Annotated in this window: 42 protein-coding genes (1 of these 42 only partly in view); 29 read left to right on the top strand and 13 right to left on the bottom strand. The window is 61.1% G+C overall.

Features of this window, described 5'->3' with window-relative positions; all coding sequences use genetic code 11:
• Positions 1 to 159 carry the 3' end of a GntR family transcriptional regulator gene (locus AKL28_RS12345; protein WP_050468439.1) on the top strand. It extends 561 nt beyond the left edge of the window, so only the last 159 of its 720 coding nucleotides appear in the window; its start codon lies off the left edge, out of view; it ends in the stop codon at positions 157 to 159.
• 359 nt (positions 160 to 518) lie between these two features.
• A complete protein-coding gene (locus AKL28_RS12350) occupies positions 519 to 1,874 on the top strand; it encodes a class-II fumarase/aspartase family protein (protein WP_050468440.1) in 1,356 nt (451 codons plus the stop codon).
• Between the two features lie 66 nt (positions 1,875 to 1,940).
• On the opposite strand, the gene AKL28_RS12355 is transcribed toward AKL28_RS12350, so the two are convergent.
• Positions 1,941 to 2,723: a 3-hydroxybutyrate dehydrogenase gene (locus tag AKL28_RS12355; protein ID WP_050468441.1), complete on the bottom strand. Its 783-nt coding sequence runs from the start codon at positions 2,721 to 2,723 to the stop codon at positions 1,941 to 1,943.
• A 432-nt stretch (positions 2,724 to 3,155) separates the two neighbouring features.
• On the opposite strand from AKL28_RS12355, the gene AKL28_RS12360 reads away from it, so the two are divergent.
• The 6 genes from AKL28_RS12360 (at position 3,156) to AKL28_RS12385 (ending at position 12,780) form a co-directional block, all read left to right on the top strand.
• A complete protein-coding gene (locus AKL28_RS12360; protein ID WP_050468442.1) occupies positions 3,156 to 3,923 on the top strand; it encodes a GNAT family N-acetyltransferase in 768 nt (255 codons plus the stop codon).
• Complete coding sequence (locus AKL28_RS12365; protein ID WP_050468443.1) at positions 3,920 to 4,795, top strand: UDP-2,3-diacylglucosamine diphosphatase; 876 nt, start codon at positions 3,920 to 3,922, stop codon at positions 4,793 to 4,795. Before AKL28_RS12360 ends, AKL28_RS12365 begins: the two co-directional genes overlap by 4 nt.
• 28 nt (positions 4,796 to 4,823) lie before the next feature.
• The gene (locus AKL28_RS12370; RefSeq protein WP_050468444.1) at positions 4,824 to 5,873 is read left to right on the top strand and encodes a glycosyltransferase family 4 protein; all 1,050 of its coding nucleotides are present in this window, start codon (positions 4,824 to 4,826) and stop codon (positions 5,871 to 5,873) included.
• A 367-nt stretch (positions 5,874 to 6,240) separates the two neighbouring features.
• The gene (locus AKL28_RS12375; protein WP_082221469.1) at positions 6,241 to 8,391 is read left to right on the top strand and encodes a methyl-accepting chemotaxis protein; all 2,151 of its coding nucleotides are present in this window, start codon (positions 6,241 to 6,243) and stop codon (positions 8,389 to 8,391) included.
• 520 nt (positions 8,392 to 8,911) lie between these two features.
• Positions 8,912 to 10,636 (top strand): methyl-accepting chemotaxis protein, encoded by a 1,725-nt coding sequence (locus AKL28_RS12380; RefSeq protein ID WP_050468445.1) that lies wholly within the window; start codon positions 8,912 to 8,914, stop codon positions 10,634 to 10,636.
• Positions 10,637 to 11,079: 443 nt separating this feature from the next.
• Complete coding sequence (locus tag AKL28_RS12385; RefSeq protein ID WP_050468446.1) at positions 11,080 to 12,780, top strand: methyl-accepting chemotaxis protein; 1,701 nt, start codon at positions 11,080 to 11,082, stop codon at positions 12,778 to 12,780.
• 74 nt (positions 12,781 to 12,854) lie between these two features.
• Here the strand turns inward: AKL28_RS12385 and AKL28_RS12390 are convergent, their stop codons facing one another.
• The 3 genes from AKL28_RS12390 to AKL28_RS24435 all read right to left on the bottom strand — a co-directional run bounded on the left by AKL28_RS12390 (position 12,855) and on the right by AKL28_RS24435 (position 15,794).
• Positions 12,855 to 13,334, bottom strand: a complete 480-nt coding sequence (locus tag AKL28_RS12390) for a SixA phosphatase family protein (RefSeq protein WP_050468447.1) — start codon at positions 13,332 to 13,334, stop codon at positions 12,855 to 12,857.
• Positions 13,335 to 13,375: 41 nt separating this feature from the next.
• A complete protein-coding gene (gene ppk1, locus AKL28_RS12395; protein WP_050468448.1) occupies positions 13,376 to 15,487 on the bottom strand; it encodes a polyphosphate kinase 1 in 2,112 nt (703 codons plus the stop codon).
• Positions 15,488 to 15,608: 121 nt separating this feature from the next.
• The gene (locus AKL28_RS24435) at positions 15,609 to 15,794 is read right to left on the bottom strand and encodes a hypothetical protein (RefSeq protein ID WP_156226309.1); all 186 of its coding nucleotides are present in this window, start codon (positions 15,792 to 15,794) and stop codon (positions 15,609 to 15,611) included.
• Between the two features lie 108 nt (positions 15,795 to 15,902).
• On the opposite strand from AKL28_RS24435, the gene pstS reads away from it, so the two are divergent.
• The 8 genes from pstS (at position 15,903) to AKL28_RS12435 (ending at position 24,954) form a co-directional block, all read left to right on the top strand.
• On the top strand, positions 15,903 to 16,952 hold the full coding sequence (gene pstS / locus AKL28_RS12400) for a phosphate ABC transporter substrate-binding protein PstS (protein WP_050468449.1): 1,050 nt from the start codon (positions 15,903 to 15,905) through the stop codon (positions 16,950 to 16,952).
• 200 nt (positions 16,953 to 17,152) lie between these two features.
• On the top strand, positions 17,153 to 18,163 hold the full coding sequence (pstC, locus tag AKL28_RS12405; RefSeq protein WP_050468450.1) for a phosphate ABC transporter permease subunit PstC: 1,011 nt from the start codon (positions 17,153 to 17,155) through the stop codon (positions 18,161 to 18,163).
• On the top strand, positions 18,160 to 19,059 hold the full coding sequence (pstA, locus tag AKL28_RS12410; protein ID WP_050468451.1) for a phosphate ABC transporter permease PstA: 900 nt from the start codon (positions 18,160 to 18,162) through the stop codon (positions 19,057 to 19,059). Before pstC ends, pstA begins: the two co-directional genes overlap by 4 nt.
• A gap of 32 nt (positions 19,060 to 19,091) precedes the next feature.
• Entirely contained in the window at positions 19,092 to 19,892 is an 801-nt protein-coding gene (pstB, locus tag AKL28_RS12415) for a phosphate ABC transporter ATP-binding protein PstB (RefSeq protein ID WP_050468452.1), read from the top strand.
• A 173-nt stretch (positions 19,893 to 20,065) separates the two neighbouring features.
• Positions 20,066 to 20,776 (top strand): phosphate signaling complex protein PhoU, encoded by a 711-nt coding sequence (gene phoU / locus AKL28_RS12420; RefSeq protein WP_050468453.1) that lies wholly within the window; start codon positions 20,066 to 20,068, stop codon positions 20,774 to 20,776.
• 118 nt (positions 20,777 to 20,894) lie between these two features.
• The gene (locus tag AKL28_RS12425) at positions 20,895 to 21,572 is read left to right on the top strand and encodes a response regulator (RefSeq protein ID WP_050468454.1); all 678 of its coding nucleotides are present in this window, start codon (positions 20,895 to 20,897) and stop codon (positions 21,570 to 21,572) included.
• Positions 21,573 to 21,647: 75 nt separating this feature from the next.
• Positions 21,648 to 22,958 (top strand): phosphate regulon sensor histidine kinase PhoR, encoded by a 1,311-nt coding sequence (phoR, locus tag AKL28_RS12430; RefSeq protein WP_050468455.1) that lies wholly within the window; start codon positions 21,648 to 21,650, stop codon positions 22,956 to 22,958.
• 340 nt (positions 22,959 to 23,298) lie between these two features.
• Complete coding sequence (locus AKL28_RS12435) at positions 23,299 to 24,954, top strand: methyl-accepting chemotaxis protein (RefSeq protein ID WP_050468456.1); 1,656 nt, start codon at positions 23,299 to 23,301, stop codon at positions 24,952 to 24,954.
• 92 nt (positions 24,955 to 25,046) lie between these two features.
• Here AKL28_RS12435 and AKL28_RS12440 read toward each other — a convergent pair whose 3' ends face one another.
• The 5 genes from AKL28_RS12440 to AKL28_RS12460 form a co-directional block, all read right to left on the bottom strand.
• Positions 25,047 to 26,366, bottom strand: coding sequence for an MFS transporter (locus tag AKL28_RS12440; RefSeq protein WP_050468457.1), 1,320 nt, complete (start codon positions 26,364 to 26,366; stop codon positions 25,047 to 25,049).
• Between the two features lie 244 nt (positions 26,367 to 26,610).
• On the bottom strand, positions 26,611 to 27,363 hold the full coding sequence (locus tag AKL28_RS12445; protein ID WP_050468458.1) for an SDR family NAD(P)-dependent oxidoreductase: 753 nt from the start codon (positions 27,361 to 27,363) through the stop codon (positions 26,611 to 26,613).
• Positions 27,364 to 27,470: 107 nt separating this feature from the next.
• Entirely contained in the window at positions 27,471 to 28,316 is an 846-nt protein-coding gene (locus AKL28_RS12450; RefSeq protein ID WP_050468459.1) for an ureidoglycolate lyase, read from the bottom strand.
• Between the two features lie 249 nt (positions 28,317 to 28,565).
• The gene (locus AKL28_RS12455; protein ID WP_050468460.1) at positions 28,566 to 29,645 is read right to left on the bottom strand and encodes an ATP-binding protein; all 1,080 of its coding nucleotides are present in this window, start codon (positions 29,643 to 29,645) and stop codon (positions 28,566 to 28,568) included.
• An 11-nt stretch (positions 29,646 to 29,656) separates the two neighbouring features.
• Entirely contained in the window at positions 29,657 to 30,412 is a 756-nt protein-coding gene (locus AKL28_RS12460) for a response regulator (protein WP_174525360.1), read from the bottom strand.
• Between the two features lie 157 nt (positions 30,413 to 30,569).
• Between AKL28_RS12460 and AKL28_RS12465 the strand changes: the two genes are divergently transcribed.
• Positions 30,570 to 33,677 carry an efflux RND transporter permease subunit gene (locus tag AKL28_RS12465; RefSeq protein ID WP_050468462.1) on the top strand — a complete coding sequence of 1,036 codons (3,108 nt, stop codon included), beginning with the start codon at positions 30,570 to 30,572 and terminating at the stop codon, positions 33,675 to 33,677.
• A gap of 44 nt (positions 33,678 to 33,721) precedes the next feature.
• Here AKL28_RS12465 and AKL28_RS24440 read toward each other — a convergent pair whose 3' ends face one another.
• From AKL28_RS24440 to AKL28_RS12480, 3 genes are all read right to left on the bottom strand, one after another.
• On the bottom strand, positions 33,722 to 33,919 hold the full coding sequence (locus tag AKL28_RS24440; protein WP_156226310.1) for a hypothetical protein: 198 nt from the start codon (positions 33,917 to 33,919) through the stop codon (positions 33,722 to 33,724).
• A 114-nt stretch (positions 33,920 to 34,033) separates the two neighbouring features.
• Positions 34,034 to 35,485, bottom strand: coding sequence for a GGDEF domain-containing protein (locus AKL28_RS12475; RefSeq protein WP_331456560.1), 1,452 nt, complete (start codon positions 35,483 to 35,485; stop codon positions 34,034 to 34,036).
• A 476-nt stretch (positions 35,486 to 35,961) separates the two neighbouring features.
• Positions 35,962 to 36,717: an IclR family transcriptional regulator gene (locus AKL28_RS12480; protein ID WP_050468465.1), complete on the bottom strand. Its 756-nt coding sequence runs from the start codon at positions 36,715 to 36,717 to the stop codon at positions 35,962 to 35,964.
• A gap of 510 nt (positions 36,718 to 37,227) precedes the next feature.
• On the opposite strand from AKL28_RS12480, the gene AKL28_RS12485 reads away from it, so the two are divergent.
• The 8 genes from AKL28_RS12485 to AKL28_RS12520 all read left to right on the top strand — a co-directional run bounded on the left by AKL28_RS12485 (position 37,228) and on the right by AKL28_RS12520 (position 47,586).
• Positions 37,228 to 37,986 (top strand): IclR family transcriptional regulator, encoded by a 759-nt coding sequence (locus AKL28_RS12485; protein ID WP_082221471.1) that lies wholly within the window; start codon positions 37,228 to 37,230, stop codon positions 37,984 to 37,986.
• A 94-nt stretch (positions 37,987 to 38,080) separates the two neighbouring features.
• Positions 38,081 to 39,673 (top strand): ABC transporter substrate-binding protein, encoded by a 1,593-nt coding sequence (locus tag AKL28_RS12490; RefSeq protein WP_050468466.1) that lies wholly within the window; start codon positions 38,081 to 38,083, stop codon positions 39,671 to 39,673.
• A 208-nt stretch (positions 39,674 to 39,881) separates the two neighbouring features.
• A complete protein-coding gene (locus AKL28_RS12495) occupies positions 39,882 to 41,798 on the top strand; it encodes a CocE/NonD family hydrolase (protein WP_231602414.1) in 1,917 nt (638 codons plus the stop codon).
• Between the two features lie 161 nt (positions 41,799 to 41,959).
• Entirely contained in the window at positions 41,960 to 42,928 is a 969-nt protein-coding gene (locus tag AKL28_RS12500) for an ABC transporter permease (RefSeq protein WP_050468467.1), read from the top strand.
• A 46-nt stretch (positions 42,929 to 42,974) separates the two neighbouring features.
• Complete coding sequence (locus AKL28_RS12505; protein ID WP_414735699.1) at positions 42,975 to 43,916, top strand: ABC transporter permease; 942 nt, start codon at positions 42,975 to 42,977, stop codon at positions 43,914 to 43,916.
• Between the two features lie 22 nt (positions 43,917 to 43,938).
• Positions 43,939 to 44,901 carry an ABC transporter ATP-binding protein gene (locus AKL28_RS12510; protein WP_050468468.1) on the top strand — a complete coding sequence of 321 codons (963 nt, stop codon included), beginning with the start codon at positions 43,939 to 43,941 and terminating at the stop codon, positions 44,899 to 44,901.
• Positions 44,898 to 45,884, top strand: a complete 987-nt coding sequence (locus AKL28_RS12515; protein WP_050468469.1) for an ABC transporter ATP-binding protein — start codon at positions 44,898 to 44,900, stop codon at positions 45,882 to 45,884. The genes AKL28_RS12510 and AKL28_RS12515 overlap by 4 nt, the downstream gene beginning before the upstream one ends.
• A 91-nt stretch (positions 45,885 to 45,975) precedes the next feature.
• The gene (locus AKL28_RS12520; protein ID WP_156226312.1) at positions 45,976 to 47,586 is read left to right on the top strand and encodes a methyl-accepting chemotaxis protein; all 1,611 of its coding nucleotides are present in this window, start codon (positions 45,976 to 45,978) and stop codon (positions 47,584 to 47,586) included.
• Between the two features lie 291 nt (positions 47,587 to 47,877).
• On the opposite strand, the gene AKL28_RS12525 is transcribed toward AKL28_RS12520, so the two are convergent.
• The gene (locus tag AKL28_RS12525) at positions 47,878 to 49,089 is read right to left on the bottom strand and encodes a porin (RefSeq protein WP_050468471.1); all 1,212 of its coding nucleotides are present in this window, start codon (positions 49,087 to 49,089) and stop codon (positions 47,878 to 47,880) included.
• 556 nt (positions 49,090 to 49,645) lie between these two features.
• Here AKL28_RS12525 and AKL28_RS12530 point away from each other — a divergent pair.
• From AKL28_RS12530 to AKL28_RS12545, 4 genes are all read left to right on the top strand, one after another.
• The gene (locus AKL28_RS12530; protein WP_156226313.1) at positions 49,646 to 49,903 is read left to right on the top strand and encodes a hypothetical protein; all 258 of its coding nucleotides are present in this window, start codon (positions 49,646 to 49,648) and stop codon (positions 49,901 to 49,903) included.
• A gap of 49 nt (positions 49,904 to 49,952) precedes the next feature.
• Positions 49,953 to 50,831: a serine hydrolase gene (locus tag AKL28_RS12535; RefSeq protein WP_050468473.1), complete on the top strand. Its 879-nt coding sequence runs from the start codon at positions 49,953 to 49,955 to the stop codon at positions 50,829 to 50,831.
• Positions 50,832 to 51,056: 225 nt separating this feature from the next.
• Positions 51,057 to 51,947, top strand: coding sequence for a LysR family transcriptional regulator (locus tag AKL28_RS12540; protein ID WP_050468474.1), 891 nt, complete (start codon positions 51,057 to 51,059; stop codon positions 51,945 to 51,947).
• Between the two features lie 137 nt (positions 51,948 to 52,084).
• Positions 52,085 to 52,756, top strand: coding sequence for an epoxyqueuosine reductase QueH (locus AKL28_RS12545; RefSeq protein WP_050468475.1), 672 nt, complete (start codon positions 52,085 to 52,087; stop codon positions 52,754 to 52,756).
• The last annotated feature ends 380 nt before the right edge of the window (positions 52,757 to 53,136 follow it).

Here is a 53,136-nt window from a genome sequence, read left to right on the forward strand (position 1 = left end):
GTGCCTGAGCGCTTTGCCGAGGCGCTGGGGGTAGAGGCGGATTCGCATGCGCTGGAGATTACCCGGCATTACCTTGACCAGGATGGCGAGGTGTTTGAGGTGACGGTGAGTGTTTTTCCGGCTGACCGGTTTACCTACGCGCTGAATTTGAAGCGTTGAGTACGGTGAGCCGGGCCTCTTGCTTCTGTGCTTTCCTCTCTTCCTTCCTTCCTTCCTTCCTTCGTTTTCCCCTCCTTTGCCGTTTCACTCCTTTTTGTTTGGTGTTCCGGCGTCGCGTTGAAATGCATTCGAGCTGAATAGCCGCAAAGCGCGTGCTTAAGCCTGCCCCTGGTTCATTGATGGAGCAGCGCATGCGCAATCGTCTTTAACATTCGTACAACCCCAGCCACGTTCAACTGCACACACAACCCCGGTCCGTTGACATCTCTTCCTGCTCTCTTTATTATGTTCGAACTTATAATAAGTACGTACATAATATTCATGCGCCACGGGCATGGAAAACAAAACAGGACACAGACATGGCAACCACCGTTTTTGATTCTTCCCTTTTCCGCGACATGTTCGGCACCGAGGCGATGCGCGCGGTGTTCGAGGATCGCGCCTACATCACTGCCTGCATCGATGCCGAGACCGCGCTGGCGCGAGCCCAGGCCAAGGTTGGTGTGATCCCGGCCGAGGCGGCGCGGGAGATCACCGCGCTGTCTTCCTATGACAAGCTGGACATTGACCAGTTACGCGCCGAGACCGAGATCGTCGGTTATCCCATCCTGCCCATCGTCAAGCAGATCAGCGCGCAATGCGGCGAAGCCGGCCGTTACGTGCATTGGGGGGCGACTACCCAGGACATCATGGATACCGCCACCATGATCCAGTGCAAGCGCGCCGTGGCGATCATCGAAACCCAGCTCGACGCCGTGCGCGGTGCGCTGAAGAAACTGGCGGTCGAACATGCCGACACCGTCACCGCCGGCCGTACTCACCTGCAGCATGCCCTGCCGGTGACCTTCGGCTTTCGCTGTGCGGTCTGGCTGTCGGCGCTGAACCGCCATGCCGAGCGCCTGCAGCAGTTGAAGCCGCGTGCGCAGATGGTGGAATTCGGCGGCGCCGCCGGCACGCTGGCGTCATTGGGCGAGGGGGACGAGGGCTTGAAGGTGCGCGCGGCCTTTGCCGCCGAACTGGGTTTGTCCAATCCCTCCATTACCTGGCATGTGGCGCGCGACGGCCTGGCCGAGATCGTCTCCACGCTGGCCGCCATCGGCGGTTCGCTGGGCAAGATCGCGATGGATGTGATGATGATGTGCGCCTCCGAATTCGGTGAGCTGGCCGAGCCTTTCGTGCCCGGCCGCGGTGCGTCGTCGACCATGCCGCAGAAACGCAATCCGATTTCCAGCGAGCTGATGTTCGCCGCCGCCAAGATGCTGCGTGAGCGTGCGGCGCTGATGCTGGACGCGCTGATGCACGATTTCGAACGCGCCACCGGTCCCTGGCACCTGGAGTGGAGCGCAGTGCCGGAGAGCTTCCTGCTGGCGGCGGGTTCGTTGCATCAGGCGCATTTCATGCTGAGCGGCCTGACCGTGGATGCCAAGCGCATGCGCCGCAACCTCGACCTGACGGGCGGCCTGATCGTGGCCGAAGCCGTAATGATGGGACTGGCGCAGGCCATCGGCCGCCAGCATGCTCACGATGTGGTCTATGAGGCTTGCAAGGAGGCCATCGAGGAGGGCGAGACCCTGCTGGCGGTTCTGTCGCGCCACCAGGAAATCGTCGCCAAGCTGGGCTTGGACAAGCTGGCGCAGTTGACCGATCCGGCCAACTACCTGGGTGCGGCTGCGGCGATGGCGCGTAGTGTGGCGCAGTCGACGGAACTGGTTTGATGAGCGTCCTCTACGCGTAAAAAAACCGCCCTTCGGGGCGGTTTTTTGTTGGAACAAAGGGCTTCCTTATTGCATATACCAGCCGTGGCTGACCACGACCGACTGGCCGGTCAGCGCGTTGGTCGGGAAGGCGGCCAGGAACACAGCTGTCTGCGCCACGTCCTGGGTGGTGGTGAATTCGCCGTCCACGGTGTCCTTGAGCATGATCTTCTTGACCACGTCGTCTTCGCTGATGCCGAATTCCTTGGCCTGTTCGGGGATCTGCTTTTCCACCAGCGGGGTGCGCACGAAACCGGGACAGATGACGTTGGAGCGGATCTTGTCCTTGGCGCCTTCCTTGGCCACTACCTTGGCCAGGCCCAGCAGGCCGTGCTTGGCGGTGACATAAGGCGCCTTCAGCGGCGAAGCCTCGTGCGAATGCACCGAGCCCATATAGATAATCGAACCGCCGCGGCCTTGCTTGACCATGGCCTTCATCGCCGCGCGCGTGGTCAGGAATGCGCCGTCCAGGTGGATGGCCAGCATCTTGCGCCAGTTGTCGAGCGAGAGGTCGACCACCGGGCTGATGATCTGGATGCCGGCATTGCTGATCAATACGTCCAGTCCGCCGAAGGCGTTGACGGCGTCTTCCACGCCTTTGTTGACTTGCGCCTCGTCGGTGACGTTCATGGCCACGGCCATGGCGGTGCCGCCGGCCTTGGTGATGTCATCGGCGGCGGCGCGGGCGGCGTCCAGCGCGAGGTCGGCGATCACGACCTTGGCGCCTTGCCTGGCGTATTCCTGGGCGATCTCCTTGCCGATGCCGCTGGCCGAACCTGTGATCAGGGCGACTTTATCCTTGAGTAGCATATGTTTCCTTTTATGGTTCGAGTTGATGAACATGCGAAACGAAACTGACATCGTGCTGACAGTCGCGCCTGTGGCGGCGCGGATGCCGGCAGTCAACGAGGCCGGAGAAACTCCTGCACGGCCATTGGCGCGCGCAGCTTGCCATGGAGGCGCCGGACACGATGTCCGGTTCGATGAGGCCTGTGCCGCAAAGTTCAGGGGCTCGCATCCGCGTCCCGGCGCTTTCCTGTATCTCCGAAGCCCGGACGGCACGCAGGTTTCAGGCATCCAATGCCATTCTTCCCGGGTCTCCCGCGCCGTCTTTGTCATGCAATTGTAACGCCGCGCGCGGCGATGTTGTTGCGCCGCCAAAGTTGTTGCATGCGTCATGTGGCTGAAATAATCAATCGTTAGTCTGTGCAGCGTTATCCCATGACCTATAAAGGACGATGCATGAGACTGCTTACCATTCCTGCCGATGCCAATCCGAGTTTCTCCAAGCTGAGCTTGAGCCTCGCGAGCACCCCGGAAGAAGTGCGTGAAGTGCAGCGCTTGCGTTACAAAGTCTTTATCGAAGCCATGAACCTGTCGGCGCTCGCCAACGCCGAAGGCCTCGACAAGGATGAGTTCGACAACTACTGCGACCACCTGATCGTGCGCGACTCCAAGACCCTGAGCGTGGTCGGCACCTACCGCGTGCTCAGCCCGCATGGCGCACGCCGCGCCGGCAAGTTCTACTCGGAGCAGGAATTCGACCTCTCGCGCCTGGACAACATCCGCGGCGTGATCGCCGAAGCCGGCCGTGCATGCATCCACCCCGACTACCGTAGTGGCGGCGTGATCATGATGCTGTGGGCCGGCCTTGCCGCCTACATGCGCAAGGAGCGCTGCGAATACCTGATGGGCTGCGCCAGCGTGAGCCTGGCCGATGGCGGCCACAATGCCGCCGCGCTGTACCACGCGTTCGCCGAAAAGAACATGGCGCCGCCCGACTACCGCGTGGCGCCGCACCTGCCGTTCCCGATCGAAGAGCGCGAGTCCGGCCACGAGCCGCAAGTGCCGCCCCTGCTCAGGGGCTACCTGCGCAGCGGCGCATGGGTATGTGGCGAACCGGCATGGGACCCTGATTTCCACTCGGCCGACTTCTTCCTTCTGTTGCCGCTGTCCAAGCTGGACAACCGCTACGCCCGCCACTACCTGAAGGAAACGAGGACCGCATGAAGCCACGCGAACAGTTCATGGACGATGCCCACGGCCTGTTCGGCGATGCGGCCGATGGTGATGAAAAGCGCGGTCCGCTGCGCTTTCGCACTATCTGGATTTCCGACATCCACCTCGGTACCACGGGCTGCCAGGCCGAGCGCCTGCTGGAGTTCCTGCGTGCCACCGAATCCGACACGCTCTACCTGGTCGGCGACATCATCGACGGCTGGCAGTTGAAGCGCCGCTGGTACTGGGAGCAGAGCCACAACAACGTGGTGCAGACGGTGCTCAAGAAAGCCAAGAAGGGCACCAACGTCATCTTCGTGCCGGGCAACCATGATGAAGTGATCCGCCAGTTCATCGACCTCGATTTCGGCGGCATCAAGATTCGCGACGAGCTGGTGCACGTCACCGCCGACGGCCGCCGCATGCTGGTGCTGCACGGCGACCGTTTCGACGGCGTCATCGCTTGCGCCAAGTGGCTGGCGTATGTCGGCGATTCGCTCTACACCATGATCCTCAAGTTCAACCAGTGGTTCAACAGCTGGCGTGCGCGTGCCGGGCTGCCTTACTGGTCGCTCTCGCAGTACCTGAAGTCCAAGGTCAAGAACGCGGTCAATTACATCTCCTCGTTCGAAGACGCGCTGGCCGACGAGGCCCGGAAGAAGGGCCTGGACGGCGTTATCTGCGGACACATCCACAAGCCGGAAATCCGCGACATCGGCGGCGTCACCTACTGCAACGACGGCGACTGGGTGGAAAGCCTGTCGGCGCTGGTCGAAGAGCCCAGCGGCGAACTGCGCCTGGTGTCGTGGCAGGAAATCATGCAGCTCAAGAAGGCCGGAAAAACCAAGGCTGCGGCCAAGGACAAGGATCTGGTTCTTGCCTGAAGCGCACCTTCAACATGTTCTAAGTTTTATGCGCATTGCCATTATCAGCGACGCGGGCGAACCGCAAGTCAACGGAGTCGTCAACACCTTGCGCTCCACCGTGCGCTGCCTGCGCGCGGCGGGGCACGAAGTGCTGATGCTCACGCCACGCGATTTCCGTACATTCGCTTGCCCCACCTATCCGGAAATCCGCCTGGCTTATCAGCCTTACGCACGCATCACCGAGGCGCTGGAACGTTTCCATCCCGATTGCATCCACATCGCCACCGAAGGGCCGATGGGGCTGGCGGCGCGCCGCTATTGCGTGCGCCACAAGCTTAACTTCACCACGGCTTACCACACCCGGTTCCCGGAATACCTGGCGGCCCGCAAGCTGCTGCCCAAGGCCATTACCTATCGCCTGCTGCGCTGGTTCCATGGCCGTTCGCAGGCAGTGATGGTGCCCACGCCGGCGATGAAGCTGGCGCTGGAGGAGCAGGGTTTTCGCAACGTTGTGCTGTGGGGGCGCGGCGTCGATACCGTGCATTTCCGCCCGGCGGCTGAAGACCACGCCTGCATCGAGCGTCCGCTGTTCCTGTATGTCGGCCGAGTGGCGGTGGAAAAGAATATCGAATCCTTCCTCAAGCTGGACCTGCCCGGCACCAAGTGGGTGGTGGGCGATGGCCCGCAGTACGAAGAGCTGTCGCAGCGCTATCCCAAGGTGCGCTTCCTTGGCGCCAAGGGGCATGACGAGCTGCCGGCTTACTACAACTGCGCCGATGCCTTCGTGTTCCCCAGCAAGACCGATACCTTCGGGCTGGTGTTGCTGGAAGCGATGGCCTGCGGTATCCCGGTCGCTGCCTATCCGGTGGAGGGGCCGATCGACGTGGTCGATAATGGCGTCTCCGGCGTGCTGAAGAACGATCTGAAGCAGGCCTGCCTGCAGGCGCTTCGGCTGGACAAGGATGTGGTGCGCTCCCATGCCGAACGCCGTTCGTGGGAGTCGGCGACGCAGCAGTTCCTGCAGCACCTGCACCATGTGCATCTTCCCGAACCGCTGAAGGTAGCTGTCATCGAGCCGGCGCGCGAGTCGCGCTGAGGTCTGTCTGACCGCCGGCCCACTGGGTTGTCCTGGTGGGTGGGGCGCTTCTTGGGACGATATGGATCGTCTCGTCTCTTTGTCCGCAAAACATTGCAGTAAAGGCAATGATGCCTTTGCGTGGCATCGTCTGCCGCAGATGCGGCCTCGCCGTTCCAGCTCTGCGTTTCCCCCCGATTAATGTTCCGGCGCCGGCAAGTGTTTTCGCTTGCCGGCCTTGCCATTGGAACGGAATTTGCTAAAACTGAAACGGCTGTCTGCCCATTTGAGTTTTTGACGGCGCGAAGCAATAGAAATACTAAAAAAACAAGGGAAGAGAAACCATCCGCGTAAGCGGTTATTTCAATATCTCGTGAGGGGGAATGTGATGAAACGTTTGCTTGCCAACCTGATGCTTTGGCAGAAGTTCGCTTTGCTGGGCGGAATCGCCCTGATCCTGTTCGGCGTGCCCACCACGCTGTTTGTCCGCAGCACCGAGCAAGTGATCGCCTTCAAGAAGATGGAAATCGAAGGTGTCGAACCGGTGCGCCGCCTGCTGCGCAGCGTGCAACTGGTACAGCAGCATCGCGGCATGTCGGCGGTGCTGCTCAGTGGCGATGCCGCGATGGCATCCGCCCGTGAAAGCAAGGCGCAGGAGGTCGACAAGGCACTGCAAGCGCTGGCAGACGGTTTGCACGAGGTGATGCGGGATGATGGCAAGGCAGAAAATGCCTTCAAGTCGCAGCAGGCCGCCTGGGTCAAGCTACGCGATGCCATCGCGGGTAAAGGCATCACCGCTCCGGACAGTTTTGCCGGCCATAGCGCGATCATCGCCGGCCTGTTCGAACTCAATGAGCGGATGCTGGACTACTTTAAATACAGTACCGACCCCGATTTCGACAGCACGCAACTGATCAATGCGGCCTTCGTTTCCATGCCGGGCCTGACCGAAGATCTTGGGCGCGCCCGTGCGCGCGGCGCCGCTTTGCTGATCAAGAAAGACATCAAGCGCGAAGACCGGCTGGAACTGGTCGCGATGCTGGAACGCGCGCAGGATCGTTTGAACTCCGCGCAGAAGTACTTTGCCAAGGCAGTGGAGGCCAATCCCTCGCTGAAAGATAAACTGGGCGCGACCTTCGACACGGCCAATCGCGGCGGCAACAGCGTTATCAAGCTGGCGCGCGAACAGGTACTGCTGCCGCAGGAAGTGACCTACGCATCGGATGCCTACTTCAAGGAGTTCACCGCTGCGATCGATGAGCAGTTCAAGGCGATCGGGCAGGTGACGGAAGTGCTTGCCGCCCAGTTGGATGCGCAGAATCAGACCCTGCGCCGCAACCAGATGGTGGTGCTCGGCTCGATCCTGCTGCTGGCGCTGGCTGCGGCCTGGTTCGGGGTGCTGATCACGCGTTCGGTCACGGCTCCCATCCAGGAGTCGGTGGGCATGGCCAAGCGCGTGGCGGCTTGCGACCTCACTGCGCGCAGCGGGGCGCGGGGGCGCGACGAGTCGGCGCAGTTGCTGGGTTCGCTCAACGAGATGACCGGCAGCCTTGGCGGCATCGTCGGCAATGTGCGCTCCAGCATCGACGTCATCCAGATTGCCTCGCGCGAGATCGCCACCGGCAACGCCGACCTGTCGCGCCGCACCGAATCGCAGGCGTCCAGCCTGGAAGAGACTGCCAGCGCCATGGAGGAGCTGACGTCTACCGTCCAGCAGAATGCCGAGAATGCGCGAGAGGCCAACCAATTGGCCAGTTCCGCTTCGCAGCTGGCCGTGCGCGGCGGCGATGTGGTCGGCAGCGTGGTGCAGACCATGGGCGCCATCAAGGACAGTTCCAACCGCATCGTCGACATCATCAGCGTGATCGACGGTATCGCCTTCCAGACCAATATCCTGGCCCTGAACGCCGCGGTGGAGGCGGCCCGTGCGGGCGAGCAGGGCCGCGGTTTCGCCGTGGTGGCGTCCGAAGTGCGTTCGCTGGCGCAGCGCAGCGCCACGGCGGCCAAGGAAATCAAGGAACTGATCGGCGATTCGGTACAAAAGGTGGACACCGGCGGCAAACTGGTCGACGAAGCCGGCATCACCATGGGGGAGATCGTGAATTCGGTGCGCCAGGTGGCAGGCATCATGAGCGAAATCACCTCGGCCAGCCAGGAGCAGAGCACCGGTATCGCCCAGGTCAATGATGCGATCACGCAGATGGAATCCATTACCCAGCAGAATGCCGCGCTGGTGGAGGAGGCCGCCGCTGCGGCGGAAAGCCTGCAAAAGCAGGCAGAGCTGCTATGGGATACGGTCAGTGTGTTCAAGATGGGCGACACCGAACCGGTAAGCATGGCTGCACCGGCAGTGCAGCCGCGCAAGGCAGTTGTCCCGGCTGCGGTGGCTGCGCCGCGCAAGCCGGCATTGAAAACTGTTCCCCGGACGGTGTCGCCCGCCAAGCCTGTTGCCAAGATGGCGCTGCAACATACCGATGCGCCTAAACCCGCCAAGGTAGCCAAGGCCGGAGGCGATGCCAACGATTGGGAGGAATTCTGATGGATTGGCGGGGGGCGCATTGCAGGAATGGCAATGCGCTGTGTGGAGGCATGACGAGGTACCTGGCATGCGCATTTTTTTCCGTAGCGAGGGCTACGTGAAGAGGCGCATGCCCTTATTCGGGGCGTCTGCCCCGAATTGAACAAACTATGCAAAAGTCACATAAATGCATGCCGACAAAGCATTTGCTGGCGACTGGAGCGTCTTCTAAGATGCGGCACGTCGGTTCGTCATAACAATATGCCGTTGCCAGTTGCAACGGCGCACATTGCCAGCCTGGGCTGGGTTCCGGTTAAATTATTCAGATAAAAACAAGATGCTCGCTGCGCGGCCGCCGGTTTTCGGCTTGCCGCCTGTTGTCGTATGCCTTGGTTCGTGTCGCTTGCTGGATGGTGGGAAGGCAGGCATGAATCATGCTGGTTGGCATGCATGGGGGAAAGAAAAGAGGGGCACGCCGGTACGCCGCCATCGGATCGATGCCTGCAATACAGTGGTTGTTCTAACAGGGAAGAACACATTCATGATCCAAAATCTCAAGATCGGCACACGCCTTGCATTCGGCTTTTGCCTCATCCTTCTGTGCGCGACCGCGATCCTCCTGATCGGCTTGTGGCGCATGGCCGAACTGGAAACCAGCAGCGAATACGTGATTGATAAAAAGGTGGCCGGCATGACCACCGCGATGAATATGCGCGAGTCCGGCAGCCAGCTGGCGCTGGCGTTGCGCAAGGTGGTGACGCCTACCGACGCCGCCGAGGGCACGGTCGAGAATGAACACCTGACCAAGATCCTGCAAGCGTATGCCGGCTTCGAAGGCCAGTTGACCGCGCTGTCGAGCAACGGCCGCGGCAAGGAGTTGCTGGATGCGGCGGTGGCGGAGCGCAAGAAGCTGTTCCCCATTGTCGAGACCATTCGCGGGCAAGTCGGCAGCGGCAATTATTTCGATGCGGCGCAATTGTTGAAGAGCGATTTTTTGCCTGCCCATGAAAAATGGATGGCCAGTGTGGCCGCGCTGGCGGTCTACCAGCAAGACGACATGAATGCCGCCCACGCTGACGCCAAGGAAAGTTACCGCAAGGCGCAGATCGGCATGCTGGTGATCGGTGTGCTGACGCTGGGACTGGGATTCTTCTTCACCTTCGTGATTACCCGCTCCATCGTCAACCCGTTGAAGCGTGCCGGCAATATCGCCGAAACCATCTCCAGCGGCGACCTGACGCAGGATTTCCATGACAAGGGCCGCGATGAGGCGGCGATGCTGGTCAATGCGCTGGGGGCGATGCAGTCCAATCTGGCCGTCACCTTGAACGACGTGAAGGAAAGTGCGGCCATCATCGCCGTGGCCTCGCATGAGATTGCGCGCGGCAACGTCGACTTGTCCAACCGTACCGAGTCGCAGGCTTCCAGCCTGGAAGAAACCGCAAGCTCGATGGAACAGCTGACCTCGACCGTGCAGCAAAACGCCGAGAATGCGCGCCAGGCCAACCAGTTGGTGGTGTCGGCGTCGGACTTTGCGACCAAGGGCGGGCGCGTGGTTGGCGATGTGGTGGAAACCATGGGCTCGATCAAGGAAAGCTCGCGCAAGATCGTCGACATCATCGGCGTGATCGACAGCATCGCATTCCAGACCAATATCCTGGCACTGAACGCTGCGGTGGAAGCCGCGCGAGCCGGCGAACAGGGCCGCGGCTTTGCGGTGGTGGCTTCCGAAGTGCGTTCGCTGGCCCAGCGCTCGGCGACTGCGGCCAAGGAAATCAAGGGCCTGATCAGTGATTCGGTGGATAAGGTTGATGCCGGCGGCAAGCTGGTCGATGAAGCCGGCACGACAATGAGCGAGATCGTGACCTCGGTCAAGCACGTGGCCGATATCATGGGCGAAATCACCGCCGCCAGCCAGGAGCAGAGCGCCGGCATTGCCGAAGTCAATCACGCGATCGCGCAGATCGATGAGATCACCCAGCAGAACGCCGCTCTGGTGGAGCAGGCTGCGGCGGCCGCCGAGAGCTTGCAGGAGCAGTCCGATGTGCTGGCCCAGGCGGTTGCCATCTTCAAGCTGAAGCTGGGGGAGCAAGCAATCTCTGGCGCCAGTGCGCCGTTGGCTGCCATGCCGATGCGTCCGGTGAATCCGCCAGCCGCCATCGATGTGGCCGCCAAGCCAGTCAAGCCGGTTGCCAGCTTGCCGCCTGCTGCGCCGGCCCGCAAACCGGGACAGGTGATCCGCGACGATGAGTTCGAAGAGTTCTGATCTGTTTGCATGTCAAAACACCAAGTCATTGCGCGCCATCGCGCGGCGGCAAAGGTGTAAAAAAAGTTAAATCAAAATCAATGGATGTTGAAAGCGCTGCAAGCTTCTAGCTGCAGCGCTTTTTTTCTGTCCGGGCCGATGGGCAGGCGGAGCGCCGGACACTGAAGATTCCTGAAATGTTGCCGTTAAGATAGAACAGCCAATGGCGCGTTCTTTGCATGGATGCATCAAGGGGAGCGCGCTTAGCCAGAGCCGGTTCATGTCGAATCCGGACGCAAGCTTCCAAGAGCTGCCAGCAGGCGTGGATTTCATCTGAACAGGCCTTGAAGATTCGAGCACCATGTCCTGGGAGAGCAGAGCTTGTCCTTCGTGCGTTATAGGCGCTCTTTGGGTTGTAGCGCGGCTTGCCGCGTTTTTTCTCATCCACCAGAACACTGTCTCCTATGTCCTTCAAAAATATTTCTATAAAAGCACGGCTCGCCATCGCCATCTTTATCCTGTCGCTATTGCTGGTTGCGATCGGAACCGCCGGGCTGCTCGGCATGTCGGCCGCTGTCAGCATCAGCCGCGAACTCACGGAAGAACGCATTCCCAAGACCGTTGCCGCCGATAATGTCCTGATCTGGATCGGCCGCCAGCGCACCTCGCTGGACCAGGCCGCGATGACCGATGACCCGGCCTGGGCCGAGCGCATGTTCGGCATGGATGCCAACGGCCGCAAGGAAGCGCTGAACTGGTGGGCCAAGTACACCGCGCTGCCGCAGACCGAAGAGGGCAAGGTGCTGGTGCAGAAGGTCTCGGACGGCATCGAAAAAACCGAGCAGGCGCTGGTCAAGTTCGCCGAAGTCATCAAGACCGGCGACCGCAAGGCCATCGGCGACCAGGCGCGCCAGGTCGGCACCATCTACACCGCCATGCAGGGCGACGGCCAGGCATTGAGCAAGTATGAAAGCGAGCAGGCCGAACATAGCCTGGCCGTTTCCAACCGCCGTTATGAGGCGTCGCGCACCTTTTCCATTGTGGCGATCGCGCTTGGCCTGATCCTGGCGCTGTATAGCTGGCTGTCGCTGCGGCGTGCCATCGCCGAACCCATGCGTCGCGCGCTCCAGCACTTCGGCGCCATCGCTGACGGCGACCTGACCCAGCAGGTGCACGTACACTCGAAGGACGAGATGGGCCAGTTGCTGGAAGGCCTGTCGCATATGCAGGAAAACCTGTCGCGCACCGTGCGCGCGGTGCGCAGCGGCAGCGATGCCATCGCTACCGCTACCCGTGAGATCGCCTCGGGCAACCTCGACCTTTCTTCCCGTACCGAGCAGCAGGCGGCTTCGCTGGAAGAGACCGCTTCCAGCATGGAACAACTGACCAGCACCGTGAAGCACAATGCCGATAACGCCCGCCAGGCCTCGACGCTGGCGGTCAACGCCTCGACCATTGCATCCGACGGCAACGCCGTGGTCGGCCGCGTGGTGCAGACCATGGAAGAGATCCGCGAGAGTTCCACCAAGATCACCGACATCGTCAGCATCATCGATGGCATCGCTTTCCAGACCAACATCCTGGCGCTGAACGCCGCAGTGGAAGCGGCGCGCGCCGGCGAGCAGGGCCGCGGCTTTGCGGTGGTGGCCACGGAAGTGCGCGCGCTGGCGCAACGTTCTTCCAGTGCCGCCAAGGAGATCAAGGAATTGATCATGCTGTCAGTGGATCGTGTGCAGGCCGGTTCCGAACTGGCTGGCCAGGCCGGTACCACCATGAGCGACGTGATCAATGCGGTGCAGCGCGTGACCGACATCATGGGCGAAATTTCGGCCGCCTCCAGCGAACAGAGCGCCGGCATTGGCCAGGTGTCGCGCGCGGTATCGCAGATGGATGAAGCCACCCAGCAAAACGCTGCATTGGTGGAAGAAGCCAGCGCTGCCGCCAAGGCGTTGGAACAACAGGCACAGAGCTTGATGCAGGAAGTGTCGATCTTCCGTATCGACGGCAGCCAGGCTTCGCATGCCTACGTCGCGCCGGCGACGGTTCCTGTGGCCGCCAAGCCGCAACCGGCACGCCCTGCGGCAAAGCCGGTGGCCAAGCCTGTCTCCAGGCCGGCGCGCAGTGCGCCGCCGTCGGACGATGGCGACGAATGGGAGACCTTTTAAGCGCTCGGCTGCATGGTTTGTTTGCATGCGAAACGGCCCGGTTGGATGACCGGGCCGTTTTTTTATTTGCCAGTTCAGCGAGAGTGGTGCTTGCCCGAGCTGGCGATCAGTTCCGGCGCGATGACCGCCTTGAGGTAGCTGGTGGTAATGTCGCCGCGTTCGCGCTGGGCGATCCACCAGACGTTGGCCTTGCGCAGCGACCATTCCTGCGGCTGGCCGCAGATCAACTGCGAAGCCACCAGGCCCAGGGTCGGCTGGTGGCCGATGATGAGTACCGGTTCGCGGCTGTCGGGCCAGTTGGCCGCGCGCAGCAGATCCTCTGCCGACTTGTCGGGCGCCAGTTCCGGGTGTACCCGGTACTTGCGTCCCAGCGCCTCGACCGTTTGCAGCGTGCGGGTGGCCGGGCTGACCAGGATACGGCAGCTTTCCGGCAGGTTGCGGTCCAGCCAGTCGGCGATCTTGCCAGCCTGCTTGTGTCCTTTGGGCGTCAGGGCACGGCCTTCGTCGGGTTCGCCCAATTCCGCTTCCGCATGCCGCCACAAAATCAAATCCATCTCAGGCTCCTGTCTGTTTAGCGTATGGCCCGGGGTGGGCTTCATTCTTCCGGCAATGTGGCCGGAATGCCTAACGTGGTCATCAGGTGCTGCTGTGCGCTGAAAGTATGCTGCTTGTTGCGTGCCTTCTTCAAGGTATAGACGCCATTGGCATCCAGGTGCCAGGAATTGGTGTTGTCTTTCAAATACGGATTCAGGCCTTCGGTGATCACACGTTTCTTGAGCGCCTTGTCCAGTACCGGGAATGCGACTTCGATGCGGCGGAACAGGTTGCGGTTCATCCAGTCGGCGCTGGCCAGGTAGACATCGTGCGCCAGGTCGTTGCGGAAGTAATAGATGCGCGAGTGTTCCAGGTAGCGGCCGATGATGGAACGTACCTTGATGTTTTCCGACAGGCCGGGTACGCCCGGACGCAGCGCGCAGGCGCCGCGCACGATCAGGTCGATCTTGACGCCGTCGCTTGATGCCGCATACAGCGCGCGGATCACCGATTCGTCCAATAGCGCGTTCATCTTGGCGATGATGCGCGCCGGACGGCCTTCGCGTGCAATCTGCGCCTCGTTGCGGATGGCGCGGATGATTTCCTTTTGCAGCGAGAACGGCGCCAGCCACAGGTGCGTGAGGTGGCGCGGCTTGGTCAGGCTGGTCAGGTGGATGAACACTTCGTTGACTTCGGCGGTGAGTTCCTGGTTGGAGGTCAGCAGGCCGAAGTCGGTATAGAACTTGGTGGTGGTGGGGTGGTAGTTGCCGGTGCCCAGGTGGGCGTAGAAGCGCAGCACCTGCTCTTCGCGGCGGATCACCAGCGCCAGCTTGGCGTGCGTCTTCAGGCCGACCACGCCGTACACCACCTGGGCGCCGGCCTGTTCCAGCTTGACCGCCCAGTTGATGTTGGCCTCTTCATCGAAGCGCGCCATCAACTCCACGATCACCGTCACTTCCTTGCCGTGCTGGGCGGCGTAGATCAGGGCCTCCATCAGGTCCGAGTTCATGCCGGTACGGTAGATGGTCTGCTTGATCGCCACCACGTTCGGGTCGTGCGCGGCGGTGCGGATGAAGTCGACCACCGGCTGGAAGGACTGGAAGGGGTGGTGCAGCAGCACGTCCTTCTTGTCGAGCACCCGGAAGATGTTGTCGCTGATCAGCAGGTGCGGCAGGGTGGGCGAGAAGGGCGGGAAACGCAGCTCTTGCTGGTTCACCAGATTGGCGATCTCGCCCAGGCGCACCATGTTCACCGGCCCTTCGACCGCGTACAGGCGGTTGCGCTCGATGTTGAACTGGTTCAGCAGGAACTGGGCCAGGTGCTCGGGGCAGTTGCTGGCCACTTCCAGCCGCACGGCCACGCCGAATTGCCGGCTTTGCAGTTCCGTCTCCAGCGCCTGGCGCAGGTTCTTCACTTCTTCTTCGTCCACCCACAGGTCGCTGTTGCGGGTCACGCGGAATTGCGAATACGCGGTGATCTCGCGCCCCGGGAACAGTTCGGCGATATGCGCGTGGATGACCGAAGAGAGCAGGCAGAACGAAGCCGCACCCTTGGCCGACAAGTGCTCCGGCAGGCGGATCACGCGCGGCAGTACGCGCGGCGCCTTGACGATGACCACGCCGGTGCCGCGCCCGAAGGCGTCCTTGCCGGACAGTTCGATGATGAAGTTCAGGCTTTTGTTGACCACCTGCGGGAACGGGTGGGCCGGGTCCAGGCCGATGGGCGTGAGCAGCGGGCGCACATTCTGCTCGAAGTAGCCTTTCACCCAGGCGCGCTGGGCTTCGTTGCGGTCTTCGTGGCGCAGCAGGTGGATGCCGTTGGCGGCCAGCTGCGGCAGGATCTCGTCGTTGAGCACCTGGTATTGGCGCGACACGATGCGGTGGCATTCGACGCTGGTGCGTTCGAGCGCGGCGCGCAGTTCGGGCGGATCGATATTTTCGCCCTCGATGCGGTTGGCCAGCAGGCTGGCGATGCGCACTTCAAAGAATTCGTCGAGGTTGCTGCTGCAGATGCACAGGTAGCGCAGCCGCTCCAGCAGCGGTACGGCGGGATCTTCGGCTTGGGCCAGCACGCGGCGGTTGAACGCCAGCTGCGACAGTTCGCGGTTGAGATAGATCGTACTGGAGGGAAGTTCAGGTAGGTCTCTGGTTTCCGGTTTTGCTTTTCTGGTCATTCAATGTTCCCTGTCCATCCTTGTTTTCCGGGCAGTGTATTTAGGATGTATGACGAGTTTATGACAACTTCCCTGAACATTTGTCACAGAATTTCCCTGGAAGTGGCTACGACGATTGTTGTCATATGGTTATTTTTTGAAAAAATGCCTTCCAGTCATCTTTTTCCATCAAGGCACCGTGCCGCGCCGGTACGGCATTTCCGCGCTGTTTCATCGTTTGGCGCTCCTTTCCGGCCTTGCCATGCCGGGCTGCCATTCCAGGATTTGTACAAATTTCCCTCTGGGCTTCATGACAGGTCTCCGTCATAAACTCGTCACATTTGCTGGTTAAAGTTCGCCCTGTCCCAGAAGTGCATCCCACCAATCGTGATGTCTCAGTGACACTCAATCTCTCAAATACATAGGAGTATCAGAAATGGGGTTTAACCAACTGATTAAATCTGTTGCAGTCGCCGTCGCCGGCACCTTCGTGTTCAGCGGCGCAGTGCATGCAGCAGAAATCACCGGCGCAGGCGCCTCCTTCCCGTACCCGATCTACGCCAAGTGGGCGGAACTGTACAAGGCAGCTACCGGCAACAGCCTGAACTACCAGTCGATCGGCTCGGGCGGCGGCATCAAGCAAATCAAGGCCAAGACCGTCGACTTCGGCGCATCGGATGCTCCCCTGAAGCAGGAAGAACTGGCTGAAGCCGGCCTGACCCAATTCCCGGCAGTCGTCGGCGGCGTGGTCCCGGTCATCAACCTGGACGGCATCACCCCAGGCCAAGTGAAGCTGTCCGGCCATGTGCTGGGCGACATCTACTCCGGCAAGATCACCAAGTGGAACGCTGCTGAAATCGTCGCCCTGAACCCAGGCATGAAGCTGCCGGCCGATGACATCACCGTGGTCTACCGTTCGGACGCTTCGGGCACCTCGTACGTGTTCACCAGCTACCTGTCGAAGGCCAACGATGACTTCAAGGGCAAGGTTGGCGCAGGCACGGCCGTGAAGTGGCCGACCGGCGTGGGCGGCAAGGGTAACGAAGGCGTCGCTGCCAACGTGCAAAAGGTCAAGGGCGCAATCGGCTACGTCGAATACGCTTACGTGAAGAAGAACAAGCTGAACTTCACCCAACTGAAGAACAAGGACGGCGTTTTCGTGTCGCCTGACGACGAATCCTTCAAGGCCGCTACCGCCGCCGGCGACTGGGCCAAGACCCCGGGCTTCGCTGTCGACTTCACTGATGCAGCCGGCAAGGCTTCGTGGCCGATCTCCAGCGCTACCTTCATCCTGCTGCACAAGGAACAGGCTGGCGATGGCGGCAAGGGCAAGGAAGTCCTGAAGTTCTTCGACTGGGCGTACAAGAACGGCGCCAAGTCCGCATCGGAACTGGACTACGTCCCGCTGCCGGCTTCGGTCACCAAGCTGGTGGAAGACTCCTGGAAGGCCAACCTCAAGGACAGCAGCGGCAAGGCGATCTGGTAATCGCCTTATCACTGAACCCTTGATGGGATGCCGCAAGGCATCCCTGCCAGGACAGCTGAAAAGCTGAAAAGAAAGCTTCTTCCAACGAAGCACACGGGCCATCGCGGCGAGAACGAGCAACTCTGGGTAGCAGAGCATTCGCAGCGATGGCCCGTTTTAATGGTGAATTCAAAATGAGCGCAAATTACCCCGCTACGGCTATGTCGAATTCCGAAGTAAAAAAATCCGCGGCAGATACTGAAAGTGCGCAGGCCGCGCACGAACGGCTGTTGGCCGTCATGCGCAGGCAACGACTGCAAGATTTCCTGTTCCACAAGCTCACCCTCATCTTCGCACTGACCGTGCTGCTGATGCTGGGCGGCATCATCGTTTCCCTCTTCATCGGCGCCTGGCCGGCCTTCCATGAGTTTGGCCCGGGCTTCATCACACGGGTCGAATGGGACCCGACCAATGACCAGTACGGCGCCATGATCGCCATCGTCGGCACGTTGTCGACGTCGATCATTGCGTTGCTGATCGCTTTTCCGGTGAGCTTCGGCATCGCCCTGTTCCTGACCGAAATCTGCCCCGCCAGGCTGCGTCGTCCGCTGGGCACCGCAGTCGAACTGCTGGCCGGCGTGCCCAGCATCATCTACGGCATGTGGGGTTTGTTTGTGTTCGCACCGCTGTTCTCGGAATACGGCCAGCCCTTCCTGAAGGCGACGCTGGGCCAGATCCCCGGCCTGGGCGTGCTGTTCTCCGGCCCGACCATGGGTATCGGCATCCTGACCGCAGGCCTGATCCTGTCGGTGATGATCATCCCGTTCATCTCTTCGGTCATGCGCGACGTGTTCGAAGTGGTGCCGGCCGTGCTCAAGGAATCGGCTTACGGCCTGGGCTGCACCCGCTGGGAAGTGGTGCGCAAGGTGGTGCTGCCGTACACCAAGACCGGTGTGGTCGGCGGCGTGATGCTGGGCCTGGGCCGCGCGCTGGGCGAGACCATGGCCGTCACCTTCGTGATCGGCAACTCGCACCGCTTGTCCTGGTCGCTGTTCTCGGCCGGTAACAGTATCGCCTCCACGCTGGCCAATGAAATCGCCGAAGCGTCCAGCAGGCTGCACGTCTCCTCGCTGTTTGCGCTGGGCTTGATCCTGTTCGTCATCACATTTATCGTCCTGTCCGCGGCCAAGATCATGCTGATGGGCATGACCCGCAAGGAAGGTGCCAAATGAGCCAAGCCAATCAAGTGACCGCAACCGGCGGCATCGACAACCCGGAGGCAATGAATCCGGTGTACCGCCGCCGCCTGTTCCAGCATCGCATCGGTATGCTGTTCTCCTTCCTGGCGATGGGCCTGGGCCTGTTCGTGCTGGCCTGGATCCTGCTGACCCTGGTAATCAAGGGTGTGGCAGCGCTCAATTTCGGCCTGCTGACTGAAAATACCCCGGGTCCCGGCGGCGACGGCGGCGGTTTGCTGAACCCTATCGTCGGCAGCCTGCTGATGGTCGGCATCAGTACCCTGATCAGCACCCCGATCGGCATCCTGGCCGGCGTCTACCTGGCCGAATACGGCGAAGAGAGCAAGCTGGCCCAGGTGACCCGCTTCGTGACCGACATCATGCTGTCGGCCCCGTCCATCGTCATCGGCCTGTTCATCTATGCGATCTACGTTGCCAACGTCGGCCACTTTTCGGGCTGGGCCGGTACTTTCGCCATTTCGCTGATCGCCATCCCGGTGGTTGTGCGTACCACCGACAACATGCTTAAGCTGGTTCCCAGCGGCCTGCGTGAAGCCGCCTTCGCACTCGGCGCCCCACGCTGGAAAGTCGCCGTGATCGTGCGCTTGCGCGCCGTCAAGGCCGGCGTGGTGACCGGGGTGCTGCTGGCGGTGGCCCGTATTTCGGGCGAGACTGCGCCACTGCTGTTCACCGCACTCAACAACCAGTTCTTCAGCACCAACATGAACCGTCCGATCGCCAACTTGCCGGTGGTGATCAACCAGTTCGCGATGAGCCCGTACGACAACTGGGTCTCGCTGGCCTGGGGCGGGGCGCTGCTGATCACCTTCAGCGTGCTGCTGCTCAACGTGCTGTCTCGTACCCTGTTCAAGCAACAAATCCCCGGCTAATTTTTCAAGTGACCGACATGACTACTGCTCAAATGGCAAACTCTGCTCCGACCGCATCCGCCAACGCCGCTGCGGCCAAGAAGTCCACGATCGAGATCTCGCAGCTGAATTTTTACTACGGTGGATTCCAGGGCCTGAAGAACATCAACCTCGACATCTATGAAGGCAAGGTCACCGCCTTCATCGGCCCATCGGGCTGTGGCAAGTCGACCCTGCTGCGCACCTTTAACCGCATGTACGACCTCTACCCCGGCCAGCGCGCCGAAGGCAAGATCGTGTACGCCGGCAGGAACATCCTCGAAGCCGGCCAGGACTTGAACATGCTGCGCGCCAAGGTCGGCATGGTGTTCCAGAAGCCGACCCCGTTCCCGATGTCGGTCTACGACAACATCGCCTTCGGTATCCGCCTGTACGAGAACCTGCCCAAGGGCGAGATGGACGAGCGCGTCGAATGGGCGCTGAACAAGGCGGCACTGTGGGGTGAAGTGAAAGACAAGCTGCACAAGAGCGGCCTGTCGCTCTCCGGCGGCCAGCAACAGCGCCTGTGTATCGCGCGCGGCGTGGCGGTCAAGCCCGAAGTGCTGCTGCTGGATGAACCGACCTCGGCGCTGGACCCGATTTCCACGGCCAAGGTGGAAGAGCTGATCGGCGAGCTGAAGAACGACTACACCATCGCCATCGTCACCCACAACATGCAGCAGGCCGCGCGTTGCTCGGACTATACCGCTTACATGTACCTGGGCGAGCTGGTGGAGTTTGGCGAGACGGACCAGATCTTCATGAATCCGGTGCGCAAAGAAACCCAAGACTACATCACAGGCCGCTTCGGATAAGGCACGGTTCAAGCTACTGCGCATCCCAATCTCTGTGCTGCAGGTTAGAGGATTCGTCGCCGTACCCCAGTACGGCTGCGCTTCTCCCGCAGACCTCGGGATTGCTCGCTACGCTTGAACCGCACCTCGATACGTAGTCTAAGCACATATTTTTTATTATTTAGGGACGTCACATGACAGGCGATCACTCCTCCAAGCAATACGACAGCGATCTGGAAGCTATCCGTTCGAAGGTGCTCGCCATGGGCGGGCTGGTTGAGCATCAGTTTCAGGATGCGATAGCGGCTTTCCGCACCGGCAACGTTGACGTGGCCAAGCGCGTGATGAAGGACGATGAGGCGGTGAACCGCCTGGAAGTCGAACTCGACGATGCGTGCAGCCACCTGATCGTGCGCCGTCAGCCGACCGCCAACGACTTGCGTACCGTGATGGCGACCATCAAGATCATCACCGACCTCGAACGCGTCGGCGACGAAGCGACCAAGATCGCGCGTACCGCGATCCATCTGCACAAGCGCGGCATCGGCCTGATCAACCACTATGAGACGGTCAGCCTGATCGCCGAACAGGCCGGCGATATCCTGCGCAGCGCGCTGGATGCCTTCGCCCGCCTGGACGACCAGCAGGCGCTGGAACTGATCAAGCAGGATGCCAGCATCGACCACGGTTTCCGCTCGATCACCCGTAGCCTGATCACCTTCATGATGGAAGACCCGCGCACCATCTCCGGTTCCATCGACACCTTGTGGGTGGCCAAGGCCATTGAGCGCATCGGCGACCATGCCAAGAACATCGCCGAGTACGTGGTGTATGTGGTGGGCGGTGTCGATATCCGCCATACCGACGTCGGTTCGGCCAAGGTGGCTGACGAAGCGGCTGACTGAAAAGGCAGTACCCGGATCCGCGCGGAGAAAAACGGCAGCCAGTACCGATGAGCTGCCGGCCCGCGCGGAGATCCGCAGTGCGGAGGGAGACCCGCAAACTTGAGAAGAAGTTGACCCAATGACCACTATCCTGATCGTCGAAGACGAACCGTCGATTGCCGAGCTGATTGCCTTCACGCTCAAGGAAGCCGGCTGGTCCAGTTTTGTCGTGTCGAATGCCGCCGCGGCCTGGGACTTTGTCCAGCACCGCGCGCCGCAACTGGTGTTGCTGGACTGGATGCTGCCCGACCGCAGCGGTTTGCACCTGCTCTCGCGCATCCGCGCCGACCGCCAGCTGCAGCAATTGTCGGTCATCATGCTTACCGCCAAGAGCATGGAAGAAGACAAGATCGCCGGCCTCGACAATGGCGCCGACGATTACATCACCAAACCGTTTTCCCCGCGCGAGCTCACCGCTCGCATCAAGGCGCTGCTGCGCCGCAAGAGCCCCGAACATGCCCAGGAAATCATGTCGGCCGGCCCTATCATGCTCGATCCGGCCAGTTGTTCGGTGACCTTGTCGGGCGGCAAGATCGATATCGGCCATGCCGAGTACAAGCTCCTGAAGTTCTTCCTTGCCCACCCGGACCGGGTGTTCTCGCGCAGCCAGTTATTGGATAGAGTGTGGGGCGACCATGTGGTGATTGAAGAGCGTACGGTAGATGTGCATGTGCTGCGCCTGCGCAAGGCGTTGCGCGATGCGGAATATCTGATCAAGACCGTGCGCAGCGTCGGTTACATGCTGTCGACAAAATAGAGCGAGAATAGGGCCTTGTTATCACAATCAGGCCCATATAAGCGCACAGCGCTCCACGTCTTCCTTTCGATTTCAATGAGTCCACAACTGCTGTTCTGGATTCCCGCCATTTTGCGCCTGGTGTTGTGCCTGGCCGGAGCGGGAGTCGTCGCTTTCTTCTTCGGCCCTATCGTCGGCCTGGTTGTCGCAGTGCTGGGTGTGGGGGCGATGATGGTGACCCACTTGCATTACCTGTTCCGCCTCTCCAGTTGGCTGGACGACTCCGGCCAGTCGCGCCTGCCGGACGGCTGGGGGGCGTGGACCGACGTTTATGCCCGCCTGTACCGCATGCGCCGGGACGACGAAAAAAACCAGGCCGAACTGGCCGAGTGGCTGGCGCGCTTTCGCCAGGCCATGAGCCTGTTGCCCGATGGCGTGGTGATCATGGACGATGTGCTGTTCCTCGAATGGTGCAATCCGGCCGCGCAGCAGCACCTGGGCTTGAAGCTGGAGCGCGACAAGGGCATGCGCGTCACCAACCTGATCCGCAATCCGGCCTTCATCGACTACATCATCCTGGGCCGCTACGAGCAGCCGCTGACACTGGCGCTGCATGAGCGCAAGCTGATCGTGCAGCTCATTCCCTTCGAGAACCGCCGCCAGATCCTGGTCACCCATGACGCCACCGAGTCCGAGCGCATCGACATGATGCGGCGCGACTTCGTCGCCAATGCTTCGCACGAACTGCGCACGCCGCTGACGGTCATCAACGGCTTCCTGGAAATCGCCCTGGCCCAGCCCAAGCTCGATCCGGAAACCCGCACCGCACACCTGACGCTCATGACCGAACAGGGCCAGCGCATGCAAAACCTGATCGACGACATGCTGACCCTGACCCGGCTTGAATCGATCGACTACCCGTTGCGTTCGGAAGTTGTGCGGGTGCGGCCGCTGCTCGAAGGCATCGCCGAAGAGGCGCGCGCGTTATCGGCCGGCAAGCATGACATCACGCTGGAAGTGCGAGGCCCGGACCTGAAGGGCAACATTGATGAGCTGCGCAGCGCCTTTACCAATCTGGTGACCAACGCCGTGCGTTACACGCCGCCGTCGGGACGCATCATGCTGCGCTGGGAAAGCGACGAAAAGGGCGCACATTTTTCCGTGCAGGACACCGGCATCGGCATCAGCCCCGAGCATATTTCCCGGTTGACCGAACGTTTCTATCGCGTCGACAAGAGCCGCTCGCGCGAAACCCAGGGCACCGGCCTGGGGCTGGCGATCGTGCGCCACGTGTTGCTGCGCCACCGTGCCGTGCTGGATATCCAGTCGGTACCGGACCATGGCAGTACCTTCACTGTGCATTTCCCGGCAAGCCAGACGATTGAGGATTTTGTGCAGGCCAAGTGAAGAGAATGCAAAAAAAGGATGCCAAGGCATCCTTTTTTTATATCCGACTGCCTGATATGGGGCCCTTGCCGCATCACAGGGCAGTCGCGATGAATGCGGGTATGTTGACTGATTGCAAATAAATCCTAGGTAGAAATACGAATATCTGCCGGCAGCCGTTATTGGACACAATACCAGCGCACCGATGGCGGTTTCGCAAAGGGGGAGACGAGAGCGACAGCCAGCGGCACGACGATCAGAATAATGCTTCCGGTCCACAACGGCAGCGCGACAACAAGATCAGATCGTCAACGAGCTTCTTCCCCAATATCAAAAATCAACAGTTCCGGAAAGAGGAAAAATGAGCTACTTCGCCAACATGAAGATAGGCAAGCGCCTGGCTTTAGGCTTTGCTTTCATCCTGGTTGCCGCCTGCGTGGTGGTGGCGTTCTCCATCTGGCGCCTGCATGGCATTGCCGGCGCCACCGCAGCCATGATGCAGCAGCCGCTGACCAAGGAGCGCCTGGTGTCGGACTGGTACCGCACCATCCATACCAGCGTGCGCCGCACCACGGCGATTGCCAAAAGTACCGATCCCAGCCTGGCTGCCTTTTTCGCCGAGGATGCGGCTATCTCCACGAAGCTGTCGACCGAGCAGCAGAAGGCCATCGAGGCGTTGCTGAGTTCGGACGCCGAGAAGGCCGTTTTCGACAAGCTCTCGGCGGTTCGCAAGGACTACATCAAATACCGCGACGCCATCTCCAAGGCCAAGGCCGATGGCCAGGTCGACGAGGTCGAGAAGATCCTGAGCGGACCTTACAATGCGGCGGCCAAGGGCTACCTCGACTTGTTGCAGCAATTGCTGAATGTGCAGCGGGCAGGCATCGACCAGATTGCCCAGGACATCCAGGGGATCTATGAGCAGAGCCGCAACCTGATGCTGGCCCTGGGTGCATTGCTGTTCGTGCTGGGCTGGCTGTTCGCCTGGCGCCTGGCGGTGGGCATCACCCGCCCGCTGGAACGGGCGGTCGACGTGGCCGAGACCGTGGCCGCCGGCGACCTGACCATGCAAGTGGATGCGCATCTGGCATCGCGCCGTGACGAGACCGGCAAGCTGCTGCATGCGTTGCAGGCCATGACCGGCAACCTTGCGCGCATCGTCGGCCAGGTGCGCAGCGGCACCGATGCCATTTCTACCGCATCGCGCGAGATCGCCAGCGGTAACCTCGACCTGTCGGCACGGACCGAACGCCAGGCAGGTTCGCTGGAAGAGACCGCTTCGGCCATGGAGGAGCTGACATCCACCGTGCACCAGAACGCCGACAACGCGCGCCAGGCCAACCAGCTGGCTGCCTCGGCCTCGGCCGTGGCGCAGCAGGGCGGGGAAGTGGTGTCGCAGGTGGTCTCGACCATGGGATCGATCAACGAATCCTCGCGCAAGATCGTCGACATCATCGGCGTGATCGATGGCATCGCCTTCCAGACCAACATCCTGGCGTTGAATGCCGCAGTGGAAGCCGCGCGCGCCGGCGAGCAGGGACGCGGTTTCGCGGTCGTGGCGTCGGAAGTGCGTTCCCTGGCGCAGCGTTCGGCGGCAGCGGCCAAGGAGATCAAGGGCCTGATCGACGACTCCGTGGCCAAGGTCGGCACCGGCAGCCAACTGGTGGGCCAGGCCGGCAGCACGATGGACCAGGTGGTTGCCAGCGTGCGCCACGTGGCCGACATCGTCGGCGAGATTACCGCCGCCAGCAGCGAGCAAAGCGATGGCATCGGCCAGGTCAACCTGGCCATCACCGAAATGGACCAGACCACGCAGCAGAATGCCGCCCTGGTCGAGCAGGCTGCGGCAGCGGCCGAAGCGATGCAGGAGCAAGCGGCGCGCTTGTCCGAAGTCGTCAGCCAGTTCAAGCTGGGCTCCGCACATGAGCAGCAAGTTGCCAATGCCGCAGAACCGGTATTGGCGGCTCCCCGTCCGTCGCGCAACATTACCCCGGAGCGTGCTGCCTTGGGGCATTGAACAATTGAGAGTCGGGTTGCCCCGGCTTTTCAGGCGCTCCAATGCAAAACCCGCCATCAGGCGGGTTTTGCGTTTTGCGAACTATGTGAACGTCACTTCTGGGCCGGCTCGCGGAAGTAGATCCGGCGTGGCAGTGCCCACAGCAGCAGGGCGGCGCCGACCAGGCATTCGGCGGCGACCACGTACAGGCCGATGGCGGCGCTGCCGGTCAGGTCGCGGATCTTGCCGACCATGTAAGGAGTGATGATGCCGCCCAACTGGCCGACCGAATTGATCAGCGCGATGCCGGCTGCGGCTGCGGCGCCCGACAGCACGCGCGGAGGCAGGATCCAGAACAGGCCGATGCCTGCAATGATGCCGGTGGCGGCAGCCGACAGTGCGATCACCAGGATCAGCGTGTTGTTGCCGAAGTAGGCAGCGGCTGCGTAGCCGACGCCGCCGATCAGCGCGCAACTGGCCAGGTGCCAGCGGCGTTCGCCGGTGCGGTCGGAACTGCGGCCGATGAAGATCATGCCCAGGCCGGCGCAGATGTACGGCACCATCGAGATCAGGCCGATGATGAAAGTGTCGTCGGTGCCGGCGGTCTTGATCAGTTGCGGCATCCAGAACACCAGGCCATAGATGCCGGAAGCCAGCACCAGGTAGATCAGCGACATGACGATGGTCGACGGCTGCTTCAATGCCGCGCCGAAGGAGTGCACCGCTTCGCTCTTGGGTTCGGCCGCGATGCGGTTGATCAGAAGCTTCTTCTCTTCAGGCTTCAACCAGCGGGCGTCTTCGATCTTGTCGTCGATCACCAGGTAGCACACCACGCCCAGCAGGATCGACGGAATGCCTTCCAGCAGGAACAGCCACTGCCAGCCGTGCATGCCGGCCATGCCGTGGCTCCACTTCATGATGCCGCCCGACAGCGGGCCGCCGATGATGCCGCACAAGGCGATGGCCGCCATGAACAGCGAGTTGATGCGGCCGCGGCGCACCGATGGGAACCAGTTGGTGAAGAAGTACAGCGCACCCGGCACGAAACCGGCTTCCAGCAAGCCGATCAGGAAACGCAGGATGTAGAAGCTGGTCTCGTTGCTGACGAACATCATCGCCGCCGAGGCGATGCCCCAGGTAACCATGATGCGGGCGATCCAGCGCTTGGGGCCGACCTTGTGCAAGATCATGTTGCTCGGCACTTCGAACAGGAAGTAGCCGACGAAGAAGATGCTCGCACCCAGGCCGTAGACGGCGTCCGAGAAGCCCAGGTCGCTTTGCATCTGCAGCTTGGCGAAACTGATGTTGACGCGGTCCAGGTAGGCGAACACGAAGCAGATCATCAGCAAGGGCACGAAGCGCCAGGTGATTCTGCGGTAAAGGTTGGATTCCTGAATGTCCGCCGCGCTGGCCGGATAGGGTACTGCTGCCATGATGTCTCTCCTCGAAAGGCTTTTGATTAAAACCGAAGGCGCAAAAAGTCCATCGCCGCCGCGTGATACGCGGAGGTCGCTTATTGTTGTTGTGCTGTTGGATTAGCGGACGGAAGGACTCCGTCCGCCGGTGCTGCAATTTCTAATGTTGTGCCGCCTGGTCTTTGCCCGTGTTGCTATGCGTTGCCATCCGTTTGCAATCGCACCCGCCGCGCTTCTTCCCTTGCGCGGCGTCGGCAGGGCATTAATAGGTCGCGCGGCCGCCCGACAGGTCGAACACCGATGCGGTGGTGAAGGAGTTCTCTTCCGATACCAGCCAGGCCACCATGGCAGCCAGTTCTTCCACCTTCACGAAACGCGCGCGCGGGATCTTCGACAGCATGTAGTCGATGTGCGCCTGGGTGCATTGCTCCAGGATGCGGGTTTGCGCGGCGGCCGGGGTGATGGCGTTGACGGCGATGTTCTTGGTCGCGGTTTCCTTGCCCAGGCTCTTGGTCAGGGCGATCATGCCGGCCTTGGCGGCGCTGTAGGCCGACGCGGTAGGATTGCCTTCCTTGCCGGCGATGGAAGCGATGTTGACGATGCGGCCGTAGTTCTGGGCGATCATGCGCTGCACGACGACCTGGTTGACGTAGAACGCGCCGTTAAGGTCGATGTCGATCACGCGGCGCCATTCTTCCGGCGAGTAGTCGGCCACCACATTGTTCTGGCCGGCGATGCCGGCGCTGTGCACCAGGATATCGATGGACTGGGTGACCTTTTCGGTGGCTTCGATGGCTTTCTTGACGTCCGCTTCGCTGGAGATGTCGACCTTGATGGTTTCGACATTGCCCAGCGGCTCCAGCTTGGCGCGCGCTTCAGCCAGCGCCTTCTCGTCCATGTCCCACAGCACGACCTTGGCTTTGCCTTGCAGCAGGCGCTCTGCCACTGCGTAACCGAAACCCTGGGCGCCGCCGGTGATGATGGCGCTGCGGCCCTGGAAGTCGTAATGATTCATTGCCTTCTCCTTCTCGTGATCTGATCTTGAGGTCGGCGCGCAAGCCGCATGGGCTTGCGCGCATTGTTCTTATTGTTGGTGTGTGCCGGTAACGCTGCCGGGGCGGCTTAAGCGTCGATGGTCTTTTGCTGCTGCTCGCCCAGGCCGTCGATGCCAAGGCGCATGGTCTGGCCGGCGCGCAAGAACACCGCTTCCGGCTTGACGCCCATGCCCACGCCCGGCGGCGTGCCGGTGGAGATGACGTCGCCAGGCTGCAGGCTCATGAACTTGGACAGGTAGGCAATGATGTGCGCGACGCCAAAGATCATGGTGCTGGTGTTGCCGTTCTGGTAGCGCTTGCCATCCACTTCCAACCACATGCCCAGCTTCTGCGGGTCGGCGACATCGTCGCGGGTGACCAGCCACGGGCCGATCGGGCCGAAGGTGTCGCAGCCCTTGCCCTTGTCCCAGGTGCCGCCGCGCTCGATCTGGTACTCGCGCTCGGACACATCGTTGACCACGCAATAGCCGGCCACGTGCGACAGCGCATCCTTCTCATCGATATAGGCGCCACCCTTGCCGATGACCACGCCCAGCTCGACTTCCCAGTCGGTCTTCTTGGAGCCGCGGGGGATCTTGACGTTGTCGTTGGGGCCGCAGACAGCGGAGGTCCACTTGTTGAACACCACCGGTTCGGCAGGAATCGGCAGGTTGGATTCGGCAGCGTGGTCGGCGTAGTTCAGGCCGATGCAGATGAATTTACCGATATTGCCGACACAGGCGCCGATGCGCGGGTTGCCGTCCACTACAGGCAGGCTGTTGATATCCAGCGCGCGGATCTTGGCCAGCGACGCGTCACCCAGGGCAGCGCCGTTGAGGTCGCTGATGTGAGCCGACAGGTCGCGGATCTTGCCGGCCTGGTCCAGGATGCCGGGCTTTTCCTGCCCAACCGGGCCGTAGCGGAGTAATTTCATCTTGTTTCCTTTGGAAAATAAGTTGTCTCAAATCGGCGCCGGCGGATTGCCGCTGCAAGCCCTTGGAGGCATCGACGGCATGGCGGGCCTTTCATTTTGCGGATTGGATAATACCAGTTTATTGGTAAGACCAATAGAGCGATGGGGGATAAGTTTTAGTTATCGGGTGATCAGATGGCGCAGGCCAATTCCGTGAGCAAATCGACATGTTGCGCTCACCGGTTGAGCCCGCCGCGGGCAGTTCCGCCGCTACGCAGGCCAGCGCAGCCAGAAACAGGCTCCGCCCATCGGCGACGGCGTATAGCCCGCCGTTCCATGATGGGCGCCGGCAATGGCCCTGACGATGGCCAGGCCGAGTCCGCTGCCTTTCTGCTGGGCGTCCGGCGCCAGCGGGCCGCGCTGGAAGGCGTCGAAGATCGTCTGCGCGTCGGTCAGGTCGATGCCGGGGCCGCTGTCTTCGACGCTGAGGCAATGCATGCCATCGGCCGAGGATGTCTTGATCGCCAGCGTGCCCGGCGTCGCGTGCCGCAGGGCGTTTTCCAGCAGCGCCAGCAATGCCTGGCGGATGCGCACCGGATCGCAGACCGCCTGTCGCGTCTCCAGCGCCAGGGACAATTCAAAACCTTTTTCCAGCAGGGCCGATTCACAGGCCTTCACCACGGTCATCACCTCTTGCCGGAGGTCGGTTTCCTGCATTTGCATCTGCAGATGCCCGCTCTCGGCCAGGCCGACCACGCGCAGATCTTCGATCAGCCGCCCCAGGCCCTCGACCTGGATCAGCAGGCTGGCGAACAGCGCCGGATCGGGATGGAAGATGCCCTCGGTCAGGCCTTGCAGGCGTCCGCGCAGGATGGTGACGGGGGTGCGCAGTTCATGCGCGATGGCGGCGTTCCAGAAGATGCGTTCCTGTTCCACGCGCTCAAGGCGTTCAGCCATCGTATTGAAGTCGTTGACCAGTTGGGTTGCTTCGCCCAGCGAGTGGTCATCGGTGGCTGCGCGCGCGGCGAGGTCCCCTTGCGCCACCTGGCGCAGGCTGGTCGCCACCGAGTTCAGCGGGGCGAGGATGCGCCGGGACAGCCGGATGGCGACCCATACCGCAACCGCCAGTCCGGTCAGCGTGGTGGCAACGATCCAGCCCCATTCGGCCGGCGAGGGCAGCCAGCTGTCCGGCGACGACAGCCCGGCCGGGTAGAACATCCACAGCGTGGCGTAGAACGCGTAGGAGCCGAGCAGCACCATCATCATGATGGCCAGCACCAGGATGGCGACCGAGCTGACGATCTGGCGGCCCAGTCCCTTGGAAGGGGCAACGGAGGACAGGATGTTCATGCGCGATGTTGTCAGAGGCCTTGATTGAAGCGGTAACCGACGCCGCGGATGCTGGCCGGTACACCGGCGATGCCGAGGTCTTCCAGCTTCTTGCGCAGCTTGCTGACGTGGCTGTCGACGGTCCGCTCCAGCGTGTCGCCTTCAGGGAGACAGGCCTCCAGCAGTTCGGCACGGCTGAACACGCGGCGCGGCGCACGGGCCAGTTGCGCCAGCAGCCTGAACTCGGTCAGCGTCAGCACCAGGGTGTGCGAGCGTCCGTCGATTTCGGCCACGGCCTCGTGATGGTCGAAGTCGATGATGAACGGTGCGACGCGCAGGATGCGGCGCTCGTCGCGTTGCTCGCGCGGCAGGCTGCGGCGCAGTACCGCCTGTACCCGCGCCACCACCTCGGCCGGATTGAAGGGCTTGACCACATAGTCGTCGGCGCCGATACGCAGTCCGGTGAGCTTGTCGACATCCTGATCCAGCGCAGTCAGCAAGATGACCGGGGTATTGCCGCGCTGGCGGATCTGCGACAGCACTTGCCAGCCGTTTACCTGCGGCATCTGGATATCGAGCAGCACCAGGTCGGGTTTGAGCGCCAGATGCAGTTCGAGGGCGCGGGCGCCATCCGCGGCATGCACGCTGCGCATGCCGCTGCGCGCCAGGTAGGCGGCCAGGATGTCGGCGATCTCCGGCGCATCCTCGGCGATCAGGACCAGGACGTTCTCCCCCTGGATGTTTCCTGTGGGCCCGGCATTGCCCGGCGCCGCCGAATTCTCGGACATTCTTTCCATCTCCATCAAATCTCCACAATTGTGCAGCGCAATCCTCATGGTTGTCGCTCAGACTGCGCTTTCCCTTGCGATTGTACTGTCGGGTTGCTGCGCGCAGTAAAGCGAAGTGGCCGATGCCAGCCCGCAAGGCTGATTCCGGGAGTCTTGCATGCCTCAGTTCTTCATCAACCGCCCCATCTTTGCCTGGGTGGTTGCCTTGTTCATCATCCTGCTTGGCGTGATCGCCATTCCGCAGTTGCCGATTGCGCGCTATCCCTCGGTCGCGCCGCCCACTGTCACCATCTACGCCAACTATCCGGGCGCCACGCCGCAGGCGATGAACGACGGCGTGATCGGCCTGATCGAGCGCGAGCTCTCCAGCGTCAAGAACCTGCTGTACTTCGAATCGTCGGCCGATACCTCCGGTTCCGCCCAGATCACGGTGACCTTCAAGCCCGGCACCGATCCCGAGCTGGCCCAGGTGGACGTGCAGAACCGCCTCAAGGCGATTGAGGCGCGCCTGCCGCAGACCGTGCGGCAGAACGGCGTGACGGTGGAGTCGGCGGCTTCCGGCTTCCTGCTGATGGTGAGCCTCACATCCAGCGACGGGCGTTATGACGAGGTCACGCTGAGCGACTACATGGCGCGCAACCTCGTCGAGGAACTGCGCCGCATCGATGGCGTGGGCCGCGTGCAGCTGTTCGGCGCCGAGCAGGCGATGCGTATCTGGGTCGATCCGTTCCGGCTGAGCGCCTACAAGCTGTCGATGAGCGACATCAGCGCGGCAATCGTCCAGCAGAACGTGCAGATCGCACCGGGACGCCTGGGTGACATGCCGGCGCTGCCCGGCCAGCAGATTGCGGTGCCGCTGACTGTGCAAGGGCAGCTGCAGTCGCCCGCGCAGTTTTCGGCCATCGTGCTCAAGGCCAATGCGGATGGTTCCAGGGTGACGCTGGGTGATGTCGCCCGGATCGAACTGGGCGCCCAGTCTTATGGCTTTGCCAACCGGGAAGACGGCAAGGCGGCCGCGGTGGCGGCCGTGCAGTTGTCGCCAGGCGCCAATGCAGTGCGTACGGCCGAAGCCATCCAGGAACGCATGGCCGAACTGCGCGGCAGCCTGCCCTCGGGAGTGCATTACTCGCTGCCGTACAACACCGCGCCCTTCGTCAAGATCTCCATCCAGAAGGTGGTGCAGACGCTGATCGAGGCCATGGTGCTGGTGTTCATCGTGATGTACCTGTTCCTGCAGAACATCCGCTACACGCTGATCCCGGCCATCGTGGCGCCGATCGCCTTGCTCGGTACGCTGGCGGTGATGCTGGCGGCCGGCTTCTCGGTCAACGTGCTCACCATGTTCGGCATGGTGCTGGCGATCGGCATCATCGTCGACGACGCTATCGTGGTAGTGGAAAACGTCGAGCGCATCATGGCGCATGAGGGGTTGGGGCCGCGCGAGGCCACGCTCAAGGCGATGAAAGAAATCACCGGCGCCATCGTCGGCATCACGCTGGTGCTGACGGCGGTATTCATTCCCATGGCGCTGGCCGGCGGTTCGGTGGGGGTGATCTATCGCCAGTTCACGCTGTCGATGGCGGTATCGATCCTGTTCTCGGCCTTTTTGGCACTCAGCCTTACCCCGGCCTTGTGCGCCACCCTGCTCAAGCCGGTGGCGCCAGGCCACCATGAGAAACGCGGCTTCTTTGGCTGGTTCAACCGCGCGTTCGCGCGCATGACGGCACACTATGAGTCGCGCCTGGTCGGCCTGGTGGCGCGCGGCACGCGCATGATGCTGGTGTTCGCCGGGATTTCGGCGATCCTGCTGTTCGCGCTGCGCTCCCTGCCGTCGGCTTTCCTGCCGGAGGAAGACCAGGGCTACTTCATGACATCCTTCCAGCTGCCTTCCGACGCCACCGTCGAACGTACCTCGAAGGTGGTCGAACAGTACGAGCGTTACCTGCAGACGCGCACCGACATCGGCGCCAATCTGTCGGTGCTGGGCTTCGGCTTCTCGGGATCGGGGCCGAACGCGGCGATGGCGTTTACCGAACTCAAGGACTGGAAGCAGCGCAAGGGCTCCAATGCGGCCACAGAAGTGGCGCATGCGCAGGCCGCGATGGAAGGCAGCTCGGACGGTATCGTCATGAGCCTGATGCCGCCGGCGATCGAGGAACTGGGCAACTCGTCCGGTTTCGCGATGCGCTTGCAGGATCGCGCCAGCCAGGGCTATGCGGCGCTCAAGCAAGCCGAAGCCAGGCTGCTGGAGCTGGCTGCGCACAGCACCAAAGTGACGGGTGTCTATCCGGACGGCCTGCCGGCCGGAGCCAGCATCCAGCTGGACATCGATCGCCAGAAGGCGGCGGCGCTGGGCGTGCCCTTCGGCAGCATCAGCGACACCCTGTCGGCCGCGATGGGTTCGCTCTACGTGAACGATTTCCCGAATGAGGGGCGCATGCAACAGGTCATCGTCCAGGCCGATGCCGGTTCGCGCATGCAGATCGAAGATGTGCTGAAACTGTATGTGCGCAACACCAGCGGCGGCATGGTGCCGCTGGCCGAGCTGGTCAAGCCTTCCTGGCATACGGCGCCCACGCAGATGGTTCGCTACCAGGGCTTGCCGTCGGTGCGTATCGCAGGCAGCGCCGCACCCGGCGTATCCAGCGGCGAAGCCATGGCCGAGATGGAAAGGCTGGCGCAGCAGCTGCCGCCGGGATTCGCCGTGGCCTGGACCGGCCAGTCCTTGCAGGAACGCCTGTCCGCCGCGCAGGCGCCGATGCTCATGGCCTTGTCCATGCTGGTGGTGTTTCTGGTGTTGGCCGCCTTGTACGAGAGCTGGTCGATCCCGCTATCGGTGATGCTGGTGGTGCCGCTGGGCTTGATCGGCGCAGTCGCCGCCGTGCTGCTGCGCGGCATGCCCAACGACGTGTTCTTCAAGGTCGGCCTGATCACGGTGATCGGACTGTCGGCCAAAAACGCCATTCTGATCGTGGAATTCGCCAAGCAGTTGCGCGAAGAAGGCATGAGCCTGGCGCAAGCTGCGGTCAAGGCATCTGCGTTGCGCCTGCGCCCGATCCTGATGACCTCCATGGCATTCGCACTGGGCGTCGTTCCCCTGATGCTCGCCGGCGGCGCCAGCGCCGAGACCCAGCAGGCGATCGGCACCGGCGTGTTCGGCGGCATGGTCAGCGCCACCGTGCTGGCGGTGTTCTTCGTGCCGGTGTTTTTCGTCTACGTACTCGGCTGGGCGGAGCGGTGGCGCAGCGCAAAGGTAGCGGGCTGATGTGCCCGCGCGCCGACCTGCGGCTTTTCGGACGGAGGCATGCGTTAAAGGCGCGCTTCCAGACGCTGATACATCACGCGCAGTACCGATGCCATGACATCCGCGTCATCGCCGTAGAGAGTGCGCAAGGGTGGCGCATGAAACTGCATATCCTCTATCAGGGGGCGCGGGTCGTGCGGGATCGGGGGACGGATCAGTTGTACCTGGATTTTTCGCATGCCCGTATCGCGGGCATGCTCCATGCGTACGAGATCGTGGATATGAGGCTGGCCAAGAAGCCTGATCGGTAGGTATAAGCATCCAGTGCTTCTTGACGGAGACGGACGGTCTCGCGGCAACTCGCAATGTCTCCTGCCTCAAAGATGCGCGCAATTGCGGCCCGAATGTTTGGCGCGGTATAGGGCTTCGTCTGCCGCATTGACAACGTCCTCGATCCGGCGATGCCTATCCCGCCGGTATCCGCTTACCCCAATGCTGGCGGTCAGCGTCTGCAGCGAACTGGACTGGTGCTCGATCCGGCTGGCGCGAATGGCATCGCACAGGCGGATGGCCACCAGCATGGCGCCATCCTCGGTCGTTTCATCAAGGAGCACGACGAATTCCTCCCCGCCATAACGGGCCGCGCAATCGGTATTGCGTGGCAAGTTGTCGCGGATCGCGCGCGCGACTTCCTGCAGCGCCTTGTCCCCCGATTTGTGGCCATAGGTATCGTTATAGGTCTTGAAGTAATCGACGTCGATGAACAGCAGCGAAAACGTCGAGGTCACATTCCTTTGGCAGCGCTCCCAGGTGGCATGCAGCAGTTCATCCAGCGCCCTGCGGTTCAGCAGGCCGGTCAATCCATCCGTGCGGACGAGTGCGTTCAATTGCGTTTCCACCGAAACGCGTTTGCGGAATTCCTGGCGGATGCTCGACATCAGCACGGCACACACCACGGTGAATGCGGCAAGAGACAACAGGACGGAGTACAGCGCCTCATACCAATCTTTAAAGATGGCCGATTCGGCATAGCCGACGAAGACCAGAAGCGAAGTGTTCGGCACCCGCCTGAATGTGTAAAGCCGTTTGATGCCGTCATGACGGGAGTGCGAAAAGAAGCTGCCGTCGTCTTTCGACAGCATGGACTTCAAGCGCTGGTAGTTATCGCTCGCGCTCAGATCACTGCCGATCACGGATTCGCGGTAGGGAATGCGCATATACGCCACGCCGTCATCGGAGTAGAGCGATATGACCCCGTCAGGCCCCAACGCCAGCCCGGCGAACAGTTCGCGGAAATAGGCCAGGTCCAGCGCCATCACGACGACACCGTCAAAGGAGCCATCCGGGCGCGCCAGCCGTTTGGACAACACCACTACCTTCAGCTCGTTGCCCAAACTGGCCGATATCGGGCGGGAAACGTAGAGGCCCACGCCGGGAGAGTCGCGATGGACGGTGAAATAAGCGCGATCCGCATAAACGGGCGAGGTTTCGTCCGAACGCCGGCGAGAGCTGGCCTTGACCTTGCCGTCCGCATCCAGAATGGCCATCACGGAGATGTGGCGGGCATTCGCCGTCCCGCCGAAAAGATAGGCCTGCCGCTGGTTTTCAGAAAGGTCTCGCACCGGGAGCGGATGCTGGTAGCGGTAAGTCAGTGTGTCGAGCGAGAGGGACAGGATTTCCAGGTTGCGGGAGATGGCGCGCTGGGCGACCAATGTCACGTTCTTGGCATTGTCCACCGCGGAAAGGCTGGTCTGGTGGTAACTTTGATAGAGAGTGCTGCCGCAGACGGCGACAACCATTAATGCTGAAATACCGATGACTAAAGCCAAGTGCTTTTTCAACTGCTTGATTTTTTTTCCCCCGAAGAGCTACTGGCGTTATTAACTCATGAATCAAATCGGCGAGCCATATTGATTGCCGGCAACGTGATTGGGTCGCAACAAATGATGAGCCGCCGTCGGAACGGGGCGGTCGGGGTGCTAACCGGGGACTTGGTTATGATTAGATGCGGTCGTCAGCGCGCGCCTGTTGACCGGACGGACGCTTGCCTGGCTGCGAGCATACGGACCGGCGCGTCAACAGGGATCTTTCTGCAAATAAAAACACCGTCAAACGCGACCTGATCATTCTTTGGGTATTTATCGCGCTCATTGCGTTGATTCTGGCCGGTTTCGGACATTCAGCTGCGTTATATCCGACCAAAGAGAAAGGCCTGCATAGCAGGCCTTTCTCTTCATATGCTGGAATCGTCGGAGTGAGCTGCCAGAAGATATCTTCGGCGTGAATGAATAAGGGCCCGGATTTATTATCCGACGTAACCCAGTGCTTCGGAAAATCGCTGTGCGCTGCGCGTGATGATCTCCGCGTGCTTCTTTAGGCTGGTGCGCGAAACGCGGCTGGACGGTGCGGACATCGACAGCGAAGCGATGACCGCGCCACTGGCGTCGCGCACTGGCGCTGCTACCGCGACCATCTCGGCGGTGCGTTCGGATTCCGATACGCTCAAGCCTTCGTCGGAGATTTTCTTGAGCTCCTTCTTCATGTCGGTGCGCTTGACGATGGTATTGTCGGTGAATTTCCTGAAGTCGCTGCCCAATACCTGATCGAGCACTTCCTGTGGCGAGTACGCCAGCAGCAGCTTGCCCGAGGCGCCCACACCCAGCGGCCGGCGTGTGCCAAGCTGATTGTGCACGCGCACCGCATGCGGGGCATCCCACCAAGCGATGCACACGGTTTCCAATCCATCGCGGATACGGACCAGCACACTTTCATTGCATTCCTTGCCGACCGTTTCCAATATCTCATTGGCGATCTGGATCAGGTTGAGCTGGCTCTGCGCCGCGGTACCGATGATCAGCGCCCGGTATCCCAGGCTGTAAGTCGCCATGGGCATTTGGCGGCGCACCAGGCCGCATTCTTCCAGGGTGGTCAGCAGCCTGAAGGCGCGCGCCTTGGTGTTGCCCGATCGGCGGGCCAATTCCGTGACACCGTTTCCACCTTCTTCGGCGACGAGAAACAGTAGTTCCATGGCCTTCTGAACCGCATCGACTGTGTATGTCATAAAACCTTCCTGAGTAACGAATCTGAGGCCAGAGCAAGCGGAGACGCTGTCACATCCATCGCCCTCCGGCGAGCCCTCTGGATATTACCTAATCTCACTGTGCGAAACAATAGCACTGAAACCCGAGCCTCGGCGGTTTCCAGGTAAGCGTATTTCTTGCTACGGATTCTTTGATCCGGGCTGATGAAACTCGTGTCGCGGTACTCCAGGAGGCGAACTATCAATCACGCTTCAGGGCGGGTTTGGCAATTGATCGGCAACCTGTCAATTGGCTGACGAATACCCATGCGGACGAGGACGGGCCGCTTCGTGGAGAAGGCGCGATAGCAAGTGCTTGCACGGCTCCTTTGTTTCATCTAAAGATACGACGTAATATTTTTTGAAACATCTAGTTGACGCGGCAATCTTTTCGCTTATATGATGTTGATCAGTGTTACATCGTATCTCTGTATGAAACAAAATGAATGCATAGTCGAGCGCTGAGAGACCCTTCCTTCCGGTAAAGATCAGATGGCTGATTACACGATCGATGCAGTCGAGGACGCCGTGAAGCTGCTGTTCCTCGTCGCCCAGGCGCCCGGGTTGGGAGTGACCGAGCTGTCCGTGCGCGCCGGCAATACCAAGGCACGAACCTTTCGCATGCTGAGGACGCTGGAAAAGCATGGCCTGGTGATGCGAGATACCCGGACGCCACTTTATACGCTCGGGCACCATGCACTGTATCTCGGGCTGGCCGCTGGATCGCAGGCCTTGCTGGCGCTGGCGGCGGGACGGGTGATGCAGCAATTGGGCATGGTGTATGGAGAGAGTGTGCAATTACGCATCCGCGATGGTCAGGAGTCACTTTGCATTGCTCGCTGGGAGCATCCGCAGCATCCCCGGCTGGGGCCGCGACGCGTTGGCATACGACGGCCGCTGCACGCGGGGGCGGCGGGCAAGGTGCTGCTGGCGTATGCGCCGCCTCATGTGCAAGAGGCGGTGATGGAGCATACGCGGATCAGTTTCACGCAGGCCACGCTGGTCAGCAAAAGTAGCTTGCGCCATGCCTTGGCGAAGATCCAGGGCATCGGCTACGGGCTGTCATATGGAGAAGTAGTGCCCGGTGCGGTGGCGGTGGCGGCTCCAGTGCGCGACGGCAGCCGCGAAGTGGTGGCGGTGCTGAGCGTGGCGGGGCCGGAATCCCGGATCACCGGCGCCCGCATGACGGCGGTGATCGAGGCTGCGATGATGGCGGCCCGCGATCTGTCCGAGCAGATAGGTTTTCGCTGAGCGGCAAGGCACGGAGATTGCTGAAACGTGCAGGCAAGGCGGGATCCGGTACATTTTCACGAAACGCAAAAACGCATAAGGGAGGAGAAGGTCTATGTCGCATGCATTTTCATGGCTGTCGGGGCGGGGCATCAGGGGGGCGGTACTGGCGGCTGCCTTACTGGTTCCGGTGGTTTTCCCGGCATCGGCCGAGGACCTGAATATCGGTTTCAAGGCGGAACTCACCTCCGCCGATCCCCACGTCCTCAACGGCGCCAACCGCAATATCTGGAACCATGTGTACGAGTCGCTGGTATCCACCGACGCCAACCTGCGTCCGCGTCCGGGACTGGCCCTGTCGTGGCGCCTGGTCAATCCGACCACCTGGGAATTCAAGCTGCGTCCCGGCGTGAAATTCCAGAACGGCGCGGCCCTGACCGCTGACGACGTCAAGTTCTCTATCGAACGCGCAATGCACCTGTCCGGACCGCGGACCTACCGTTCCTATCTGCGCGATGTGGAGAGCATTGCCGTCACTGGTCCTCTTGCCATCCAGGTCAAGGCCAAACAGGTCAGCCCGACCCTGCCTGAAAACCTGGGCCTGGTGGCCATCATTCCCAAGTCGCTCGACGCCAATGCCAGCGAAGAATCCTTTGCCTCCGGCAAATCCGCGATCGGCACCGGTCCCTATAAGTTCGTGCGCTGGGCGCATGGCCAGAACATTGTGCTGGCCCGTAACCCGGACTATTGGGGCGCCAAGGAGCCCTGGGACCAGGTCACCCTGCAATTCATCCCGCGCGAACCGGCGCGCGCGGCGGCGCTGCTGTCGGGGGCGGTGGATATCATCAACGACGTGCCCTCCAACATGGAAGCCTCGCTGAAGGATTACAAGCTGCAGTCCGTCACCTCTTATATGTTGAACTACCTTGCTTTGGACCAGTTCCGCGACAATTCCCCGTTCGTGAGAGCCGCCGACGGCAGCCCGCTGGGCAAGAATCCGCTGAAGGACCTCAAGGTGCGCCAGGCCTTGGCCTCGGCGATCAACCGCGACGGCATCATCCGTTTTCTGATGAAAGGCGATGCGACCGTATCGGAACAACTCGTTCCCAAAGGCTTCTTCGGCTATGACCCCGAGTTGAAGGGGTTGCCTTACGACCTGAAGAAAGCCAAGGCGCTGCTGGCTGAAGCCGGCTATCCCAACGGCTTCAAGTTGACCATGCATTGCCCCAACAACCGCTATATCAACGATGCCAAGCTGTGCGAGGCGATTGCCCAGGTATTCAACCAGATTGGCATCAAGGCCGATGTGGCGACCATGCCGTTCTCCGTATTCCAGTCGCGGCTGGCCGGCGCCAATGGCGGCGAGCCCGAGTTCAGCGTCTCCCTGCTGGGAACCGGCGCGGTGACCGGTGACTCGGGAACCCTGCTGGCTTCCATGATCCACAGCTATAACAAGTTCGGCGGTGGCGCCAACAACTACGGCCGCTACAGTAACAAGGAGGTGGACGCCATCATCGAAAAGGCGGCGGCCACCAATGATGAAAAGGAGCGCCTGGCCTTGCAAAAAAAGGCTGCCAAGGCTGCGCTCGATGACGAGGCCGTCTTGCCGCTGCAGCATCTGAACGTGGCCTGGGCGATGAAGAAGACGCTTTCGATCGTCCCACGCGCCGATGGCTTCACGATGGCGACCGACATCCGCAAGAAATAGCCAAGCCACGTACGGCGGCACCGGTCGCCGTACCTGCCTGCTACCGGTGCACGGGGCGGGTTTCCTGTAACGAGATGCAGTTGATTGAGATCGCCCAAGCGGGTGAGGGGAGCGGCTTGCTTTTTTGTGCCGCAGCGCACTGCTCCCACGGTTCCGGTTCCATATCCGATGGCTCTAGCCAGTAGTTGAATAAATGATGAACAACATAATGAACAAGGCTGCTCAGGCGCAGCCGAACGCCGAAATCATCCCTATCTCCGGGGACTGCGCAATGTTGCGCAACATGCTGGTACCGGCGCGCGACGGCGTGCTGCTGGCGACTGACGTGTACTTCCCGCTGGGACAGGCGGCGGGCGATTTGCAGCGTTTCCCCGTGATCTTCGAGCGCACGCCCTACGGCAAGCATCTGCCGAGCCGCAGCGAATTGAGTGCCGCCGATCCACGCGTCAAGAGCCGCGCCGATGTGGCGCAGCACTTCGTGCGCCAGGGGTATGTGGTGGTTTATCAGGACTGCCGTGGTTGCTATGCCTCGCAAGGAGTATTCGCCAAGTACGTGAACGAGGCCGAGGATGGTTTCGACACCTGTGCATGGATCGCCGCGCAGCCGTGGTGCAACGGCCGCATCGGCACCATGGGGTTGTCCTATGCCGCGCACAACCAGGCGGCGCTGGCCAGTTTGGGGGCACCGGACGTGGTGGCAATGTTCCTCGATTCGGGCGGATTCTCCAGCGCCTACCAGGGCGGCATCCGCCAAGGCGGCGCGTTCGAGATGAAACAGGCCACCTGGGCGCTCAACCGCGCGCTGGAGCTGGCGATCGCACGTGGCGACCAGGAGACGGCCGCGCAACTGCGCAAGGTGGATATGCAAGACTGGATGGCGCGTTCCACCGAGTGGTCGATCGGCCACTCTCCGTTGTCGGCCGCGCCCGAGTACGAAAGTTATTTCTTCGAGCAATGGGCGCAGGGCAGCTTCGACGATTACTGGCGCCAGGCCGGCCTCTACGCCAGCGGCTATTACGAACACTTCCCCTCCGCGGCAATGGTGCACATGTCGTCCTGGTATGACCCATATTCGCGCACGGCCAGCGAAAACTACGCGGGCCTGCGCCGCGTGAACCAGGGGCCGATCCATCTGATTCTCGGGCCGTGGATACACGGCAACCGCTCGTTCACCTATTCCGGCGATGCCGATTTCGGCCCAAGCGCAACGCTGGATGCTTATCTTGGCGCGAGTTTCCTGGATATCCGCTTGCGCTGGTTCGACCAGCATCTCAAACAGACCGGCGCCGGCCTGCCACTACCTCCGGTCAGCCTGTTCGTCATGGGCGGCGGCAGCGGACGCAAGAACGCAGTTGGCCGCATCGATCATGGCGGCCGCTGGCGCGCCGAGCAGGACTGGCCGATCCCGGATGCGCGCCCGACGCCTTTCTATCTGCACGACGGCGGTGCACTGCGCATGGAAGCGCCACAGGAACAGGAAGCGGCGCAATCCTATCGTTACGATCCGCACGACCCTGTTCCCACCGTCGGCGGCGCGGTCACCTCGGGCGAGCCTTACATGTTCGGCGGCGCTTTCGACCAGCGTGGTTCGGCCCAGGTGTTCGGTGCCAGGGCGCCGTTCAAGGCCCTGGCCGAACGCGACGACGTGCTGGTGTTCGAGACCGAAGCGCTGGAGGAGGATGTGGAAGTGAGCGGCGTGATTCATGCGCGTCTATGGATAAGTTCGGACTGCGCGGATACCGATTTCACCTTCAAGCTGATCGACGTTTATCCACCATCGCCGGATTATCCACAGGGTTACGCCTTGAACCTGACCGACGGCATCCTGCGCGTCCGCTATCGCAATTCCTGGGAGCGTCCGACCCTGATGGAGCCGGGGCAAGTATATGAGGTCGACATCGAAGCCTTCCCGACGAGCAATCTGTTCGTGCGTGGGCACAGAATTCGCATGGACATTTCCAGCAGCAACTACCCGCGCTTCGATTGCAATCCGAACACCGGGGAAGCCGACGGAGCCTCCACGCGCACAGAGATCGCGACCAACCGCATCTATATGGACCGGGCGCGCTCTTCGCATGTGGTACTGCCGCTCATCCCGCGCCGCGATGCCAATGGAACGGCCTGATTTTCCGGGCAAGGGCGGGGCGGCGGCGCCTTGGAAAAGGCTTTGACTCCCATCGGTCGCATGCATATAGTATTGATCAGTGAGACAGTGTTTTAAATATAATTATTCCGATACCATGCCAGATACTTTACGCAAAGCCAGTGTTCCCACGGGAGGCCGCCATGCTTGAGATGCTTGTCAGGCGCGCCCTGCAAAGCCTGTTGGTGGTGTTCATCATGTCGATCCTGGCTTTTGTCGGGATCAATCTGGTTGGCAATCCCATCTATCTCCTGGTGGCGCCGGACGCCTCCGCCGAGGAAATCGCCCGGGCTTCCGCGGCGCTCGGCCTGGATCTGCCCATGCCGCTCCAGTATTGGCGCTTCCTGGTCAATGCCTTGCACGGCGACCTGGGCAATTCCTTCGTCTTCAACCAGAGCGCCATTGGCCTGATCTTCGAACGCATGCCGGCGACCTTCGAACTGGCGCTGCTGGCCTTGCTGTTGTCTGCCCTGATCGGGATTCCGCTGGGCTTGTGGTCGGGACTGCGTCCCGGCAGCCGGCTGCACAAGTTCGCCATGGGCTTTTCCATCTTCGGCGTGACCGTACCGGTGTTCTGGATGGGCTTGCTGCTGATCCTGGTGTTTTCCGTCAATCTCGGCTGGTTGCCGTCCGGTGGACGCGGGCCGACTTCTTCACTGCTCGGCATCCAAGTCAGCTTCCTGAGCTGGGGCGGCATCAAGTACATGATCCTGCCGGCCGCCACGCTGGCCTTGCACAATATCGCCCTGGTCATGCGCATGACCGAAGCGGGCACCCGCGAGGTGGCGGAGCAGGAATACGTGAAGTTCGCCCGCGCCAAGGGCGTGGGGCCGTGGCGCCTGATGTTCCGCCATATCGGCCCCAACGTGATGATTCCCATCATTACCGTCATGGGCATCGAGTTCGGCCATCTGATTGCCTTCTCCCTGATCACCGAAACCATCTTCGCTTGGCCGGGTATGGGCAAGCTCATCATCGATTCGGTGCTGCAACTTGATCGCCCAGTGGTGGTGGCCTACCTGATGGTGGTGCTATTGCTGTACGTGCTGATCAACTTCGTGGTCGATGCGCTGTACCTGGTGCTCGATCCCCGCCTGCGCTCGCGCGGTTGATGCCGACGCTTGCCTTATCCCGATTTCACCGTCTCTGGAACTGGTCATGATGAATGAAGCACAAGCGGAAGCGGCCGAGCCCTCCGTCGAAAAAACTGCGCCATCGGTTGCGCTCGAGAGCATGGGCCTGATGCTGCTGCGGCGTTTCTTGCGCAACCGGGCGGGTACCGCGGCACTTGTACTGCTGCTGATACTGGTCGTGACGGCGCTGGCCGCGCCGTGGATCTCGCCGCAGAATCCCTACGACCTGGCGCAGGTGTCGGTGATGGAGGCCGAACGCGCCCCGGGCGCCCAGAGCGATACCGGCGCCATCACTTTCGTGCTGGGCACGGACGGCGCCGGCCGCGACATGTTCAGCGCCATCCTGTACGGCCTGCGCATCAGCTTGGGCATCGGCGTGATCAGTGCGCTGGCGGCGCTGGCCGTGGGCACCACGGTCGGCCTGGTTGCCGCGTATTTCGGCGGCAAGGTGGATGCCTTCCTGATGCGCGTGGTCGATGTGCAGCTGAGCATTCCCACCATCCTGGTGGCGTTGGTGCTGCTAGCGGTTCTGGGACAGGGTGTGGACAAGACATTGATGGCCCTGATACTGGTGCAGTGGGCGATCTTCGCGCGCACCGTGCGCGGCGCAGCCATCGTGGAGCGCCGCAAGGATTACATCGAAGCGGCCATGGGCCAGGGCTTGTCGCCGCGCCGGATCATGTTTCGCCATGTCCTTCCCAACTGCATGGCGCCGTTGATCGTGACGGCTACTAACCAGATGGCCAATGCCATCTCGCTGGAAGCCACCATCAGCTTCCTGGGGATCGGCCTGCCGCAGACCCAGCCCTCGCTGGGTTTGCTGATCTCCAACGGCTTCGACTACATCCTGTCCAACGAGTACTGGATCAGCATGTTTCCCGGCATCGCGCTGGTGATTCTGGTGGTGTCGATCAGCGTGGTCGGCGACCAGTTGCGTGTGGTGCTCAATCCCAAAAACGATATCTGACCAGGCTGCATAGGAAAACACCATGGCATTGCTGGAAGTAAAAGATCTGGTCACCGAATTCCATACCGGCGCCGGCGTGGCGCGGGCCCTGGACAAGGTTTCGTTCACGCTGGAGCGCGGGCAGGTGCTGGGGATCGTCGGCGAGTCCGGTTCGGGCAAGTCGGTGACTGCCTTCTCCCTGATCAACCTGCTGGAAAAACCGGGGCGAGTGGCCTCCGGCCAGATCCTGTTCGACGGCGAAGACCTATGCGCGGCCTCGCCCAAGCGCTGGCAGCAGTTGCGCGGCGACCGCATCGCCATGGTCTTCCAGGACCCGATGATGTCGCTCAACCCGGTGCTGCGCATCGGCGACCAGTTGGGCGAGACCGTGCATATCCACAAGAAGGTGGGCCGCGCCGAGCGTGAACGTCTGGTGGAAGAGGCACTGCGGCGGGTGGGTATTCCTTCGCCGAGGGAGCGCATGCGCGCCTATCCACATGAGATGTCGGGCGGTATGCGCCAGCGGGTGTCGATTGCCAATGCCCTTATCAACAATCCCGACCTGATCATCGCCGACGAGCCGACCACCGCGCTGGACGTGACCATCCAGGCCCAGATCCTGTTCGAGATGAAGCAGCTGGCGCGCGACAGCGGCACCGCGTTGATTTGGATCACGCACGATATCAGCGTGGTCAAAGACCTGGCCGACGAGCTGTGCGTGATGTACGCCGGACGCGTCATCGAGCGGGGACCGGTCGCTGACGTCATCGGCAATCCGCTGCATCCCTATACGCGCGGCCTGATCGATTCGCTGCCGCAGGCCGAGAATCACGGTAAGCGTCTGTATTCGATTCCCGGTGGCGCGCCGCCGCTGCTGTCGCTGCCGCCAGGCTGCAGTTTCGCGCCGCGCTGCCAGCGCGCCACCGCAACTTGTCGCCAGGTACCGCCCGTGGTCCAGCATGGCGCCCGAGAACACCGCTGTTTTCATCCATTGAATCAATCATGAATACATTGTTAGAAGCCACCGGCCTGAGCAAGAGTTTCGGCGAAAAACCTTCCGGATTCCAGCGGCTGGGCGCGGCACTGGGCTTGTCCAAGGCCGAGGAAGTGCGGGTGCACGCGGTCAACGATGTATCGCTGAGCGTGGCGCGCGGCGAAGTGCTTGGCCTTGTGGGGGAATCGGGTTGCGGTAAATCGACCGTGGGCCGCCTGATTGCCGGCCTGCTGCAGCCCACCGCCGGCGCGCTCAAGTTCGACGGCGTGCCACTGGGCGAGGATCGCATCCGCACCCATCTGAATATTCAAATGGTGTTCCAGAATCCCTATGCGTCGCTGAATCCGCGCCAGCGCATTGATCAGGTGATCAGCGAGGCGGCAGTCCAGCATGGATTGATTTCCAGGAGGGATGCGCCAGGTTTCGTCGCCGGCCTGCTGGGACAGGTCGGACTGGACGCCAGCTATGCGCAGCGCTATCCGCACCAGTTCTCCGGCGGCCAGCGTCAGCGTATTGCAATCGCGCGTGCACTGGCCCTCAATCCCAAGTTCGTGGTATGCGACGAAGCGGTGTCGGCGTTGGACGTGTCGGTCCAGGCGCAGATCCTCAATCTGTTCATGGATTTGCGCCAATCCAAGGAGCTGACCTACCTCTTCATCAGCCATAACCTGGCCGTGGTCGAGTACATCGCCGATCGCGTCGCGATCATGTATCTGGGCCGCATCATCGAGCTGGCCGATACCAGATCGGTCTTCGTCTCACCCAACCATCCCTATACGCAGGCGCTGATCGCTGATGCGCCCAGGCTGGATCGCAAGACGACCACGCACAGGCCGATCTCCGGTGAATTGCCCAGCCCCTTGCGTCCGCCCGGCGGCTGCGCCTTCCATCCGCGCTGCCCGCACGCCATGCCGCGCTGTAGCCAGGAGCGCCCTCTGCTTAAGTGCATCGCGCCTGGCCACTGGTCGGCCTGTCATCTGAACGACATGCAATAACACGATCAAATCCCCTCGTCGCGTTCAAGGGCCGGCATCGCGGCGCGGTACTGTGACGTCGTCCGGCAGTCTTGAACAGGGAGAGGCGGCTGTGAAATTGCTTAGATTGTCCATCGGGGCAAGGCTTATCGTGGGCTTCGGATTCGTATTGGCAATGCTGGTGGCGGTGGTGGCGACGGTGAATCTGCTCAATGCCAGGAACAAGGACCAGTTGATCCGGGAGCTCAACAGTTCCTATACCAAAAGCGAACTGGTCGGACGCATGAAGGATGCCTTGCTGGAAGGCGGCATCGCCATGCGCAACATCGGCCTGCAGTCGGATGTGGGCGACATGCAGCGCGAGGCCGATCGCGCGGAAGCGACCAGCAAGCAATATCTGGCGGCCCTGAGCCGGCTCAAGCAATCCGGACTGGATCAGGAAGAAAGCCGCATCATTGCCGCTGTCTCGCGTCTGCAGGGAGAAATCGGCGATGCGCTCAAGGAAGCTACCACCAGCGCCTTGTCCTTCAATATGGAGGCGGCGGTCCAGCTCATCTCAGGTAAGGTCGATCCGCTGCATAGGCGGGCCATCGTGGAGATGGAGAGGCTGGCATCGATAGAACAGAAGGCCGTGCGCGATGTGCTGACGGCGTCGGTCGAGCGCGATCGCCACCTGATCTGGATGATCGACCTGATTGCGCTGTTCGCCGTCGTTGCCGGCGCCGCATTTGCAGCCACCATTCGTGCTGGCATCGTCAGGCCTCTCAACACCGCCGTCGCGGTTGCCACTTGCGTTGCCCAGGGGGACCTGACCTCCATTGTTGAAGGCGAAGGCCGGGACGAAATAGGACGCTTGCTGTCCGCCCTGCGCGGCATGAACGAGCGGCTTTCAGCTATCGTCGGCGATGTGCGGACTGGCACCTACGCCATCAATGCTGCGGCCGGAGACATTGCGCAGGGTAACGCCCGGCTGTCGGGCCGTACCGATGCCCAGGCCCGCTCTTTGCGCCAGGTGGCGCAATCAGTGGAGCAACTGAATGAGGCCGTCCGCCTCAACGCCGATAACGTAGAAGAGGCCGGCCGCATCGCGGATTCTGCCTCGGCCGCCGCTGCCAGGGGCGGGGCGGCGATGGAGCGCATGGTGTCGACCATGGAAGAGATCCGCGCTTCGTCGGGAGCCATCCATGAAATCATCGGCGTGATCGACAGTATTGCCTTCCAGACCAATATCCTCGCGCTGAATGCGGCGGTCGAAGCAGCCAGGGCGGGCGAGCAGGGGCGCGGCTTCGCCGTGGTCGCGGCCGAGGTGCGTAGCTTGGCGCGGCGTTCGGCAGATGCCGCCAAGGAGATATCGACCCTGATCACGCAATCCGTGCACACCGTCAATACGGGAACCGAGATGGCTGGTAATGCAGGCCACCTGATCGGAGGGCTGGTGGAGGAGGTGCGGCGCATCTCGGTAGTGGTCAACGAAATCGCCGACGCCACCAATGCGCAGCGGAGCGGCATCGATGAAATCAATACCCGCGTGCACCAGATGGAAGCGATGACGCGCCAGAACGCCGAGATGGTAGGAGAGGCCGCGACGGCATCGGGCAGCATGAGCGAGCAAGCGGCGCTGCTGGCGACGGCGGTGGCCGTATTCAAGGTGGCTTCCGGTGAACGGCCGGTGTTTTCCCTGCCGGCGTTGCTTTCGCTGGATGAAGCCGGAGAGCGGGAATAATCCTTGCCCAGGCTGGTCCGATTCGTTTCTTCTGTCGGAGCGCCTTGCCATATACGCCGCCTGGAGCGGCATTTTTTATGGATGTCTCCAAATCATGGCGGGCAAGCAGCCGTTCCTCATGCAGTTGTCTTGGATTCGACTCTTGCCTGGAGCGTACCGATCCAAGTAAGGAGCATGTAGGAGCGTCGATTTCTCTCCGGCCATGCCATCAATTGGACGAAAAAAAAGCGGCCCGGTAACGGGCCGCGAAACAGAGAGATGTCAATACAGCTACTACAGGAGATACCTTGCTCAGAACGTGTGGCGGATACCGGCTGCCACGAAGGTCGTGCGGTTGTCGGCACCCGGCGAGCCGGTACCCACTCCAGGGTTGTACATGCCGGATGCGCCCTGGGTGCCAGCGGTCGTATACAGCGTGGTGCGCTTGGACATGTAGTACTGCAGGCCGGCGATGTACATGGTCAGCTTGCCCTTGTTCGGGGAGCCGATAAAGTCATAGCGCGACTGAATGAAGCTGGTGGTCAGGGTGAGGGCGCTCATCAGCTCGATGTCGGCGCCGACGTCGAGAATCTGTGCCTTGCTGTTGTTGGATCCGCCGGCGGTGAAGGCTGCGGTGCCGGTGGTGGCACTGAAGGTAGTGTTGAAATTCGGCGCGGCGCCCGATCCGGTGACCAGCAGCGGTTGCTTGACCTGGGAATAAGTGCCGCGCAGGTTGATCTTGCCGAAGTCATAGTGGGTGCCCAGGATCCAAGTCTTGATGCAGGTCTGGCCGGCTTTGCCGGTATTGGACGCTAGCGTGGTGCTGCAACCGGCGCCGCTGCCGGCGCCCTGGTCGCTGGTCGGATTGGCGGCCGTCCCCAGTTTGGATTGCCAGTAGCCGAAACCGATGCCGAAGGGCCCATTGTCGTAGTTGGCGCCATAGCCGAGCGACTGGCCGGTGGCGATGGAGCCGGCCGCTTCGCCGAAGCCGTAGCTGACATTGGCGCGGAAACCGCTCCACGTCGGCGTACTGTAGTAAATCATGTTGTTGGCGCGGTTGCCGCCGATGCGGTCGAGGTTATTGGCGTGAATCGCCGTAATGAAACCGCTGTACGGCGTGATGCTGGAATAGGCGCCGGCGATTTCATCGGTGAAATCCTTGCGCCGTCCGAGGTGCAACGTGCCGAAACTACTGCCGGACAGGCCGACGATGGAACGGCGGCCGAACAGCGCACCGCTTTGCAGCGCTGCGCCGTTATCGACCGAAAATCCGTTTTCGAGACCGAACTCCGCATTCAGGCCGCCGCCCAGGTCTTCCTTGCCGCGAAAACCGATACGCGATGCTTGCAGGCCACCGGAATTGAGGGCTGCCTGATTACCGGTATCGCGGCCGGTGCCGGTGGCCACCTTGAAGGTATTGACTACCGCCGAGTCGACGATGCCGTAGATGGAAACACTGCTTTGTGCCTGCGCCATCCCCGCGCAGGCGGCCATGACGGAAAACGCCAGTACGCCCTTTTTCATGCTCACTCCCTAATTGAAAGAATCGCCGGCTGTGACGCCAGCTCGAGGTCTGTATTTTTTATTTTGCGTATCGTTATATGAAACATATAACTGATAGGCGAGACAATGATAGTCATCGCAAACTTTTCGTGTCAATGAAAAGTTTCGATAAGTAATTCGACGTTTCGATAGATGATACTTTTGATGAGGTTGTCTACGCTTTGCCACAACGGGGGTATGAAGAGGAAGACCTGTTCGAACAAGCGAATGGCATTGCGTGCGGGGACATGCAGGAGCCGCGCGCAAGCGGTTTTCCGTGAGCCGTTAGTGCGGCGCAGATAGAGATCCTCCGGGGAACGGAAATTATTTTGCGAATTTCATCTGAATGCGGCATTCGTGGTTCTAAAGACCCCGGATGAGTCTCCGGTTCTTCAGCCTTGACAACCAGCAGGGCCTCATTAACAATGTATTGATTGAAAATACAATGTATCGCTTGTCGATACGTTGCTGGCCCGAGATGCACCCGATATCCGGCTGGATTCGCATAGGTGGCAGGAAACGCCGCGGAAGAAAACAGATGAAGACACCGTACATGACCGAGACCGGGATTTTCTTCCATCTCTTCTGCGGGGATGCCGAGCGCGGCTTCCTGATATCGACGGCCGCCTTGCGCCTGCTGGGGCGACGGCTGGGATTCGTTATGGATTATATGAATCTGTATCTGGCGCATGAAGCGCTGATCCATGCGCTGGCGCGCGACATGGCCGAAAGGCAGGCCGATCCGGTTATCTATCTGGAAGCAGAACATTTTCCTGTCACGGCCGTTGGCGCTTGATGACCGTCGGCGGGATCGGAATTTAACGATCAAATCGAAAGGAAGACCGATGGAACCGCTGTGGAAGAAGCTCAACGACATTTGCGATGCGCAGCCTTACGTGACCGGCTGGTACGTCAAGAACCTGCTGGATGGCAGCGAGCATGAAAGGGAAGGCGAGCGGATCTTCCCAACGGCCAGTACGCGCAAGACGTCCATCTTGATGGCCGTGCTCGGCGAGGTGAACGCAGGCCGGCTGCACCTCGATGAACCCATCGTCTATGAAGAGAGGCTGCGCACTGGTGTGGTGTCCGGGACGTTCAAATTCCTGCAGCCTGGCTTCACGATCACGCTCAAAGATGCGCTCGTGCAGATGATGGTAATAAGCGACAACGTGTGCACGGCGATGGTGATGGAACGCATTAGCATCGATACGCTGAATGCCTTTTGCCGCCGCGCCGGATTGAATGGCACCGTGCATCGCACCTCTGTGCCTCGCCCGGATCTGCCGCCCGACCACGATCTGCTGGAAGTGACCACGACTACCCCCAGGGATCAGGGGCGCCTGTATGACCTCATCTTGCGCGGGATCACCGAGCCGGCCGTGGCATTGCTGCTGGGCTGCACGGCGGAGCAATGCCGCTGGGCCGTCGAGGTAATGAGCTGGCAAAAGTTGCGTACCAAGATCGCGCAGCGCTTGCCGGAAGATACTTTCGTGGCGCACAAGGGCGGCACCGGAAAACGAGGCCGGATGGATTGCGGCATCGTGTATCGGCGCGGGCAGCCCTTATTCATCATGGCAGCCTATACGGATGGCGTACCGCGCACAATGCCAGACGGAATGCCGGGTTTTTTCTCGGTATTCAATTGCATCGGAAGCATGTCGCGGGAGTGCTGGGATAGCCTTGGGAGCCGGCAAGATGAGATGTTGCGGAATGTCGCCACGTAGTTGGGCAATTTCGACAACCATGTTTAACATCAGGTTCTCTATGCCGAAACCATTGGGAATCAAAACTATGGGCGTTCACTTCTGGCCGAAAGCAGACTTCTTCTTCCAGCTAGTTTGATAGCCAATCACTCAGTCTTGACTGTATTGGGGGCCCTTTTTACTACAGAATAAATGATGAAGTAAAATGTATTTTTCTCAGAAAAATATGAATTTCACTCATTTATCATGCTTGATCGTATTCATTTATCCATCGTGCAGGAAGTGGAAAAACAAGGCTCGCTGACCGCAGCCGCAGGCGTCCTGCACGTGACGCAGTCGGCTTTAAGCCACAGCATGAAGAAGCTGGAGCAGCAATTGGGCACCGACATCTGGCTGCGCGAAGGCCGCAGCCTGCGCCTGACCCAGGCCGGCCAATATCTGCTGGCGGTGGCCAACCGGGTGCTGCCGCAGCTGAATCTGGCAGAAGAGCGTTTGCGGCAGTTCGCCCAGGGTGAGCGAGGCGCGCTGCGCATCGGGATGGAATGTCACCCTTGTTACCAATGGTTGTTGAAAGTCGTGTCTCCCTATCTGGCCGCGTGGCCGGATGTGGACGTGGACGTAAAACAAAAATTTCAGTTTGGTGGCATCGGCGCGTTGTTTGGCTATGAGATCGACTTGCTGGTCACGCCCGATCCGCTGGACAAGCCGGGCCTTGTATTTGAACCGGTGTTCGACTACGAGCAAGTCCTGGTCGTTGCCGGCAATCATAAGCTGGCCAAGGAGGAATACGTCAAGCCCAAGCAGCTGACCAATGAGGTACTGGTGACCTATCCGGTACCGGTCGACCGCCTGGATATCTACAGCATGTTCCTCGCGCCAGCCGGAATAACGCCCAAACGCCATAAGGCGATCGAGACTACCGACATCATGCTGCAGATGGTCGCTAGCGGCCGTGGCGTGGCTGCGCTGCCACGCTGGCTGGTGCTGGAATACGCGGACAAGATGGATGTGGTGCCAGTCCGGCTGGGCAAGAGCGGCATTGCCAAGCACATCTTTTTGGGTGCTCGCGAGGCGGACGTGGGTATCGACTACCTGCGCGCATTTATCGAACAAGCAAAAAGGCCTGCCGCGGCTTGATTCTTCGTGGCAGCGGGTTCCATGAGTGCAGCTCATAAGAACATGAAAACATATCCATTTTCATGTCTCCCGGTCGAGGACCATAATTTAAGGTTACCTGGTCCGGCGAACGCGGGCGTATTTCATGGAGACTTCTCATGCCATCCACAACCGAACGCAAGCCATTGGCGCTACCCGGCGGGCACCAGAAAGTGCTGCTGCATTCCTGCTGCGCTCCTTGTTCGGGCGAAGTGATGGAAGCCATGCAGGCGTCCGGCATCGACTTTACGATCTTCTTCTACAACCCGAATATTCATCCGCTGAAGGAATACGAACTGCGCAAGCAGGAAAATATCCGGTTTGCAGAGAAATTCGGTATCCCATTTATCGATGCCGACTACGACCGCGACAACTGGTTTGAGCGCGCCAAGGGAATGGAAAACGAACCGGAGCGCGGTATCCGCTGCACCATGTGCTTCGATATGCGTTTCGAGCGCACGGCATTGTATGCGCATGAACACGGCTTCCCCGTCATTACCAGCTCGCTGGGCATCTCGCGGTGGAAGAACATGCAGCAGATCAACGATTGCGGTGTGCGCGCGGCCTCGCACTATCCGGATATGCTGTATTGGGAATACAACTGGCGCAAAGGCGGCGGTTCGGCGCGCATGATCGAGATCAGCAAGCGGGAAAACTTCTACCAGCAAGAATATTGCGGCTGCGTCTACTCGCTGCGCGACACCAATCGGCATCGCATGGAAAGCGGCAGGGAACGTATCCAGCTGGGCGTGAAATTCTACGGCGACGACGACGCCGTAATCGAATCCTGAACTCGCCATCTGCACCCAGCTGAACAAGCCGCACGGCTTGAAGGCACCTTGCTCGGGCAAAACCCTGGTCGCGCTGCGTACCGTTGGCATGCCTCATTTCACTGTTCGCGGCTAGATCGGAAGCGAACGAACCCTCTTATCCCGCAGGCGTTCACCAAGCTCGCTCGATGACTTCGCCATCGGGCTTTCTGCTTGGCTGAGCATTGATGCGGTCAAATCACGGAAGCAAAGAAGGCCCCTGAAACAGATGTTCCTGGATTTGAGAGAGTCGGGATATGGCGGGGGCGTATGGCCGGGCAGCTGCCTTCAGCTGGCAATGCAAGGCGGGGTAAATCTGCGATAAATCAACACGCGCACCGAACTATGAGTATGACTAATGG

It is taken from the genome of Herbaspirillum chlorophenolicum, assembly GCF_001189955.1.
Classification (GTDB): Bacteria; Pseudomonadota; Gammaproteobacteria; order Burkholderiales; family Burkholderiaceae_D; genus Herbaspirillum; species Herbaspirillum chlorophenolicum.

Excerpts from the sequence above, each read along its gene's own strand:
- AKL28_RS12350 (WP_050468440.1), top strand. The coding sequence starts at position 519 with ATGGCAACCACCGTTTTTGATTCTTCCCTTTTCCGCGACATGTTCGGC.
- AKL28_RS12355 (WP_050468441.1), bottom strand. The coding sequence starts at position 2,723 with ATGCTACTCAAGGATAAAGTCGCCCTGATCACAGGTTCGGCCAGCGGC.
- AKL28_RS12360 (WP_050468442.1), top strand. The coding sequence starts at position 3,156 with ATGAGACTGCTTACCATTCCTGCCGATGCCAATCCGAGTTTCTCCAAG.
- AKL28_RS12365 (WP_050468443.1), top strand. The coding sequence starts at position 3,920 with ATGAAGCCACGCGAACAGTTCATGGACGATGCCCACGGCCTGTTCGGC.
- AKL28_RS12370 (WP_050468444.1), top strand. The coding sequence starts at position 4,824 with ATGCGCATTGCCATTATCAGCGACGCGGGCGAACCGCAAGTCAACGGA.
- AKL28_RS12375 (WP_082221469.1), top strand. The coding sequence starts at position 6,241 with ATGAAACGTTTGCTTGCCAACCTGATGCTTTGGCAGAAGTTCGCTTTG.
- AKL28_RS12380 (WP_050468445.1), top strand. The coding sequence starts at position 8,912 with ATGATCCAAAATCTCAAGATCGGCACACGCCTTGCATTCGGCTTTTGC.
- AKL28_RS12385 (WP_050468446.1), top strand. The coding sequence starts at position 11,080 with ATGTCCTTCAAAAATATTTCTATAAAAGCACGGCTCGCCATCGCCATC.
- AKL28_RS12390 (WP_050468447.1), bottom strand. The coding sequence starts at position 13,334 with ATGGATTTGATTTTGTGGCGGCATGCGGAAGCGGAATTGGGCGAACCC.
- ppk1 (WP_050468448.1), bottom strand. The coding sequence starts at position 15,487 with ATGACCAGAAAAGCAAAACCGGAAACCAGAGACCTACCTGAACTTCCC.
- AKL28_RS24435 (WP_156226309.1), bottom strand. The coding sequence starts at position 15,794 with ATGACGGAGACCTGTCATGAAGCCCAGAGGGAAATTTGTACAAATCCT.
- pstS (WP_050468449.1), top strand. The coding sequence starts at position 15,903 with ATGGGGTTTAACCAACTGATTAAATCTGTTGCAGTCGCCGTCGCCGGC.
- pstC (WP_050468450.1), top strand. The coding sequence starts at position 17,153 with ATGTCGAATTCCGAAGTAAAAAAATCCGCGGCAGATACTGAAAGTGCG.
- pstA (WP_050468451.1), top strand. The coding sequence starts at position 18,160 with ATGAGCCAAGCCAATCAAGTGACCGCAACCGGCGGCATCGACAACCCG.
- pstB (WP_050468452.1), top strand. The coding sequence starts at position 19,092 with ATGGCAAACTCTGCTCCGACCGCATCCGCCAACGCCGCTGCGGCCAAG.
- phoU (WP_050468453.1), top strand. The coding sequence starts at position 20,066 with ATGACAGGCGATCACTCCTCCAAGCAATACGACAGCGATCTGGAAGCT.
- AKL28_RS12425 (WP_050468454.1), top strand. The coding sequence starts at position 20,895 with ATGACCACTATCCTGATCGTCGAAGACGAACCGTCGATTGCCGAGCTG.
- phoR (WP_050468455.1), top strand. The coding sequence starts at position 21,648 with ATGAGTCCACAACTGCTGTTCTGGATTCCCGCCATTTTGCGCCTGGTG.
- AKL28_RS12435 (WP_050468456.1), top strand. The coding sequence starts at position 23,299 with ATGAGCTACTTCGCCAACATGAAGATAGGCAAGCGCCTGGCTTTAGGC.
- AKL28_RS12440 (WP_050468457.1), bottom strand. The coding sequence starts at position 26,366 with ATGGCAGCAGTACCCTATCCGGCCAGCGCGGCGGACATTCAGGAATCC.
- AKL28_RS12445 (WP_050468458.1), bottom strand. The coding sequence starts at position 27,363 with ATGAATCATTACGACTTCCAGGGCCGCAGCGCCATCATCACCGGCGGC.
- AKL28_RS12450 (WP_050468459.1), bottom strand. The coding sequence starts at position 28,316 with ATGAAATTACTCCGCTACGGCCCGGTTGGGCAGGAAAAGCCCGGCATC.
- AKL28_RS12455 (WP_050468460.1), bottom strand. The coding sequence starts at position 29,645 with ATGAACATCCTGTCCTCCGTTGCCCCTTCCAAGGGACTGGGCCGCCAG.
- AKL28_RS12460 (WP_174525360.1), bottom strand. The coding sequence starts at position 30,412 with ATGTCCGAGAATTCGGCGGCGCCGGGCAATGCCGGGCCCACAGGAAAC.
- AKL28_RS12465 (WP_050468462.1), top strand. The coding sequence starts at position 30,570 with ATGCCTCAGTTCTTCATCAACCGCCCCATCTTTGCCTGGGTGGTTGCC.
- AKL28_RS24440 (WP_156226310.1), bottom strand. The coding sequence starts at position 33,919 with ATGGAGCATGCCCGCGATACGGGCATGCGAAAAATCCAGGTACAACTG.
- AKL28_RS12480 (WP_050468465.1), bottom strand. The coding sequence starts at position 36,717 with ATGACATACACAGTCGATGCGGTTCAGAAGGCCATGGAACTACTGTTT.
- AKL28_RS12485 (WP_082221471.1), top strand. The coding sequence starts at position 37,228 with ATGGCTGATTACACGATCGATGCAGTCGAGGACGCCGTGAAGCTGCTG.
- AKL28_RS12490 (WP_050468466.1), top strand. The coding sequence starts at position 38,081 with ATGTCGCATGCATTTTCATGGCTGTCGGGGCGGGGCATCAGGGGGGCG.
- AKL28_RS12495 (WP_231602414.1), top strand. The coding sequence starts at position 39,882 with ATGAACAAGGCTGCTCAGGCGCAGCCGAACGCCGAAATCATCCCTATC.
- AKL28_RS12500 (WP_050468467.1), top strand. The coding sequence starts at position 41,960 with ATGCTTGAGATGCTTGTCAGGCGCGCCCTGCAAAGCCTGTTGGTGGTG.
- AKL28_RS12505 (WP_414735699.1), top strand. The coding sequence starts at position 42,975 with ATGATGAATGAAGCACAAGCGGAAGCGGCCGAGCCCTCCGTCGAAAAA.
- AKL28_RS12510 (WP_050468468.1), top strand. The coding sequence starts at position 43,939 with ATGGCATTGCTGGAAGTAAAAGATCTGGTCACCGAATTCCATACCGGC.
- AKL28_RS12515 (WP_050468469.1), top strand. The coding sequence starts at position 44,898 with ATGAATACATTGTTAGAAGCCACCGGCCTGAGCAAGAGTTTCGGCGAA.
- AKL28_RS12525 (WP_050468471.1), bottom strand. The coding sequence starts at position 49,089 with ATGAAAAAGGGCGTACTGGCGTTTTCCGTCATGGCCGCCTGCGCGGGG.
- AKL28_RS12530 (WP_156226313.1), top strand. The coding sequence starts at position 49,646 with ATGAAGACACCGTACATGACCGAGACCGGGATTTTCTTCCATCTCTTC.
- AKL28_RS12535 (WP_050468473.1), top strand. The coding sequence starts at position 49,953 with ATGGAACCGCTGTGGAAGAAGCTCAACGACATTTGCGATGCGCAGCCT.
- AKL28_RS12540 (WP_050468474.1), top strand. The coding sequence starts at position 51,057 with ATGCTTGATCGTATTCATTTATCCATCGTGCAGGAAGTGGAAAAACAA.
- AKL28_RS12545 (WP_050468475.1), top strand. The coding sequence starts at position 52,085 with ATGCCATCCACAACCGAACGCAAGCCATTGGCGCTACCCGGCGGGCAC.